We start from the raw sequence: 57,671 nt of genomic DNA, 5'->3' as shown, positions 1-57,671 counted from the left end.
TTTGGCTTTATCTAAGCTTGATGGTGAAGCAAAAGTTGAACTTCAAGTCAGGTTCGCCGCTGAAGATGCTGGGATTACAAGCGAGCCAGCAATTCAGGATCTGATAGATAAAGAGAAAGAAAAATATAGGAATGAAAAGAAAAAAAGAGAAACCATAAAAGACACAAAAAAAGCGGCTAGTGCGGCTGCGAAAGAGGCGACAGAGGCAGAAAAGCTCAAGAAAAAAATAACTGATCTTGCTGATGCGACAAAAGTTGCAGCGTTAGAAGCTAAGGGTTTATACAGAGACGCTGCAATTGAAGAGGCAAAGCTAAAACTTGGAACAAAAGCCACGGAACAGCAGATTGCAGAAATATCTGAGCTTGCTGGAAAGGAGTTCGACTTAAAACAGGCCATCAAAGATAGGGAGGACGCTTACAAGCAAAATTTAGGACTACAAGCTGCAAGAGAGCAGAAGTTAGCATTAGAGCAACTAGATAGGCAACTTAACGCTAATCTGATCACAGAAGAAATGTATCATAAACGTAAATATGAAATTGCTTCTGAATACGCTAACAAAATCGCAGAAATTAAAGTCAATAGCACAGTCAATTACATTGAGGAAAACCGCGCTAAATTCGACCCCGTCCAAGCTTTAGCAAATGAACAAGCTAAAAAGCTGGTGATGATGGAGAACTTCCACAAACAAGAGCAGGCGTTACTTGAAGAGGCTTATGCAAAACAGCAAATGACTCACGAGCAGTTTACTGCCGAAAAAGAGGCGACAGATGCTCAGTATTTAATGTTGAGGACAGCTTCTCAGAACGAATTCAACAAGCAGATGACCGAGGCGGGATGGCAAATACTGAGACAGCAAAATCTCGGTTTTGAAATGCTCACAGGCGCTATTGATTCGTTTTCCGGTAACGCATCCAATGCTCTTACAGGCATCATTACTGGCAGCATGTCAGCAGAAGAAGCCCTTCGCTCAATGGGAAGCACGATATTAAACACACTTGTAAACTCGTTTGTGCAAATGGGTGTTGAGATGGTGAAGAACTTCATTTTATCTCAAACGCTCGGCAAAGCATCAGCGATGGCAGCAGCCGCAACAGCAACAGCAGGAGGAGCGGCAGCATTGGCAGCATGGACTCCGGCGGCGATAGCAGCATCTATTGCGACATTGGGTACTGCATCAGCGACAGGGGCGACGGCATTTCAAATTGCGATGGCCGGTGGGCAGATGGCAAGTAAGCTTTCTGGCCTTGGCACTCAAGCAGTGGGCATGGCATTTGGCGGAGGGCGTGAAAGCGGCGGCCCAGTATCAGCGGATAAATATTACCGAGTCGGTGAAAATGGCAAGCCTGAAATCTTCAAAGCCAGCACTGGCAAGCAATACATGATACCGGGTGATAATGGGCGAGTGATATCGAATAAAGATATCGGCGGCGGCTCTGGCTGGGGAGCAACAATATATCAAGAGAATCATTTCACTATTCACACAACTAACGGGATAGATGATGCAACAATGAAGAAAATGCAAGAAATGATGAAAACCACTGCATTACTTCAAATCAAAGACCAAAAGCGCCCGGGTGGAATGTTAAGTTAATAAGGAGGGGTAGTTATGAGCAATCAACATTTAGAAGCAGTGATCAGTGAGTTATCAGCACAGGTCACACGTCAAAGCATTCAGATCGCAGAGTTACAAAAACAGCTCACTGACATGCAAGCAGCAATGAGCTGTGAATTTGGTGCGCTAAGTGCTGATATACTTCGAGTTCACGCGACACTTAATTCTAATGAAGATGCATATCAGCGTATTCTTTCGACGCTACAGGCTAATTGTTGCAATCAGTAGATTTACTATATAAGTCATAAGCTAATTTATTTCAGTTCTAAAGGAGACTAGTTGTGACCCCAATATTCAATTGGGTGCCTCAGAAAGATTTCACTGTCACAGAAACCCCCAATGTATCCGTTGTTACCTTTGGTGATGGCTACGAGCAGCGCCAGCAGAAAGGCATTAATCCCATACTTTCTAAATATTCCGCACTAACTTTTATTGGTGTCGATGGGCTATGCGGAAAACCGAATGTAGCAAAAGAGGTTAGGTCTTTTTTGAAGGCGCGAGGGGCGGTGGAATCTTTTTTATGGACACCTTCCGATACAGGGCTACAAGGGCGCTATGTTTGCCGTAGTTGGTCCTATTCGAAAAACGGAATAATTCACAAACTAACGGCAGATTTTGAAGAGGTGACCCGATGAGAAATATCCCGAAAGAAATGATAATTCCCACTGTAGATGCCGGAGTTACAGCGATACTCGATTTATTTGAGTTGAATTTACAAAACCTAGGTGGGGATATTATTCGTTTTTATGGTGGCGTAAATGAAAATTATGAAAATCTAATTTGGCAGGGGAAAGAATATCAGGCCCATGTAATCAAAGCGGAAGGGTTTGAGTTCAAAACATCAGGGGTATCGTCAAAACCAACGTTAACAGTCAGTAATCTATTCGGCTTTATGACAGGTTTGAATAGTGACTTTAATGACATTGTTGGCGCTAAATTAATTCGCCGACAGGTGCCAGCGACAGCGCTTGATGCAATTAATTTCAAAGATGGCAACGCAAGTGCAAACCCCACATTAGAGGCGGTGTCATGGTATATCGTTGATGAGATGATAGAGGAAACAGCCGAGCAAGTTACTTATGCTTTGGCATCACCCTCTGAAAGTGATATCGCGATTATTCCAGCTCGCACAATACTTGCTGATGTCTGTACATGGGTTTATCGCGGGGAGGGCTGCCGTTACACTGGAAAGCCTGTTGCTGATGAGTTTGATAAGCCAACATCAGATCCACTAAAAGATAGATGTTCTCATTCCAAAGCAGGTTGTCGACTACGCTTTCCAAAACCCGAAGTATTACCGATTGGGCTATTTTCGAATAGTAACAAGGTGGGTTAATGCTAGAACATGAGTGCATTAAATATGCGTCTGAGAGCCATTTAGAGCAGTGTGGATTGATCATTGATAATTCGTATTTGTTTAAATGTAAAAACTCGCACAGTGAGCCAGAGAAGCATTTTCGCATTAGTGGCGGGGATTGGTCGGAGGCTGAAAAGCTAGGAGAGGTAACTGCTGTTTTTCATTCCCACCCTCAAGTGAATCTTAGGCTATCTGCCGCAGACAGAAAACAGCAACTCATGACGGGGCTTGACTGGTGGCTTGTTAGCGATAATAGATTGCGTGTATTTGAGCCTGTTCCTCATCTCCTTGGTAGACATTTTGAACATGGAATTACGGATTGCTACACGCTGTTTAGAGATGCATATCATTTATGTGGCGTCGACTTGCCCGAATTCGAAAGGTCTGACGGCTGGTGGCTGCGGGATGAAAATTTGTATATCAAAAATCTCCCAGAAAATGGCTTTTATCAAGTCGAACTCTCGGATATTCAACCACTCGATATCATCATTCGTTCGCCATTTTACGGAGCGAATCCAAGCCACGCCATGGTCTACCTTGGTGACAACATTGCAATTCACCACGATTGCGCGGGGAATTTAAGCCGAAGAGAGGCTCTAAGGCAGGGGCACTGGCACACGACACATTCCATTTGGAGGTATGAGAAATGGTTAAATTTGAATTCGGAGGGCATCTTCGAAGATATTTTAGCGACCTCAATATGAGCACAGACAGTATTAGCCGAGGATTGCGAATATTGTTTGGGCAAGATATAGAATTTAGAAAAGCGTTTACACAATCTCAGATGCATATCAGCATTAACAATCAAAACGTCCACCCTGACGAATTATCATTTCATTTCGAACGAACGTTACCCGATAACACAATTGTTAAGTTTACTCCCGTAGTGGAAGGGGCTATAGCAGGAGGTATCGCAACGTGGGTTGTTGTTGGACTTGTCGCAGCTTCTATTGCTTTGTCACTTTATACATTATTCAAAACACCTAACAAACCATCATCTACTGACGCACAGTCAGACAAGATAACAAACAACTCATTTTCCAGCGCTGAAAACCTTGTTGGTCAAGGTAGGCCAGTTCCTATTTTACTGGGGGAAATGGTGGTGGGAAGCAACGTGATATCGCTGGGTATCGATACATCAAACAACCAAGATTGGGATATTTCAATAAGTTGAGGTCACTATGTCGTCAGGCGGCGGTAAAGCAAAAACTCCTATACTCCTTAATGATAATTTAAAGTCAAAGCAATTTTTACGTGTGCTTGATTTGATATCAGAAGGGCCAATATATGGGCCAGTTGATACAGAGCATATGTCATCAATCATGCTCAATAAGACGCCCGTTACAAATAAGAATGGCGATATTAGCATCAATGGCGTTGCTGCTGCGTGGAGAAACGGAAGCGAGTATCAAGAGCCGATAAATGGTTTTGATTACTTAGAATCTACCGTAATGGTTAACAATGCGGTAACAAAAGAGACACCACTAGTTAGAACGATAACGAATCAAGAAGTTGACAGAGTTCGATTAAATATCGGCGTCAGTAGCTTAGTTAAAACAGACTCAAGCGGTAATCAGGAAAACAGTTCCGTACAGATGGCGATTGAAGTTAAGTCGGGTAACGGTGGGTATGTCACACAAAAAATCGTCACGATAGGCCCCAATAAAATATCAGGAGAGTATTTAGAATCTCACATTATTGAAGCGCCAGAGCAAAAGCCTTTTGATTTACGAGTACGAAGGATTACCGAAGACAGTAACTCAGATTCATTGCAAAACGGCACTATTTGGAATAGCTACACTGAAATAATAGATGATCGGTTGTCATATCCATTCTCGGCTATTGTCGGCGTGGTTATCGACAGAGACCAGTTTAAAGATACTCCCACGCGCAATTATCACTACAGAGGGTTGATTGTTGACGTGCCCGATAACTATGACCCAATCAATCGCACTTATAGCGGAGTTTGGCTTGGTGGTTTCAAGCAAGCATGGACTAACAACCCTGCATGGCTTTATCGAGCACTGATAAAAAATAATAGATATGGACTTGCAAAAAGAGTTGGCTTTGTTGATATCGATGATGGTCGATTATATGCACTTTCTCAGTTTTGCGATCAGCTTGTCAATGATGGTTATGGTGGAAAAGAACCAAGGTTTACGCTCAACGCATATCTAACAAGCCAAGAAAAAGCCAAGGTTATCTTAGATAAAATAGCCTCGTCACTTCGAGGCTCCTCAGTCTGGGATGGGTCTTATTTTTCAATGCTTATCGATATGCCATCAGACCCAGTAGCACTTATCACTAATTCAAATGTTATTGATGGTAAGTTTACTCGAAACTCAACGCCGAGTGACGAGCGCTACAATGCTGTGATTGTATCGTGGGTTGACCCCAATAACGGGTGGGAGACATCAAAAGAATATGTTGCAGATGATGTATCGATTGCGAATGACGGATACAAAGAGACGACAATAGAAGCCTTCGGATGCACAAGCCGAGGCCAAGCTTATCGAGTCGGTAAGTGGCTGCTTGAGACTTCCTTAAGAGAAACTGGGCGAATCTCGTTTTCAATGGCTCGTGATGCTATCTCATTTATGCCGTGTGATATTGTCGAAATCGCTGATAATCAGCACATAGGCACACGAGTTAGTGGGCGCGTAATTTCAAGGAATAAACGCATTATTACCGTTGATGCGCCGATTGAAATTAACGAACAATCAATTACGTTCTCTATGATGGGGGCGCACGGTAAACCTGTTAAATTCGATGTTGATTACATTGATGGAAATAAAATTCACTTACTGTCAGAGCCTGAATATTTCAAAGAACATTCCCCTTTTGTTATTTCGGCCAAAAATCTTAAAACAAAACTCTATCGTATCACGAGTGTGAAAGAAGAAGAGGCCAATGGCAAATATAAAATATCAGCAGCAGAGCATAACCCGAATAAACAAGCGATTGTTGATGAAGGGGCTGTGTTTGATCAACCCACGAATACTATTAATGGCTATCGTGCACCATCAATTGAGCGCTTGCGTGTAATTAGCGTCAATAGCCCAACAGTACAGACCACGGTTGCATGGGAATCATCAACAGTTACAAAAGATTTATCATTCGAGGTTCGAGTGTATAGCAACAGCGGCAACGTTGTGTTTGAAGATGAAACAGACCTATTTAGCTATAATTTCTTCGGATTGAATGCGGGAAATTATTTTGTCGGTGTTAAAGCTAAAATAATTAATGGGATGAAGGGCGCAGAATCTCAAATTGAAATGAATATAGGCGCACCACCAAAACCTACTCATATTCAAATCGACTCAATGCACTTTGCACTAAAAGCAACACCGTATATTTCAACTGACAACTCAATTAATACAGTGTTTGAGTTTTGGGGAAGTGAGCAAAGAGTAAGTAATGTTGCCGATATTGAGACTAAAACCAAGAGATTAGGGAAAGGTTCATTTTGGATAAAGGATGGACTTAAAGAGGGGCAGGAGTATTGGTTTTATATTCGCTCTATAAATCCTTTCGGTGTATCTGATTTTGTAGAAGCTACAGGAAAACCAGATAACGTTATTGCGGAGGTGATCGACGAGCTGGGCGACACCTTCCTCACCAACGAAGCTGGAAAGCAGATGCAAGAGCAGATTGACTTTAGCAAAGAAGCGATTGCAGAGCTTGAGCTTGATGCTATTGATGTGAAGCAGAAAGTTGTCAGCATTGACAGAGATGTTGAAGCGGTCAACGAAGCGGTGATGATGAACACCAAGTTCACGACGGAAGTACATTTCAGCTTGAAAGAAGAGGTTGCTGATAGAAAAGCTGAGATATTCCGCATTGAGCAAGTGCAAGTCACTGACAGAGAAGCGGCGGCGCGCTGGCAAGAGCAAATCACCGCAAAAGTCGATTATAACGCATCTGAAATCCTGAATATTAAGGATGCTCAGTCGAGTTATGAGAAAGCAACAGCGCAGCAAATCAGTCAAGTGAAAGCTGATGTAGATGGCGTTAAATCACGCGTCACAACAGTTGAGACAGCAACTAGCGACTTAGAAAAAGCGCAAGCTAAATTCGAGCAATCAACGACAGCTGAATTCGGCGAGATGCGCGGCTATATCACGCACTTTGAGACGTCATTGTCAAATGTGGAGCTTGCAGTTTCAGAAGCGATTATGCAGACGACAGCTCAAGTGAATCAGCACAGCTCTGAGTTGCTACAGTCGAAAGCGGACGTCAAGCGTATTGCGAATGCAACTGCGACGAACGAAAAAGCAACGGCTGAGCTAGCAGAGAGCGTGAAAGCGCAATTTGAAGAGGCGCAAGCTGAATTTGTTGATGTACGTAAGTCAATCGCAGAGAAAGACAAAGCGCAATCTGAGCGCACAGAACAACTTCGTGCAGAACTCGGCAAAGATATCAATGCTAACAAAGAAGAGTTATCTAACATCAATGCGGTAGTGACTCAGCACACCGAGTCTATTGCGACACTTGAGGAAACGACAACTCGGGTTGAACAGACGCAACAGAGTCAGCACGAAGAGACCCAAGCGAGCATTGGTAAGTTAACTGAAACAACGGCAAATACTGATAAAGCATTAACGGAGGCAAAAGAACAGTCAAAAGCACGCTTTGAAGATAATGAAGCATCAATCAATCATATCGAACAGACGATGAGTAATGAAGAATTGGCGCAAGTTGAGGCTATTGGTCAGCTAACAGCCCAGCAGAACGTGCAAGGTACGGAAATCTTACGTGCTAAAGCGTCAATTACTCGCATTGATAAAGTTGTTGCTGATAACCATCAAGCGTATGCACAATCTTTTGAAAAAATTGATGCTCAATTTGACAATCTAAACTCAAGCATTACAACTCTCAAAAAAACGGTATCTGATAATGAGAAATCACAAGCGGAGGTTAACGAACTCATTAAATCAGAAATCGGTGAGAATAAAGCAGCAATTGAGAAACGAGCGGAAACTTCTGTAGATCAGCAAGGGAACTCTCGCGCTTACTTCAGCATTAAAGCGGGGGTATTGCATAACGGTCAATACTACGATGTTAAAATGATGATGAGTGCTCATTTTAAAAACGGGCAAGTTGTCACTCAAATCGCTTTTGCAGCTGATGAATTCATTATTTTCAATAATGCCAATGGTCAATTTGTTACCCCTTTTGCAGTCGTTAATAACCAAGTCTTTATTGGCGCAGGTTTTATTCAAGATGGCTCAATTACAAATGCTAAAATCGGTAATGTCATTCAATCTAATGATTACAAAGCAGGTGAAAAAGGCTGGCAGATACCTAAAAATGGCAATCCAGAATTTAATGACGGGATATTCAGGGGGAAAATTTACGCGACGGATGGGGATTTTAAAGGAACTGTTCATGCCGAAAAATTCATAGGTGATGTCGCAACAGGTACAATCTATGAATCAGTTTCAAAGCAGTTTTATAAAAACAAAGATATCTCAGTTGAAACGTCAACAACTTATATAGGGGGACTTCCTTACGACGTTGATTTAATCATGCCGACAATGCACTTCTCATCTGAGTATATTGAACACGCATTGAAGGGTGATTTTTTTATAGATGTATTTGCAAATGGGGTTAAGCAAGTTGTCACAGTCACAACTACAGGTGTAACACAAGGAAATGGGGCTTATAACAGGTCATGGTCTGCTATAGCATCTTGTTATGTTAGAATCCCGAAAATGCAAAAAAACACAAAAATCACAATACGATTATCTGCGCGCAGCACTGGTGGTGATAATTCATACATCACACTAAGAGCGAGTCAATCCCTTGTTTTAGCGTGTAAAGCAAACCCATCTTCATTTTCATGACCTAACAAATAACTAAATCACACTAGGCCGCTTAATTGCGGTTTTTTGTATCTAAATTTCGGAGAATCAATATGTACAACATCGGTACAATCACCACCACAGCCAATAGCAATAAAGTAACCGGCACAAGTACAAAATGGAAAGACAATAACTCACGCGTATCAGCGGAACAGATTATTTTAATTGTAAACGGCAACACCGCTTACATTAACAGTATCCAATCTATTCAAAGTGACACGGAATTAACGTTAGCTTTCCCAGCGCCAGTGGCAGTAAAAAACGGGGCATATAATATTCTCACCACGATGGTGAACTCGGTTTCTGATGCCGCAAACAAGATTGTAGCAATGAACGTTGCGAATGTGCAGTTCAGCGATATCTTAAATCGATGGGCGACAGAAAGCGGTACGATTACAGTGACGTTGCCGGATGGTACGACACAGCAACTGAGAACGGCGAAAGAAATGGATAAGCTGCTAGATGGGAAGTTTGACAAATCAGGCGGAACCATTACTGGTGATGTGACTTTCAGTAAGAACGCAGTTAAGTCTACTAAAGGGACGCACACCTTGCCTGAAAAATCTGGCACGCTAATGCAAGTTGGGGATTATGGTGTTGGAGTTAGCTTGGTTCAATCCTCTGAAAACCACACATCAACAGAGCTTGGCTGTGGTTTTTATGCTATGCCGGGTAGTGCGAGTGCTAATCCATGGGGGGGTAATGGCTCTGCGCATATAATTAACATACGCAACAATGCTTACGGATTCCAAATCGGAAGAACTACAGGTAATAAAAATTTATATTTTAGGATTTTAACTAATGGTGAGTTTAACCCCGTTTCAATGTTGTATTCAACAGGTAACACCACCAAAGACTCAAACGGCAATCTAAAAGTCGCATCACCGATTATTAAAGTGTTTGCTGACCACATCGAGACTAACGATGAATCTGAAGGTGCAACAATGGAGCACCTAGGTGTTGGTCATTATCTGATTAAGGGTGCCTTAGGGTTTAATGCTGATGGTGCATGGGGTATTAATAACGGTATTGTTATCCCACAGGACCACAATGGTAAAAATATGGTTCTTGTTGATTATGATGTTAGAAAAGATGGTAGCATTGAGCTGTTTGTCTTTCATCAACAGAACGCGGATATGCCAGAGCGCTTCCAAAATAAACGCATTAAAGACTTTGATAAGGATGGTAATCCTATCTACTTTGAAAATTACGAGCCATGCGATATCCCTGAGGGGCGCTGGATAGATATGCGTGTCGAAATGCCGGAGGATTCTATCTACAACCTCAAACAAGCAGGAGCCGAGCGATTGGCGAAAGAGGAGGCGGAGAGGCAAGCGGAGGAGGCTAAGAACGCCGAAATTGAAGCCGAGGAAGACATCTAATCTTCTTTGCTGTACTCATACCTCCGCGGAAATCTCTTACTCACTGAGTTAGATTTGCGAGATTGTGCATGATTATTCTACTTTCTTGCGTGTGATTTATCAGCAGAACTGCTTAGATAACTTTCTATGGACTCAATTACTGGAGCTCTTTTTGGTTGCTCTATCTGGCAGTACAAAGATGAATTAGAAAGTAAGAGTATAAACTCATTGATCGAAATAGCCTTGCCATCTATCTCAGTTTTATAGAAAACATAGATACGTGATTGTTCAGTGTGAGACGGCTCTCTATTTTCATTGATGCAAGTAAGTGCGAGTAAGATAAGTTGCGTACTGGTCATAAACCCTCCAATAAAGTCTGGAGTTAATTATAAGCAGTCAGGCAATGGCGCGATATCAATATTGGTCGTAATGTTATCAGATATCACTGTGACGAACTGTGCCGCAAAAATGAGAGGTGAGGGGTTAATTACCCCTCTTTTTCGTTCGAAATGAAGGGGTAACTTATTGATTCATTTAGAATGAAATGTAGTGTTTTGTAGTATGAAAAATGAACTGATAATAAATTAAGCTATTGATATTTAATGCTTTTTGTTGCTTTGGTAACCTAATGGACTGATATGAGTAATCAAGTAGTACTCCTTTACCCCATGGGTTCTTGATATGTGAATTGTACTGCAAATGTATTAATTACACTTACTTTTCAACTATATATACTTATTGTCGTGATAAGCGACCTAGTTCTGGCGTGAATTCTTCATTACTACGCCATGGGTTTATATCAAGCCCTCCACGGCGAGTATAGCGTGCATAAACACTTAATTTTTCAGGGTTACACAATTGCATAATATCAGTGAAAATGCGTTCAACGCATTGTTCGTGAAACTCATTATGATGGCGAAATGAGACCAAGTAGCGTAATAAGGCTTCACGATCAATTTTGGGTCCACAATAGTGGATCTGCACAGAGCCCCAGTCAGGTTGGTTGGTAATTAAACAGTTTGATTTTAATAAATGGCTCACTAACGTTTCGTCAACAACTTGTTGCTGGGTGCTATTCGCCAAATAATCTCGATTAAACTCATAATTATCAATATCAATCTCTTGTTCATCAATACATTCGCCAAGTAATGGCTGGATAGGTTGATGAGCAAAGTGCTCTAATTTATGAAGTGTAACGCTTACTTGGCCATTAGCACAGCGGCTTAAATCATTTTGCAAAGCGCTTCGCACATTTTCCCAAGTTTCAAAACGTGTTTGGTTAAAACTATTTAGGTAAAGCTTAAAGCTCTTAGATTCAATTAAGTTTTCGCTATTTGCATCAACACTAATCGAGCCTATTGCTACTTGGGGAACACCGCGCTGATTTAGCCATGAAAGCTCATACATTGTCCAAATGTCAGCACCGTGAAATGGAAGTGCTTTAGCGTGAATGGCTAAAGGGTCACGATTTAAGCTACGAGGGACAGCTTGTAATAATGTGGCATCATACTGATCATGATAATCCGTTTTCTTTCCAAGAGTTAAATTATTAAGTGCGGGATTATTCTGGTAGTGTGACATATAGGTCCTTATACTTCATAAACTGAAAATGAGGCTAATAGGTAAAATTGGGATATTTTCTTCGTCTGTGAACTTCTGTCATAATACCATTTATCGACAACATTGACGCCTTTCTCTTTAAATTGACGACAAAAAACACATAATTATGAATACTTCACATTCTGCCGCACTACATAATTTTACTCAGAAATATATTTCACAATGGCACCAACAAACGGGGTTACCTCCCGCCTCAACAGACTTATATGGTATTCCATCGCCATGTATTGTCCGCACAGGTGAAAACTGGGTTTACTGGGAACCTCAACCATTTCCAATAAAGGATGCGAGCTTAGATAAAGTTGCGACAGCATTGGAGATTAATTTACAAGGTGATATCCATGCTTTTTATACTGCACAGCTTGCTGGCGATATGAAAGCCACATTTCGTGATATTACGTTGAGTTTAGTACAGGTGTGGAATGAAGATGATTTCATCCGTTTGCAAGAAAATTTAATTGGTCATTTAGTGACTCAAAAGCGTTTAAAACTATCACCCACGCTATTCATTGCAACGTTGGAATCAGAGATTGAAATGATATCAATGTGTAATCTCACGGGGGAAATTATATTAGAAAAATTTGGTAGTCAGGAAAGGCGTGTACTTTCTTCGAATTTAACAAGTTTTCTCGATGAGCTAGTGGTTGTTGTTGAGCCTCAGGGGTAAGTGTTTTTAAGCGGGTTTGTGTAAGTAAATGCCTACAATTAAGCTAAGTAATTTCTTAAAAAATGTTCTTTATATTGTAATGATAATTATTTAACTTTTAATTTCATGGCGTTACTATCTGGTTTGTACTTTTTGCGTATTTTTACCGTGTTATTGTTTATTTTGCTAGGTTGTTTCATTAATAGATTTAATGCATTCTTATCGCGCTGGACAGGGTAAACTCGTTTAGCTTTTTATACCTTCATGTGAGGTGTAAAAATTTTTTAAAACAAGGCGATGGAACGCGATTAGGTGATAAATCTATAAATTTGTTTTAATCAACAGGATGTTGAATGACGGGAAGTCATTTGCAGGATGCGTAAATTTTAAAGTATGAGCCAGTCAGCTTCGGTTGACTGGCTTTTTTAGTTAATACCTATTGTAGCGGGGTGATTTAAAAAAATTAAAGGTACTTTAATTTATTTAAATCAATGTTCTAATCTAATTGAATTTTTAGTTAGCGAAGCAATAATACCTTGGGTCATGGAATCGCGTAGCGCTTCTCGGCGGCGAAATTCAGCACGACGCTGGCTTTTCACTGACTCTATATCTCGTACAGGTTCTTGAATAGGTAATTGGAACCAACCATCAGGTGTTTTCGTGGCACCGCATTCTTGCCAAAACGTATCATAGCTTGATTTCAAATGCTGGCTCTTAATATGACACTGGTTTGAAATTCCTAATATTGATTTTACATCAAAGAAGGCTGCTACTGCATAAACCGCTGACATTAATAAATTTTTGGGCCTCATACCGTGCATTTGCTTAGTTATCAACCTAACTTGATCGACACTTTGTTCAGTGGAAGGGCCTTGCAAAGAGCACACGTACAATTGTCCTTCTGGGCCGAAGGAAAAACTCATTAAATAAATATCGTCACCGGTCTCATTTCTCAAGTGTAAAGTGAGGTCGCCTTCTCGAGGGTATTGAGAGTAAATCAATGTTAATTGAGCGAACTCTCCTGATTTTAATTCAATGTTTGCCACGAGAAGCCCTTCTCGCTTAGCAGAAAACATAGCTTCAATAGCTTCGGGCTTGAATGTACTTTCAATTAAATTGAGCGTGTAGCTGGCGGTTGATAGTTTTTGTTTTCCGCTCCAGCTTTTATGTAGATACTTATTTATAGGGCGTTCGATAAAATGAGGAACGCCTTCAATAACTGAAGAAAATTGCGCACTACGGTAGTTTTGGCACATAACTTGATAATGCTGATATTGTGACGAAGGCAGCTTTGAAATGCGTATTTTTCTTTTTAATTCAATATAGTTAGAGTTTAAAGCTTTCCAGACTTTATTTTCCTTGCGCCACTGTTTTAGTCGTCCCATAGATAAACCATTTTGTTGTTAATTATTCTGTAAGTACTAAATTGATAAAACATTTAATCTTACATGTGCTATCTGCAACAAAATATAAACGAATCTTATTAAATGAGTTGTTCGATTAATAGCTACGATAATAATTATTATCGATATGCAAAATAAATAAACTTGTATTTGCTGAGGCTTAACCCCATGTATCCGACAGAATTATGATAGAAAATACCGTATATTTGCTGCAGCCATCACTAAATGAGTTTAAGTATGAATATTGAACAACGTATTATTGAGAAACTTCGTCACTTAGAAGAGGAAATGAAATTAAAATCTCTTTGGAATGAACAACCACCTTCACCCGAGGCTTTTAACAGCGTAGAGCCTTTTTGTATTGATACGATGGAGGCTATAGAGTGGCTGCAGTGGATTTTAATACCTCGTCTACAAATGTTAATTGAACAAGGGGCTACGCTGCCAACTAATTTTGCGGTCGCTCCTTATTTTGAAGAAGCGTATAAGCATGATGAAGAAGAACAATATACTCTACTTATCAATTATTTGCGTGAGTTAGATGGTTTTTTCTCCACTAAGACCTGCGGGTAATTTATTGATGCTGGAAATTATTTATCACGATGAATATATGGTAGCGGTTAATAAGCCTGCTGGTATGTTAGTGCATCGCAGTTGGCTGGACAGTAAAGAAACCGTATTTGTGATGCAGACACTACGTGACCAAATTGGCCAGTATGTTTACCCCATTCATCGCCTCGATAGGCCGACGTCAGGTATATTACTATTTGCGTTATCGAGTGACGTCGCAAGGCTGTTATCGGCTCAATTTGAAAACCATCAGTTAGAAAAAGTGTATCACGCTGTCGTTCGCGGTTATTTAACCGAAGAGCAAACCATCGATTACCCGCTATTAGAAGAGTTAGATAAAATTGCGGATAAACATGCATCACGTGAACCTGTTTTACAGGAATGCGTTACCCACTGTAAACCGATAGTGACAGTTGAATGCGCTATTGCGATTGGGCGATATGAAACATCAAGATTTAGTTTAGTTGAGTTAAAACCTGAAACTGGCCGTAAACATCAATTGAGAAGGCATATGTCTCATCTTCGTCACCCTATTATTGGTGATAGCAAGCATGGAGACTTACGCCAAAACCGAGGGGTGAATACGCATTTTTCAGTGTCTCGCCTGATGTTACATGCCAGCTTATTAAATTTAAATCACCCAATAACAAAAGAAAATATATCGTTAGTGGCTACGTGGGATACACAATGGTTATCATTAATTGAGCAATTTGGATGGTCAGATACAGTTGCAAAATTAGGGATAAACGTTATTAACTCATCAAGTTAACTATGAAATAGAGGGAATGTTATGTCAAAAATAGGCATTTTTGTTGGAACTGTCTATGGTAACTCTTTAGCTGTTGCGGAAACAGCACAAGAAATTTTAGAGCAGCAAGGGCATGAAGTGGTTGTTTTTGATGAGCCCACCTTGAGCGATTGGCAACTTTATAATTCAGGTAATGAAATTGCACTTATTGTGACTTCGTCTACAGGGCAAGGGGATATACCAGATACCATCGCTCCGTTATATAGTGAAATCAAAGATGTTGTCGGTTATCAACCTGATTTACGTTACGGAATAATTGCTTTAGGTGATAGCAGTTATGAAAGTTTTTGTGGAGCGGGTATTCGTTTCGATGAATTGTTAGCTGAACAATCAGCGACCCGTATTGGTGATATTTTATTTATTGATGCAATTGAGGTGGATGTTCCTGAGGAGTTTGCTAAGCCTTGGGTTGAAGCATGGGCGGAGCTGCTTTAAATGTCTGCACCGTAGTATTACCTATATTAATGATAAATATTGGCAGTGCTACGGCGCAGTAAATTAATCATTTCACCTGTAAATTATTTACGGGTCAATTTTTCTAGATCTGCTTCAATTTCTGCGATCTTATTTGAAACCACATGTTCAAGATGGCGTAAGTCATCGAGAATTTTGTGTTTTAAATCAATGTCAGTTTGATCTGTTTGGCAAATTTGATCTAGTTCTTCAATGGCGTAACGTAGGTTAGTATTAATTTCATTAATTTCTTTGAAATTATTATTACCATCCGCAATAGTTTTACGCTGGCGCGGGTATTTAAATTTTACGCTTTTAGCGAAAAACTCCCCTTTATCTTTGCGAAAATAAATTTTTAAAATGTCATTATTCGCTTCTTGGCGTAAGGTATAGCGGTCAATATCTTGAGGGTTACTGATGCCTAAACTTTTCAAATTATCGTACATGTTAGCTCGCTTTACTGTAGAGACAGAGTCGGTGAACAAAGTGATAGTGTGAGCAGGCCGTAACAATATCGGTCTATTTCTCGTTAGTAAGTTATCTATCCCATTCGTTTGGGTGATAGATTGAATGATGTTATTACACAAACAGCATCATTATAATGAAAAATAAAATAATACAGTTTTATTAGAGGTAAACGGCAAAAGCCACGGACATATTATGCGCGATTTGTAGAAATTGACAAACTTCTCTTTGCAATTAATGCGCTAATATTAAAAAGTAACACTGATATGGCCACCCGAGTTGCATACGGGGGTATGCGATTCGGGATAGCTTTAGTTTTTTAACCTAATTACAGTGGCTCACTATAAAAGTTTATTATAAAAACCAGTAACAGGTTTGGCGTGAGATTTTAGGCGTTTAATTACTCATCAATCGTTCTTAATAATTCATTAATACCCACTTTACCGCGAGTTTTCTCATCAACTTTTTTTACAATGACGGCGCAATACAGGCTGTAGCGACCATCTTTAGATGGCAAATTACCTGAAACAACTACGGAGCCAGCAGGGACTCGGCCGTAATGAATTTCACCTGTTTCACGGTCATAGATTTTGGTGCTTTGCCCCAGATAAACCCCCATTGAAATGACGGAACCCTCTTCAACAATCACCCCTTCGACCACTTCAGAACGAGCACCAATAAAGCAGTTGTCTTCAATAATTGTTGGGTTAGCTTGTAATGGCTCTAATACGCCACCGATCCCTACACCACCAGATAAATGCACGTTTTTACCAATCTGTGCACATGAACCAACGGTTGCCCATGTATCTACCATTGTGCCTGCATCGACGTAAGCACCAATATTGACATATGACGGCATTAATACGCTATTTTTAGCGATATAAGCGCCTTTACGAACAGCGGCAGGAGGAACGACTCGGAAGCCTTCTTTTTCGAAGCGAGCTTGGTCATAATCCGCAAATTTCATTGGAACTTTATCGAAATAACGGCTTTCTGCACCGTCAATCACTTGGTTATCTTGAATGCGAAATGATAACAAAACAGCTTTTTTCAGCCATTGATGGGTAACCCAAACACCGGCAATTTTCTCAGCTACACGTAATTCCCCGCTATCGAGTAATGCAATGGTATCTAACACGGCTTGTTTTACTGAGTTTGATACCGTATTTGGTGTGATACTGGCTCGCTCTTCGAACGCTTGTTCAATGATCGCTTGTAAATGCTGCATTGATTGTATTTTCCTCTTGAATGTTATAAAAAGTGAACGTTCACCATGAAAATGTAATGGACGCTATATTTTATCCTTCGATTTTAGGGCCTCTGTCAACCTTTCTGATAACTCTTGTTGCATATTTTTAGTCAACGCTTTGTGTTCCTTATCAGCTAAAACAAAGAAATCTTCCACTTTTTCGCCAATTGTCGTGATGCGTGCGCCATATAGAGAAATTTCCATTTGAGCAAAAATATGACCGATGCGAGCCAATAAACCTGGTTGATCTAAGGCGAACAGTTCCATATAGGTGCGACGGTCGTTGGTGGAATGTAGAAAATTGACTTTTGTTGGCACGGTAAAGTGACGTAATTTTGACGGCAGAGTACGTGGCTTAGGCAGTGATATTTCTGGTTGCTGAACGGCTAATAACAACATTTTTCGGATGTGGTCGTATCTGTCTTTGGATAGAGGGTTACCGTTAGGCTCAAGAACGACGAAGGTATCCATGGCCATATTGTCTTTGTTAGTAAAAATTTGAGCACTGTGAATGCTTAAATTTCGCCGATCCAATTCGCTGGCGACAGCGGCAAATAAATGGGGTTTATCATGGCACCAAATAAAAATTTCTGTTCCGCCATGTTTAGGTTGTGTGCTGATTAATACCAAAGGCTGGCTCAAGTCATGGGCTAGTAAGTGCTTAGCATGCCATGCTAATTGGGATGGCGTATGACGTAAAAAATAATCGGCATGGCAGCGGGACCATAACCCCTGCAGTTTTTCTTCATCAATTGATGATTGGCGTAGTAATGATAAAGCTTGATAACGATGATGACGAATGCGTTCGCGTAAGTCAGGGGTGCTCTGCATGCCTTGATTTAATTGATGCTCTGTAGATAAAAAAAGTTCACGAATTAAACTTTGTTTCCAGCTATTCCACAGTGTGCTATTTGTCGCGCAAATGTCTGCAACCGTTAAACACATCAAGTAGTTAAGCCGTGAAACAGTTTTAACTTCCCCTGCAAATTGTTTAATAACATCGGGGTCTTGAATATCACGCCGTTGAGCTGTCACCGACATCAATAAGTGGTTTTTAACCAACCATGAAGCTAATTCAGCTTCTTTGACAGAAAAATCATGCAGTAAGGCAAAATCATAAACAAAATCAGAGCCAAGGTCGGAATGATCTCCTGATCGGCCTTTAGCTATATCGTGAAAAATGGCAGCTAATCGTAAAAGTTCAGGCTGCAATAATTTGGGATAAACACTGACACACAGTGGATGATCACGACGATTTTCTTCTAACGTAAAGCTATCAATTTTTTGCAGTACGCGAATAGTGTGTTCATCAACGGTATATGCATGAAATAGGTCGAACTGCATTTGACCAACGATATTGCTCCAGAGTGGGGTATAAGCGCTCAGTACACTATGAAGGTGCATTGGGACAAATGCACCTTTGATGGCGCGAGGGTGGCGTAGAATTTTGATAAACAGTTTTCGGGCTTCAGGGATTTCACATAATGGCACTGAAAGGTTGCGCCGCGCATAACGTAGTTGCCGTAAAGTAGTGGAATAGATCCCTGTAATATTTGGGTAGCGAGCCATTTGGTAAAACATTTTTAAAATAGCGGCTGGCTGCTTGATAAATAACTCTTCATCAATAACGTCAATCAATGATCCACGTAATTGGAATAGAGAATCAATAGGACGGGGCTTTTCGTTGGGGTTAAGCGTTAAAATAGCTTCATCAAATAACTGCAATAGCATTTGATTGAGTTCCCGAACACGGCGAGTGACGCGATAGAAATCTTTCATCATTCGTTCAACGGGTTGGTTTTTTTCGCCTTCATAACCCAGTAACCGAGCCACACTAAACTGGCGGTCAAATAGCAGTCGATTATCATGACGTTTCACCACTAAATGGAGCGCAAAGCGAATTTTCCATAAAAATATTAGGCACTCTTTGAGTTCTTGGCGCTCTTCTTCAGTGAGAAAACCAAAACCTACCATTTCATCGACGGTGGTTGCACCAAAATGACGCCGCCCGACCCATAGTAAGGTATGGATATCCCGTAATCCCCCGGGGCTACTTTTAATATCGGGTTCTAAATTATAGCTAGTGCTATGGTAGCGTTGATGGCGTTCTTGTTGTTCTTCAATTTTTGCAGCAAAAAAGACCGCGGAAGGCCAAAAATCATCGCTAAAAATAGTTTTTTGTAATTGTAAAAACAGGGCGACATCACCACAAATTAACCGTGATTCAATGAGATTAGTCGCGGTGGTTAGATCTGCATTTCCGGCTTCAATGCATTCAGCGAGGGAACGGACGCTGTGGCCGATATCAAACCGCAAATCCCATAATAGAGTGATAAATTGCCCAATTTCACTAGCGATGTGTTCTGGAAGCTGGTTTTTACTTAAAACTAAAATATCAATGTCAGAAAGTGGATGTAGTTCATGGCGCCCGTAACCCCCAACGGCGATTAGTGACATATCAGGCTGCTTATCAAATTGAAAGGATTGCCATAATCGAGTGAGTAACGCATCAAGGTAATCACTTCGCAAGTGAATAAGGTCGACAACATCTTTACCTTGGTTGAAAGCCTCTTCCAGCCACTGATCGAAATCATCGACATGTTGTCTTAATAAATTAAGTTCAAGGTCATGAGTACTAAATTGATTAGGGGGGAGGTAGGAAGCTGAATTTACAGTCATCTTTATCTTTCCATATTGATAGCAATAGGGGGGTAGCTACCAGCTTACGGTTTTTTGATAAAAATGAACAGAGGAAGAGCCTTCGGTTAGGAAGGCTCAATGGAGAAGATTATTCGTTAACTAATACTGCAGAGATAAACGGCTCTTCTTCTTTACGTAGAGTGAGGATTTCACAGCCGTTATCCGTCACAACTAACGTGTGTTCATATTGTGCAGACCAACCGCGGTCTTTGGTTTTAACTGTCCAGCCATCTTTCATGGTGCGAATACGGTGATCGCCTGTATTGACCATAGGCTCAATGGTAAAAGTCATCCCTTTTTGTAGAACCACGCCACTGTCGTCAGCATCATAGTGCAGAACTTGTGGTTCTTCATGGAAACCTTGGCCAATGCCGTGGCCGCAATATTCACGCACAACTGAGAAATCTTGTTTTTCGACAAACTCTTGAATGGCTTTACCTAAAGTACGTAAGCGAATACCCGGTTTAACCATTCGGATTGCTAAATATAAGCTGTCTAGTGTGACTTGGCAAAGGCGCTCACCTTGAATGGTTGGTTTACCAACAATAAACATTTTGGAGGTATCGCCATGGAAACCATCTTTAATAACGGTGACGTCAATATTAACAATATCGCCATCTTTTAAGATTTTATCATCACTAGGAATGCCGTGGCAGATGACATCATTGACAGAAATACAAACAGATTTAGGAAAACCGTGATAATTCAGGCACGCAGGGATAGCTTGCTGTACGTCAACAATATGTTGATGACATAGGCGATCTAATTCACCCGTACTAACTCCCGGCACAACGTGCGGAGCAATCATTTCTAACACTTCCGCTGCTAAGCGGCCAGCAACACGCATTTTCTGAATATCTTCTTCAGTTTTGATAATAATAGCCATGAATTTAGTCCATTCATGCCAACATTGAATTTGATGGCATGTTAAAAAAGAGGGGGAAAATAGGTAGCCCATTTTACATCGATGAGATATATGGTAACAGCCACCGCATTTTCTGCCAACTAGCTATCGAGCGGACTCGAAAGTCGAAGTCACTTTATAGTAGATAAGGAAAGGAGTGGAGCTTGTTCATTTTGAGCTTTCAACAGCACAAAATGCAAAAAAATAGTAACGAAGACCATCTAGAAGGTATTGCAAAAATAAGGCTTTTTTATCTTACCGAATAGCGTCTATAATTGACCTGAGCAATGGTTAAATATTGCTCAGGTCAATGGCTTTAAATCAAAACCACTTTTAGGCATTTTTGTGAGCGAAAAAAGCAACAAAAGTTGGCTTCTAGGTTGGTTTTATGGTATAAAGCGCGCCGGCAATCCATTTATTTCTTATCACCATCATCGAAATGTCATTTTATGGCATCAAGATAAAGTCGTTGATAAAATATTGGATGTGCGAAACTTAAAACTCAATTGTGTAATAACACACACAAATCGACACGTGCACCGGGGTGCTCTTATGCGTTTTAACGCAGCTTTGGAGTCGGTAGCATGGGATTTGTGGAGGCATAACCCCAATTACTTAAATACAGAGGTATTAAATGGCAACTGTTTCCATGCGCGATATGTTACAAGCAGGCGTACACTTTGGTCACCAGACTCGTTACTGGAACCCAAAAATGAAACCTTTCATTTTCGGTGCGCGTAACAAAGTTCATATCATCAACCTGGAAAAAACTGTTCCAATGTTCAACGAAGCTCTGGCTGAGTTGACTAAAATTGCTTCTCGTAAAGGCAAAATTCTGTTTGTCGGTACTAAACGTGCTGCAAGCGAAGCCGTTCAAGAAGCTGCTAACAGCTGTGATCAGTATTTCGTTAACCACCGCTGGTTAGGCGGAATGTTGACTAACTGGAAAACCGTTCGTCAGTCAATCAAACGTCTGAAAGATTTAGAAGTTCAATCACAAGACGGTACTTTCGACAAACTGACTAAGAAAGAAGCGCTGATGCGTACTCGTGAACTTGGTAAGTTAGAAAACAGCTTAGGCGGTATCAAAGATATGGGCGGTTTACCTGACGCTCTGTTCGTTATCGATGCAGACCACGAACACATTGCTATTAAAGAAGCAAACAACCTGGGTATCCCAGTATTTGCTATCGTTGATACTAACTCTGATCCAGACGGTATCGACTTCGTTATCCCTGGTAACGATGATGCAATCCGTGCAATCAAACTGTATCTGGGCGCTGTAGCAAGCACCGTTCGTGAAGGTCGTTCACAAGATCTGGCTGTTCAAGCAGAAGAAAGCTTAGTAGAAGCTGAGTAATAAGGCCCAAACCCTTATTTAGGTATTGCTATACAGGTACTGCTATATGTTAGAAGGGGCCTGATTTAGGCCCCTTCTATATATGAATCAGAACTATCCACGTGGGGAAGACTCCCACGGGGAATATCGAGGAATAAATCACATGTCTGGAATTACCGCTGCATTGGTAAAAGAACTGCGCGAACGTACTGGCGCAGGTATGATGGAATGTAAAAAAGCACTCGTTGAAGCTAATGGCGACATCGAATTAGCGATTGATAACATGCGTAAATCAGGTCAAGCAAAAGCGGCTAAAAAAGCAGGTCGCGTTGCAGCTGAAGGTGTTATCCTGACTGAAGTTTTCAACGGTGGTAAAACAGGTGCTCTGGTTGAGCTGAACTGTGAAACTGACTTCGTTGCTAAAGACGCAGGCTTCTTAGCATTCGGTAAAGAAGTTTTGGCTTCTGTTGTTGCTGACAAAAATGCTGACATCGATGCGCTGAAAGCAAAATTCGAAGAAGCTCGTACAACATTAGTTGCGAAAATTGGTGAAAACATCAATATTCGTCGCGTTGCTATTCTGGAAGGCGCACAAGTAGGTAGCTACCTGCACGGTGCTCGTATTGGTGTTTTAGTTGCGGCTGAAGGCGCTGACGAAGAATTACTGAAACACATCGCTATGCATATCGCTGCAAGCAAACCTGAATATGTGACTCCAGATGATGTTCCTGCTGATGTTGTTGCTCATGAGCACCAAATCCAGTTAGACATCGCAATGCAATCTGGCAAACCACGCGAAATCGCTGAAAAAATGGTTATCGGTCGCATGAACAAATTCACTGGCGAAATCTCTCTGACTGGCCAGCCTTTCGTAATGGACCCAAGCAAATCTGTTGGTGACTTACTGAAAGAGAAAGGTGCTACTGTTTCTGGTTTCCTTCGTTTCGAAGTAGGTGAAGGTATCGAGAAAGTTGAAACTGACTTTGCAGCAGAAGTTGCTGCAATGAGCAAGTAATCAACTAAGGGCCGCCAATTGGCGGCTCTGTTTTATATACGTATATTCCCTGCGGTGTTAGCGTCATAGGCATTGCGCTAGAATTCTTGTGTATAAAAAAATTATATTTAAACTAATTCAAAATTTAGGTACGTAGAACACTGTAATTCTACGTGTGTTACCCCAATAAATATCTGTTAGGACAGAACACCATGGCAACCAATGCAAAACCCGTTTATCAGCGTATTCTGCTTAAATTAAGTGGCGAAGCCTTGCAAGGGGCAGAAGGTTTTGGTATCGATGCTAGCGTTTTAGATCGTATGGCTCAGGAAATTAAAGAACTCATAGAACTGGGTATACAGGTCGGTGTGGTTATTGGCGGTGGTAACCTGTTTCGTGGTGCTGGTTTGGCACAAGCTGGAATGAACCGTGTTGTCGGAGACCACATGGGGATGCTAGCAACTGTGATGAACGGACTCGCAATGCGTGATGCATTACATCGCGCCTATGTGAATGCAAGACTGATGTCTGCGATCCCACTTAACGGTGTCTGTGATAACTATAGCTGGGCAGAGGCCATTAGCTTGTTACGTCACGGCCGTGTTGTTATTTTTTCTGCAGGAACAGGCAACCCATTCTTTACAACAGACTCCGCTGCATGCCTACGTGGTATTGAAATTGAAGCGGATGTCGTGTTAAAAGCGACAAAAGTTGATGGTGTGTATTCAGCAGACCCTGCTAAAGACCCAGACGCAGTCCTTTATGAAAATCTGAGTTACCAAGAGGTTTTGGAACGTGAACTTAAAGTGATGGATTTAGCGGCATTCACATTAGCACGTGACCATAACTTACCGATTCGCGTATTCAATATGAATAAACCGGGCGCTTTACGTCGCGTTGTTATGGGCGAAAATGAAGGAACTCTGATTTCTCACAATTAATACTCAGAGACATGACCTGAGTTTAAATGTATTATCTAATATAAATTCAGACAATTTAAGCGAGGTCGCATGCGGCCTTTAATAACCAGTTCTTAAGGGTTGAAAACGTGATTAACGAAATCCAAAAAGATGCTCAAGACCGTATGGAAAAGAGCCTTGAAGCATTCAAAAGCCAAATTAGTAAAGTTCGCACAGGCCGTGCATCTCCAAGCCTATTAGACGGTATCACTGTTGAATACTATGGTTCAGCGACACCTTTGCGCCAATTAGCTAACGTCACTGTTGAAGATTCACGCACATTAGCTATTTCTGTTTTTGACCGTAGCATGTCACCTGCGATTGAAAAAGCAATCATGGCATCTGATTTAGGCTTAAACCCATCATCAGCGGGTACTGTTATCCGTGTTCCACTTCCTCCATTAACGGAAGAGCGTCGTAAAGACTTAATTAAAGTGGTTCGTGGTGATGCAGAGCAAGGCCGTATCGCAGTCCGTAACGTTCGCCGTGATGCTAACGACAAAGTGAAAGCATTACTGAAAGATAAAGAAATCAGTGAAGATGACGAGCGTCGTTCACAAGATGATATCCAAAAGCTGACTGATAGCTACATCAAAAAAGTTGATGAAGCATTAGCGCAAAAAGAAGCAGAGTTGATGGAATTTTAATCCATCATAATAATAAAGCCACCAATGCAAACTGTAAAAGTGTGCGTTAGCGTGGCTTTATTATTTTTCAAGCTTATTAAAAAATCCTTTCTAACCTCTAAGCTGATATAATCTCAGTATTGAATTAATACAGAGTACTCAATCACTATGAAATGTCTGACAATCCTAGGTTCTACAGGCTCAATTGGTACAAATACACTTTCTGTTGTTCGCCAAAATCCCGAAAAATTTCAAATCGTTGCTCTAGTGGCAGGAAAGAATGTCACTGAAATGGCGAAACAGTGCCTTGAGTTTAATCCGAAATATGCCTCAATGGCGGATGAATCGTCAGCAAAAGCGCTAAAAACTATTTTGACTGAGAATAATTGTAAAACTGAAGTTTTGTCAGGAAAACAAGCTGCAATTGACCTTGCTGGTCTGGATGATGCTGACCAAGTTATGTCAGCCATTACTGGGGTTGCCGGTTTACTTCCTACTTTAGCGGCAATACGCAAAGGTAAAAGAATATTATTAGCGAATAAAGAGTCTTTAATTACTAGTGGCCGTTTATTCTTTAATGAGATTCGCAAGCACAATGCAACAGTATTTCCTATTGATAGCGAGCACAATGCTATCTTCCAGAGTTTACCTGAAATTATTCAACTGAATTTAGGTTTTGCCGATTTATCAGCTTCCGGTATCTCAAGTATTGTTTTAACCGGATCTGGTGGGCCATTTAGGGATATACCGTTATCGCATCTTGATAATGTGACCCCTGATGAAGCATGTAACCACCCAAATTGGTCGATGGGGCGAAAAATATCAGTCGATTCAGCGACAATGATGAATAAGGGCCTAGAATATATTGAGGCTTGCTATTTTTTTAATGCGAGCGCCGAGCAAATGGAAGTGATTATCCACCCTCAATCTGTTATTCATTCCATGGTTCGGTATAAAGATGGCAGCGTGATAGCACAACTGGGCACGCCTGATATGCGAACTCCAATTTCATACAGTATGGCTTATCCTAAGCGTATCATGTCTGGTGCGAAACCTCTTGATTTTGCAAGACTTTCATCATTAACATTTGTTCAGCCTGACTATCAACGCTATCCTTGCTTGAAGCTCGCAATCGATGCCTGCCACCAAGGGCAAGCCGCTACGACGGCACTTAATGGTGCGAATGAAATGACAGTTGCTGCTTTTCTCGAAGGCAAAATACGCTTTACGGATATAGCAAAAATTAATCGCAATGTATTAGATAGCCAAGTTTTTTCTGAACCTGTTTCGATTGAAGAGGTCTTAGAAATCGACGAACGAGCGCGTAAAAATGCAGAAAAAATAATCGCTCAGACAATTTAACGCTGGTATGTGTTTTATTTAGTTGCTGATAGCCATAATAACTCTTTAATATGTGATGTGTTTAAAAAAAGAAAAATAACATAGTACCTCTTAGAGATTTAAGGATGTGTCTTATCAGCAAATTCAATAATAGTAGTTATTATTGGTCTGTATACTCAAAGTGGTACTCACAAGGATTAATATTTAATGAACTCTAGTGGTGAAAATCTCTCTGATTCAATGATGCCTAAGCATGTTGCTATCATTATGGATGGTAATGGCCGATGGGCTAAACAAAGAGGGAAGCTCAGAATTACAGGTCATAAGGCAGGCGTTGAATCTGTCCGTAATTCTGTGCGCTTTGCGGTAAAAAATAAGATTAGTTCGCTCACATTGTATGCTTTTAGCAGTGAAAACTGGAGAAGGCCAGAGAAAGAAGTCAGTTCTCTCATGGAGCTATTTGTTTTTGCTCTTGATAATGAAGTTAAGAACCTACATAAAAACAATGTAAAACTAAAAGTCATTGGTGATATTAGCCGTTTTAGTGAACGCCTCAGAAAAAGAATTGATAAGGCAGAAGCATTAACGCAAAACAACACTGGGCTAAAACTGAATATTGCAGCGAACTATGGTGGCCGCTGGGATATTAGTAACAGTGTAAAACAAGTATTTGCAAAGGTACAAAGTGGTGAGCTTTCTATTGATGATATCAATGAAGAAAGTATCGATAACCATATTTGTATGCATGACCAAGAAAATGTCGATTTAGTCATAAGAACTGGGGGGGAGCATCGCATAAGCAACTTCCTATTATGGCAAGTCGCATATGCGGAATTTTATTTCACCAACGTTTTGTGGCCAGATTTTGATGAAATGGTGTTTCAGAGTGCAGTTGATGCTTTTAGTAAGCGTGAGCGCCGTTATGGTGGAGCTGAATCAGATGATGAACTGGGCAAAGAATAGGGGAAAGATGTGCTGAAATATCGTTTGCTTACTGCGATAATTTTAATACCGATTGTTATTGCGGCGCTGTTTTTACTTTCCCCAGCGAATTTTGGGCTTGTCGTGATTGCGGTTTGTGCTTTAGGTGCTTGGGAATGGGCACAATTTGTCGGCTGGCACTCTCAAGCTAAGCGCATAGGCTTAGCGGTTGTTTTTGCTGCAATATTACTTGCAATGCAATTTTCTATTTCCGATATAAATCAGTTCTCCTTTGAGCCTATGATTTTGTATGGTTTATGGGCTGGCCTTATTTGGTGGGGGATAGCGATTATTTTAGTTGTTACCTATCCCGCCTCCGCTTCTTGGGGCAAATCAGTTGTTATTCGCTTATTATTTGGCGTGTTAACGATTATCCCATTTTATTGTGGAATGATGGTTTTAAGAACCGTTGGTTATCAAAGTGATACATTCTTTGGAGCTTGGTGGTTATTGTATGTCATGTTGCTAGTTTGGGGGGCTGATTCAGGCGCCTATGCATTTGGTCGTACTATCGGGCGCAACAAAATGGCACCGAAGGTATCTCCTGGTAAAACATGGGAAGGCTTGGTGGGTGGCCTTATAACTGCTGGGATTATTTCATGGTTATTTAGCGCCTTTGCGCCAATCCCCGTGATGCCTGATTATTTGCTAGTGACTTCAATTATTGTTGTTGTAGTATCTGTGTTTGGTGATTTAACTGAGAGTATGTTTAAGCGCCAATCAGGTATTAAAGATAGTAGCCACTTAATTCCAGGGCATGGCGGTATCTTGGATCGTATTGATAGCCTAACAGCAGCAATCCCAGTTTTTGCTGGGCTAAATTTGTTAATTTTTAACGGTTTTGGTCTTTAGGAAGATACATGGGATTTATTTGGAGTTTAGTTGCCTTTATTATCGCAATAGGTGTGCTAATTACAGTACACGAGTTCGGCCATTACTGGGTTGCTCGCCGCTGTGGTGTTTATGTTGAGCGCTTTTCTATAGGGTTCGGCAAAACCTTATGGCGCAAAGTCGATAAGAATGGTACCGAATTTGTTTTGGCGATAATCCCGTTAGGGGGTTATGTCAAAATGCTTGATGAGCGAGTTGGTAGCGTTTCTCCTGAACGTCGCCATCAAGCGTTTAACAATAAAACTGTCGGTCAACGAGCTGCCATTATTGGTGCAGGGCCAATCGCGAACTTTTTATTAGCAATTGTTGTCTATTGGATAGTCTTTATGATTGGTGTTCCTTCTGTGAAACCTGTCATTGAAGACGTAAAGCCAGGCTCTATTGCGGCAATTGCAAATTTTGAACCAAAAATGGAACTAAAATCTATTGATGGCATCGAAACTCCTGATTGGAATTCAGTTCGTTTAGCATTGGTCGGTAAAATCGGTGACCGTGAACTGACAGCGCAAGTATTACCCAGTGGTTATAATGAACCGATTACTAAAACGGTTGATTTAACCACTTGGCAGTTTGATCCAGAGAAACAAGATCCGATTTTGTCGGTAGGTATAATGCCTGTCTCTGCAAGAATTGACCCTGTTATCCAAAAAGTAACGCAAGGGTTAGCTGGTGAACGGGCAGGTTTGCAGAAAGGCGACAGAATAGTGAGTGTTAACGGGGAAGTTCTGGGCCTGTGGGATCCCGTTACACGAATTATTCGTAATAACCCGGGCGTCCCGTTAAAACTTGAAGTGCAACGGTCGCAGCAATTGATTTCACTCACGTTGACCCCTGATAGCCAAGATGGGCCGCGTGGGGAGAAAATTGGGTTTGCAGGCGTAGAACTTTCAGTGTTACCGTTAGCAGATGAATATAAGATGGTGCAACAATATGGGCCATTTTCTGCGTTTTACCAAGCCAGTGATAAGACGTGGCAGTTAATGAAGTTGACGGTCAATATGATGGGTAAACTGGTTGTTGGGGATGTCAAACTCAATAACTTAAGCGGTCCGATATCTATCGCTAAAGGTGCGGGGGTATCCGCCGAGTCAGGCTTGGTATATTATTTGATGTTTATTGCGCTTATTAGCGTCAATTTAGGTATCATCAATCTGTTTCCATTGCCTGTTTTAGATGGGGGGCACTTGCTCTTCTTATTAATTGAAAAAATTAAAGGAAGTCCGGTGTCTGAGCGAGTACAAGACTTTAGTTTTCGGATAGGTGCAATGGCATTGATTCTGTTAATGGGACTTGCACTTTTTAATGATTTCTCTCGCTTCTAATTTTTGTAAGCTGGGGACCAGTAAGGAATACGCATAACAACGATGGCGATGAAAAAGTTGCTCATAGCGTCGCTGCTTTTCGGCAGCGCCACTGCATACGGTTCAGACGGATTCGTAGTTAAAGACATTCGTTTCGAAGGTCTACAACGCGTCGCCGTTGGTGCAGCATTATTGAACATGCCAGTTAGGGTTGGCGATTCAGTTGATAACGATGATATCAGCCGTTCGATTCGTTCCCTATTTTCAACCGGTAACTTCGAAGATGTTAGGGTCCTGCGTGATGGAAACACGCTGATCGTTCAAGTTAAAGAGCGGCCAACGATTGCAAGTATCACCTTTACAGGCAATAAGTCTGTTAAAGATGATATGCTCAAGCAGAACTTGGAAGCTTCAAATATCCGCGTTGGTGAGGCACTCGACCGCACGACAATTGCAAATATCGAAAAAGGTTTAGAAGACTTTTACTATAGCGTTGGTAAATATAATGCAACAGTAAAAGCTGTTGTAACGCCTTTGCCACGTAACCGTGTGGATTTAAAATTTGTTTTCTCTGAAGGTGTTTCAGCTCAAATTCAGCAAATTAATATTGTAGGTAATAAAAATTACACTACAGCAGAATTAGTTAATAAGCTGCAATTGCGTGATGATGTTCCTTGGTGGAACCTTGCTGCTGACCAGAAATATCAGAAGCAAAAACTGGCGGGTGACTTAGAAACTCTGCGCAGTTTTTATCTTGATCGTGGTTATGCGCGTTTTAATATAGACTCCACGCAAGTCAGTCTGACCCCAGACAAAAAAGGCATTTATATTACTATTAACATTACTGAAGGCGACCAATATAAAATATCGGGTGTCGAAGTTAATGGTAATACGGCGGATCATTTAACTGAAATCCAAGAGCTTATCACTATTACACCGGGAGAATTATATAACGGTGCTCAAGTGACAAGTATGGAAAACAAAATCAAAGATATGTTTGGCCGCTATGGTTATGCATATCCTCGAGTAATGACACAACCTGAAATCAACGATGCAGATAAAACAGTTAAATTGCACTTAAACATTGATGCAGGTAACCGTTTCTATGTGCGTGAGATTCGTTTCCAAGGCAATGACACCAGTAAAGATACTGTTTTACGTCGTGAAATGCGCCAAATGGAAGGTGCATGGCTCGGAAATGATTTAGTTGAACTAGGTAAAGAACGTCTGAATCGTACAGGTTATTTCGAAACTGTTGATGTAGAGACTCAACGTGTACCTGGTAGCCCTGACCAAGTAGATGTTATCTACAAGGTTAAAGAGCGTAATACTGGTTCAATGAACTTTGGTATCGGTTTTGGTACTGAAAGTGGTGTGAGCTTCCAAGTTGGGGTTACACAAGATAACTGGTTAGGTACAGGTAACGCAGTTGGTATTAACGCAAGTAAAAATGACTACTCAACTAACGTTGAATTCTCATTTACTGACCCGTACTTCACCGTTAATGGTGTGAGCTTAGGCGGCCGTATTTTCTATAACGACTTTAGTGCGAAAGATGCGGATCTATCAGGCTATAACAACAAAACGTATGGCCTAGACAGTTTCTTAAGCTTCCCATTTAATGAAAATAACTCTTTCCGCGTCGGTGCGGGTTATGTTCATAACCGACTTTCGGATATGCGTGCTCAAGCTGCCATGTGGGATTACCTTGATTCTATGGGTAAAAATCCACCAGTTACAGAGAACGGACGTAATAAAGAAAGCTTTGATGCGGATGACTTCACACTTAACTTAGGTTGGACTTATAACTCGTTAAACCGTGGTTTCTTCCCGACATCGGGTAATAAAACGAACGTATCGGGTAAAGTGACAATTCCTGGTTCTGATAACGAATACTATAAACTACGCTTTGATACAGCGCAGTATTATCCACTGGACGAAGACGAAACTTGGGTAGTTCTGGGGCGTGCACAAGCAGGTTATGGTGATGGTATTGGCAGTAAGCAAATGCCATTCTATGAAAACTTCTATGCGGGTGGTTCAAGCACTATTCGTGGTTTCCGTTCGAATAATATCGGTCCAAAAGCGGTTTATTTGAAGAAAATTAATGGAAAAGATGGCCCAGAGCCTGGAAGCCCATCAAGTGATGCGGTCGGTGGTAATGCGATGTACGCGGCATCATTTGAGTTAATCACTCCGACTCCATTTATTGACGAGAAGTATTCGAACTCCGTTCGTACCTCTCTCTTTGTTGATGCAGGTACGGTATGGGACACTAATTGGAACAGTATTCCTGCGGCTTGGCGCGAAGGTATGCCTGACTATGGTAAGGCAAGCAATATCCGAGCTTCTGCGGGTGTGGCTTTACAATGGATGTCTCCACTTGGACCACTGGTCTTCTCTTATGCGCAGCCGATTAAGGACTACGAAGGGGATAAATCAGAACAGTTCCAATTTAATATTGGTAGAACGTGGTAATCTATTCCAGTTTCTATCTATGAAGGCTCCCATGTTTTTGTGGGAGCAACCAAAATTTCCAGCCATACGTATGGGTTAAGGAGTTTAGTGTGAAAAAATTGTTGTGTGCAGCGGGTGTGAGTATTGCTTTAGCAATGTCTGCGGGGGCTTATGCTGAAAAAATCGCTATCGTCAATGTTGGTGAAATTTTCCAAAATATGCCAGCGCGTGAAGCCGTTGCTAAACAGCTTGAAAGTGAATTCAAAAGTCGTGCGACTGAGTTACAAAATCTAGAAAAAGATTTGCAAACTCGTGTTGAAAAATTGCGTCGTGATGGTGCAACAATGAAACAAAGTGAGCGCGAAAAGCTTGAATCTGAACTCATGACTAAACGTGATCAATTCGCTGAAAAAGCTCAAAAATTTGAAGAAGACAACCGCCGTCGCCAAGGCGAAGAGCGTACTAAAATTTTAACTCGTATTCAGAACTCTATTAAGGCTGTTGCAGCTAAAGAAGGCTATGATGTCGTTATCGATGCAAATGCAGTTGCTTATGCAAAAGATAGCGTTGACATTACAAGTCAGGTTCAAAAACAGGTTAAATAATAGATGTCTTCAATTCGATTGGCTGACCTTGCTCAGCAGTTGAATGCGCAATTACACGGTGATGGTGATATTACCATCACCGGTATTGCTCCAATGCATTCAGCGAATAATCAACAGATTACTTTTCTATCTGACAGCCGTTATAGTGACAAATTGGCAGATTGCCAAGCTGCAGCGGTGGTTCTCACAGCAAAAGATCTTGAAGCATGCAAAGTGGCTGCGCTGGTAGTGGATAACCCATACCTTGCTTATGCACGCATGGCTCAAATTATGGATACAACGCCAAGCCCAGCTGAAGATATCCATGCATCAGCGGTAATTGCTGATGATGCAAAACTTGGTAAGAATGTCGCAATTGGCGCAAATGCCGTTATCGAAAGTGGTGTTGAGCTTGGCGATAATGTGGTGATTGGCGCAGGTTGTTTTGTGGGCAAAAATACGCGTATTGGTACAGGAACCCGTTTGTGGGCGAATGTCAGCGTATACCACAATGTTGAGATTGGCGAACACTGTTTAGTTCAATCTGGCACAGTCATTGGCTCTGATGGTTTCGGCTATGCGAATGATCGTGGTAATTGGATCAAAATTCCTCAATTAGGCACAGTGATCATCGGCGATCGTGTTGAGATCGGTGCGAGTACAACCATTGACCGAGGTGCTTTAGATAACACAGTAATTGGCAATGGGGTTATTATCGATAACCAGTGCCAAATTGCACACAATGTCATAATTGGTGATAATACCGCAGTTGCTGGTGGTGTTATCATGGCTGGTAGTTTAAAAATCGGCCGTTACTGTATGATTGGTGGTGCCAGTGTCATCAACGGCCATATGGAAATTTGCGATAAGGTCACAGTAACAGGAATGGGGATGGTCATGAGACCTATCACTGAACCAGGAGTATATTCTTCAGGGATTCCTTTACAGCCTAATAAAACTTGGCGTAAAACAGCTGCTTTAGTCTTAAATATCAATGAGATAAATAAGCGACTGAAACATGTTGAGCGTGAATTAGATAGCCAAAATCAAAAAAAACAGTAATCATTTTGTAATTCAGGCTAAAATAGTTATCTGAGTTACGTTTTCCGGCCTGCCAGTTAACCTAATTTAAGGTTAAAGCAGGCCGATTCATTAATTAAACCGTATTAATAGACAGGAAGAGTATTTCGATGAGTGATAATCATACTCTGAATATAGAAGAAATCTTAGAACTGCTTCCGCACCGTTACCCATTCCTTCTGGTTGACCGTGTATTGGATTTTGAAAAAGGCAAATCATTACGTGCAGTGAAAAATGTGTCATTTAACGAGCCATTTTTCCAAGGACACTTCCCTAGTAAACCTATTTTCCCTGGTGTATTGATTTTAGAAGCCATGGCGCAAGCGACAGGAATTCTTGCGTTTAAAAGCGTTGGAAAATTAGAGCCGGGTGAGTTGTACTATTTTGCAGCGATAGACAATGCGCGTTTTAAACGTCCCGTTCTACCAGGAGACCAAATGGTCTTAGAAGTAGAATTTATCAAAGAACGTCGCGGAGTTGCACGTTTTAAAGGTGTTGCTAAAGTTGATGGAGAAGTGGCCTGCGAAGCAGAAATGATGTGCGCCCGTCGTCGTGAGGTCTGATATGATTGATAAAACAGCCTATATTCATCCATCCTCTATCGTAGAAGATGGAGCTATCATCGGTGCCAATGTTCATATTGGCCCTTTTTGTTATATTGGCGCGAATGTTGAAATTGGTGAAGGCACTGAACTGAAATCTCATGTTGTCGTTAATGGCCATACAAAAATTGGTCGTGACAATGTGATTTTCCAGTTCGCTTCCATTGGTGAGATTAATCAAGATCTTAAATACCAAGGCGAACCAACGCGAGTTGAAATCGGGGACAGAAACCGTATTCGTGAAAGCGTAACCATTCACCGTGGTACTGTTCAAGATGTTGGCCTGACAAAAGTGGGCAATGATAACTTACTGATGGTGAATGTGCATATTGCTCATGATTGTATCATTGGAAACCGTTGTATTATTGCAAATAACGGTACTCTAGGTGGTCATGTAACACTTGGTGATTATGCCATTATTGGTGGGATGACCGCAGTTCACCAGTTTTGTAAAATTGGTGCTCATGTTATGGTTGGTGGCTGCTCTGGTGTTGCACAAGATGTGCCGCCTTATGTCATTGCACAAGGTAACCACGCGACACCATTTGGTTTAAATCTTGAAGGTCTAAAACGCCGTGGTTTTGAAAAAGAATCACTACATGCTATTCGTAATGCATACAAGGTGTTATATCGTTCAGGTAAATCGTTAGAAGAAGCTCGTGAAGAAATCGCAGAAGCGGCAAAAGCGAATGAACACGTTAAAGTGTTTAGTGATTTCTTAGAGGATTCAGCGCAGTCTAAACGTGGTATTATTCGTTAATCTAGTATTAATGAATCGAGGCCTTTAATAAGGAGCGAATTTCGGTGAATAATAGCCGCCCACTTACTATTGGCCTTGTTGCCGGAGAAACATCTGGTGATATTCTCGGTGCGGGGCTTATCCGTGCACTTAAAGAGCAAATACCAGATGCTCGCTTTGTTGGTGTTGCTGGTCCTTTAATGCAAGCCGAAGGTTGTGAAGCTTGGTATGAAATGGAAGAGCTTGCCGTCATGGGTATCGTTGAAGTCCTCGGCCGCCTACCTCGGTTATTATCCATCCGTAAGGATCTAACCCAGCGTTTTACCGAATTACAGCCAGATGTTTTTGTTGGAATTGATGCCCCTGATTTTAATATTACCCTTGAGGGGCGCTTAAAATCGAAAGGGATTAAAACCATTCATTATGTTAGCCCATCAGTTTGGGCATGGCGTCAAAAACGGGTATTTAAAATCGGTCGTTCAACGGATTTAGTATTAGCTTTCTTACCTTTTGAAAAAGCCTTTTACGATCGTTTTAATGTTCCTTGCCGTTTTATCGGGCACACAATGGCGGATGCCATTCCATTACACCCTGATAAACAAGCCGCTCGACATCGGCTGAATATTCCTGAGCATGTTAAATGTTTAGCCTTACTGCCAGGAAGTCGTCATTCCGAAGTCGAAATGCTAAGCGCAGATTTTCTTAATACAGCGAAAATATTACAGCGTAATATCCCGGATTTACATATTGTGGTGCCGTTGGTGAATGAAAAACGCCGCCAGCAGTTTGATGAGATAAAGCAAAATACTACGCCTGAACTGCAAATTCATACTTTAGATGGCCAAGCTCGTGATGCAATGATTGCAGCAGATGCGACTTTATTAGCATCAGGAACGGCAGCACTTGAATGTATGCTAACAAAATGCCCAATGGTGGTGGGGTATCGTATGAAACCTTTCACCTTCTGGTTGGCAAAACGGTTAGTGAAAACGCCGTATGTTTCTTTGCCTAATTTGTTAGCAGGAAAAGAGATTGTCAAAGAGTTACTACAAGAGGATTGCCAGCCTGATAAACTTGCACAGCAGTTGCTTCCACTCCTAGAGGGTGGCGAGCGGGTTGAAAACCTGAAAGAAACTTTTTTACAATTACATCAGCTTATTCGTTGTGACGCAGATAAACAAGCTGCTGAAGCTGTATTAGATATGGTCAAAAATTAATGGAATTTATCTATCCAAAAGCAAATTTAATCGCGGGTGTTGACGAAGTGGGTCGAGGCCCATTAGTCGGAGCTGTAGTGACAGCAGCGGTGATTCTTGATCCCAATAACCCTATTATAGGGTTGGCAGACTCAAAAAAACTCACCGAAAAAAAACGTGAGAAATTATTTGATGAAATTCAAGAAAAAGCATTGTGTTGGTGTATTGGTCGCGCAGAACCAGAAGAAATTGATAATATAAATATATTACATGCAACTATGTTAGCTATGCAGCGCGCTGTTGCCGGTTTATCCATTATTCCTGAGTATGTTTTAATTGATGGTAACCGTTGTCCTGAATTGCCAATGCCTTCACAAGCAGTAATTAAGGGCGACAGCCTAGTACAAGAAATTAGCGCAGCATCCATTTTAGCTAAAGTGATTAGGGATAGGGAAATGGTTGAGTTGGACAAAGCTTTTCCTGAATATGGTTTTGCGAAGCATAAAGGCTACCCAACCGCGTATCATTTAGAAAAATTGGCGCAGTATGGTGCAACCGAATTCCATCGTAAAAGCTTTGCTCCTGTGAGAAGAGCTTTAGACAGCAATAAGTAGGTATTAGGTCGATGGCATCACCTCGTTTTATTCATTTACGTGTTCATAGTGACTATTCCATGATTGATGGGCTAGCCAAAACAGGGCCACTGGTTAAAAAAGTGGCTTCAATGGGTATGCCTGCATTCGCGATCACCGATTTTACTAACCTTTGCGGGTTAGTCCGGTTTTATGGTGCAGCGCATGGTGCAGGGATCAAACCCATTATTGGCGCTGATTTTTATGTGGAAAGTGAATTATTAGGTGATGAAATATCTCACCTAACTGTTTTAGCACGTAATAATGAAGGCTATCAAAACCTTACCTTACTAATTTCTGAAGCATATCAAAAGGGCTATGGTGCGGTTGGGCCAACGATAAAACGAGAATGGCTGGCCAAGCACAAAGACGGCTTGATTCTGCTGTCCGGTGGCCGTAAAGGGGATGTCGGGCAATTTCTATTAAGGGGAAACCAATCCTTAGTGGATGAGTGCCTTGCATTCTATGAAACTCATTTCCCAGATAGCTACTATTTAGAGTTAGTCAGAACAGGCCGGCCTGATGAAGAAAGTTATCTACATGCGGCTGTCGAGTTAGCGACTAAAAAAGGCCTACCTGTCGTTGCAACGAATGATGTTTGTTTTATTGAAAGTAGTGATTTTGACGCTCATGAAATACGTGTTGCTATCCATGATGGTTTTACATTAGCAGATCCCAAAAGGCCTAAAAATTATAGCCCTCAGCAATATTTACGTTCCGAAGAAGAGATGTGTGAGCTGTTTGCTGACATCCCTGAAGCGCTAGAAAACAGTGTAGAGATTGCTAAGCGTTGTAATGTGACGATCCGTTTAGGTGAATACTTCTTACCTCAATTCCCAACAGGGGATATGAAAACAGAAGACTTTTTAGTCATGCGCTCTAAAGAGGGGCTCGAAGAGCGTTTAGAATTTCTGTTTCCTGATGAAAAAATCAGGGCAGAAAGGCGTCCTGAGTATGATGAGCGTTTAGATATCGAACTCAACGTAATCAACCAAATGGGTTTCCCTGGCTACTTCTTGATAGTTATGGAGTTTATCCAATGGTCGAAGGATAACGGCGTACCCGTTGGGCCTGGACGAGGTTCGGGGGCAGGTTCCCTTGTTGCCTACGCACTCAAAATTACTGACCTTGACCCGTTGGAGTTCGATTTACTATTTGAGCGTTTCTTGAACCCTGAGCGTGTTTCGATGCCTGACTTTGACGTCGATTTCTGCATGGAAAAACGCGACCAAGTCATTGATCACGTAGCCCAAATGTATGGGCGTGATGCCGTTTCACAAATCATTACCTTTGGTACGATGGCGGCAAAAGCGGTTATCCGCGACGTGGGGCGTGTACTTGGGCACCCATATGGCTTTGTTGATAGAATTTCTAAATTAGTGCCGCCAGATCCCGGTATGACACTAGAAAAAGCATTCGAAGCAGAGCCACAGCTCCCTGAAATTTATGAAGCTGATGAAGAGGTTAAAGCGCTTATCGATATGGCGCGTAAGCTCGAAGGGGTCACTCGAAATGCCGGTAAACATGCGGGTGGGGTGGTTATCGCTCCAACTAAAATTACTGACTTTGCGCCACTGTATTGTGATGCGGAAGGTAATAACCCCGTCACGCAATTCGATAAAAACGATGTCGAATATGCAGGGCTAGTGAAGTTTGACTTCCTCGGCTTACGGACGTTGACGATCATTAACTGGGCGTTGGAAATGATCAACGCGCGTCGTGCTAAGAAAAACTTAGAGCCGGTTGATATTGCGGCGATTCCGCTGCACGATCAAAAAAGCTTTGATATGCTGCAGCGCTCAGAAACCACGGCAGTATTCCAGTTGGAATCCCGTGGAATGAAGGACTTAATTAAGCGATTACGTCCCGACTGCTTTGAGGATATGATCGCTCTGGTAGCATTATTCCGCCCCGGGCCATTACAATCAGGCATGGTAGATAACTTTATTGACCGTAAGCATGGTCGTGAAGAAATTTCGTATCCAGATGTACAATGGCAACATGAATCATTAAAACCTGTTCTAGAGCCCACATATGGTATTATTTTATACCAAGAACAGGTTATGCAAATTGCTCAGGTTTTAGCCGGTTACACGCTTGGCGGTGCAGATATGCTGCGTCGTGCGATGGGGAAAAAGAAACCTGAAGAAATGGCGAAGCAGCGTTCTGTTTTTGAAGAAGGAGCAATCAAAAACGGGGTAGATGGCGAGTTATCAATGAAAATCTTTGACTTGGTAGAGAAATTTGCCGGTTATGGGTTTAATAAATCGCACTCAGCAGCTTATGCTTTAGTTTCTTATCAAACATTATGGTTAAAAGCTCACTATCCCGCTGAATTTATGGCTGCTGTAATGACCGCTGATATGGACAACACGGAAAAAGTGGTCGGTTTAGTTGATGAATGTTGGCGAATGGGCTTAAAAGTATTGCCACCAGATATCAATAGTGGGCTTTATCACTTCCATGTGAATGATGAAGGTGAGATAGTTTACGGTATCGGTGCAATTAAAGGGGTCGGTGAAGGCCCGATTGAGGCGATTGTTGAAGCGCGTCAACAAGGCGGGATATTTAAAGAGATTTTTGACCTTTGTGCGCGAGTTGATATTAAAAAAATTAATCGTCGTGTGATGGAAAAGCTTATCATGGCAGGGGCATTTGACCGATTAGGCCCTCACCGTGCGGCATTGATGTCTTCCCTTGAAGATGCATTAAAAGCGGCTGACCAACACGCTAAAGCAGAGGCAATAGGCCAAGCAGATATGTTTGGTGTATTAGCGGAAGCACCTGAACAAGTTGAAAGTTCATACGCCAGTGTGCCTAAATGGCCAGAGCAGGTGGTATTGGATGGTGAACGCGAAACGCTTGGTTTATATTTAACAGGGCATCCAATAACGCGATACTTGAGCGAAATAGAGCGCTATACTAATGGGCTTAGATTAAAAGATGTGAACCCCACCCCTCGTGGTCAAGTGACAACTGTGGTAGGTTTAGTACTTTCAGCTAAAGTCATTACAACCAAGCGTGGAAATAGAATAGGTATTTGTACGCTTGATGATCGTTCCGGTCGTCTGGATATTATGTTATTTTCAGATGCACTCGATAAATACCAACATATGTTGGAAAAAGACAATATCCTGATAGCCACCGGTCAGGTCAGCTTTGATGATTTCAATGGTGGTAATAAAATGACAGTGCGTGAGTTAATGGATATTAGTGAAGCAAGGGAGAAATATGCACGAGGACTTGCAATTTCACTGTCAGATAAACAAATTAACGATCAATTGCTGAACCGGCTTCGCAGTACTCTTGAACCTCATCGTTCAGGAACGATCCCGGTTCATCTGTATTACCAGAAGGATGATGCCAGAGCCAAGCTTAAATTTGGTGTTGTTTGGCGTGTGACGCCAGTGGATCCCCTTCTGAACGATCTTCGAACTCTGCTGGGTAGTGAGCAGGTAGAATTAGAATTTGACTAAAATAGGAATATTATGAGTCTGGATTTTCTTGATTTTGAACAGCCAATCGCGGAATTAGAGGCGAAAATTGATTCTCTAACAGCGGTTAGCCGTCAAGATAACAACTTAGAAGTCAACCTAGATGAAGAGGTTGCTCGTTTACGTGAAAAAAGTGTTGAACTGACACGTAAAATTTTCTCTGATCTAGGAGCTTGGCAAATCGCTAAACTCGCTCGTCATCCACGTCGTCCATATACATTGGATTATATTTCTCGCATTTTTACTGATTTCCAAGAATTAGCAGGTGATCGTGCTTATGCAGATGATAAAGCCATTGTGGGTGGAATGGCGCGTTTAGATGGTCGCCCAGTTATGATTATTGGGCATCAGAAAGGGCGTGAGACAAAAGAAAAAATCCGTCGTAATTTTGGTATGCCAGCCCCAGAAGGTTACCGTAAGGCATTGCGTCTGATGGAACTGGCTGAGCGTTTTAACTTGCCTATTATTACCTTTATTGATACTCCTGGGGCTTATCCGGGCGTTGGTGCTGAAGAGCGTGGTCAGTCAGAGGCTATCGCACGTAATTTACGTGAAATGTCACGTTTATCTGTCCCAGTCATTTGTACTGTTATTGGTGAAGGTGGCTCTGGCGGTGCTCTTGCCATCGGTGTTGGTGATAAAGTCAATATGCTGCAATACAGTACTTATTCTGTTATTTCACCAGAAGGCTGTGCTTCCATTCTATGGAAAAGTGCAGATAAAGCACCACTAGCGGCAGAGGCGATGGGGATTACTGCTCCACGTCTTAAAGAACTGAAATTAATTGATAATGTTATTCCTGAGCCATTAGGCGGTGCACATCGTAATTATGATGAAATTGCGGAACAGCTAAAAGCACGCCTGAATGAGGACTTAAACGAATTAGATGCATTAGATGCCGAAGCGTTGAAAAACCGCCGCTATCAGCGTCTGATGGACTATGGTTATTGCTAATTATTAACCGCTAATCGTTAATAAAAACGGGAGTTTGCTTTTTGCCAGCTCCCGTTTTTTTATTTTTAAGCTAGTCATTTTTAATGATAACAGAGTGTTTTGATTTAAATTATTCATCTGCTGAAAATAATAATAGATAGGAATTAGGGTGCGACAATATAATTATTTGCTATATGCTTTTACTTGCGTATTGATATGGAGTTTTATTCCTATTGTCTCTCGTTTTGGGCAAGAAGGTATGGATAGCTTCCAATTCCTTTTTTGGTCAAACTTAATTTCAGCGATATCTGTAATTATTGTTGCACTTGCTTCTGGGTATCGGCTGACAAAACTGTTTATCTTGCCAAGAGATGTACTAATCAAAGTCTTTGTTCTTGGTTTTCTTGATTGTTTATTCTACTTGTTACTGTATTACGGATATTCCATTGAAAATGGTATCGCCGTATTGGTCATTCAATATAGCTGGCCATTAGTTATTATCTTGTTATCAGTAGTATTGCTAAAAGATAAATTAGCTGGAAGACAAATAATTGGCATCATAGTTGGTTTTATTGCGGTGATTATTACTTTTACTAAAGGGCAAATTACACAGCTACATGTTGAAAACCCAACAGCGTTATTACTGGTTTTTAGTGGTGCATTTTGCTTTGCACTAATGTCAGTTTTTTCTCGTCAATATTCGATAGACCCCTATATTAGTACTGTGTGGTTATTTATTTTTTCAACGCTAACTTCTTTTGCCTTACTGATACTATTTAGTGAAATGCAGTTACCTTCAAAAGCAGCTTTTTGGCCAACACTGGTTAATGGCATTTTAATCAATGGGGTGTCTTATATTTTGTGGTTTAAGGCGATGAATACAGGTCATTCAGCGAAAATAGCTTCTGTGGTATTTTTATCTCCCGTATTATCGGTACTCTGGTTAGTGTTAATCTTAAATGATGTTTTTGAAATTGCGTATGCAATTGGGGTATTACTGGTAATTATTTCTGGTGTTCTGTGTGTTGGCGCAAAAAGCCAAAGTCAGAAGTCGTAAGAAGGGCGAATAAATGGCGCAGCATTCGCAAGTAATTGTTGAACAAGTTCTTAATAAAATAAGTGGTATTCAAAAAATTCTAGTGGGATTCAGTGGTGGTATTGACTCTACAGTTTTATTACATGCACTTTATCTTATTCGGCAACAACGGCTTCCTTCACTAGAAATTCGTGCTATTCATATTCATCATGGCTTGAATAGAAAAGCAAACGAATGGGAGCAGCATTGTGCTCAATTATGTTCACAATGGGACATTCCTTTTATTTGCCGACATGTCGTGGTTGATTCAAGCCAAAAAGGTATTGAAGCAGCAGCACGAGAAGCTCGTTATCAGGCTTACCGAGAAGAATTACAAGAAGGCGAGGTATTAGTTACGGCTCAACATCTTGATGACCAAGCAGAAACTTTCATGTTAGCGTTAAAGCGTGGTAGTGGGCCAGCAGGGTTGTCTTCAATGCCTGAATTATTGAGTTTTTCAGCGTGTTGCGGTTCAACATGGCTATTACGCCCATTACTTTCAACACCCCGTATAGCGCTAGAAGCTTATATGCAAGAACAACAATTGTCGTGGGTTGAGGACGATAGTAACCAAGATGACCGTTATGATAGAAATTTTTTACGTCTTCATATTATGCCGACTTTGTCTGAGCGCTGGCCACATTTTTCTCATGCTGTCGCGCGCAGTGCCGCGTTATGTGCTGAGCAAGAATCATTACTCGATGAGTTATTAAAAGAGACCCTTGAAGGTATGATGGATTACCGAGGGGGCCTATTTATAGATGATTTGCAAGGGTGTTCATCTTCCAAACGTAATGCGTTAATTCGTCGTTGGGTTGGTTTGCACCAATTACCAATGCCACCATTTAACCAATTGGAACGTATTTGGCAAGAAGTCGCGTTAGCTCGGCATGATGCAGACCCTATTTGCCGCTTAGGGCGATTTGAAATTCGTCGTTATCAAGGCGCATTGTGGGTTGTTAAGCGCATTAATAGTCTATTAAATAAACAGTTTGAATGGGTTTTTCCTGAGGTTTTTGAGTTACCTGAATCCTTAGGAGTATTACAAGTTATGGAAGGAGAGGGGCAAATACGGCCACCACTTTCGCATGAAAATGTGACAATCCGTTTTGGGCTGCAAGGCACATTGAAAATAGTAGGACGCCATCGTTCCAGAAGCAGTAAGAAGATCTGGCAAGAATTAGGCGTAGCTCCATGGATGAGAGAAAGAGTGCCATTAATTTATTATAACGACCAGCTAATTACCGCAGTAGGGTGCTTTATTACCCCTGAGGGGGTGGTTGATGAAGCGTCTCTGGGTATTGCCATCGATTGGCAAAAAGAGGGTGAATTTAAGGTATTAAATTAATGAGAAGCCCCTTATGACTGTGATTACCATAAGGGGCTATAGAAGGACTCAAAATCGTGAGTATTAGTGAGAGTGGTCGACAACAATTGTGCCGATTTCAGGATGACTGAAGGAAATTATGCAATCCAATCTTAACTCCTTGGTTCCATCATGTGTCTCAACAATCAGGTACTCAACTTTTTTTCGTAGGAGTAAATCACTGGCCTTCCCCTCAATATTCACACCGTCATTAAGTATTATTTGCAACTTTAGCTGACGTTGGCATGCGATTTCTAGATATTCGTAATCATCACAATTGATAGGTTGATATTCAGTATCTGTAGACATATTCCCTCACCACTGTGTTAGTGGCGGTTATTGCCGCCTTGAACATGTTGTACTAAGCAAAAATGTGCTTAGTACGATAATAGCACAGTAACTTTAATAACTATAATCACAGCGCAGGGAAAAAGACAATTCTTATTCACTAAATCAATACACAACGTATTTTATCAGTAATGTCCGAATTTTCTTATGTTTGACATATTTTTATTAGATGAAATGCTATGATGTTTATATTGGTTAACAAGTTAAAACACATGGTTTTAAGGGAATTATAATGAAAAAATCACTAATGTTAGTCTTAATGGCGGTTGGAAGCATTACGTTAGCTGGCTGCCAGAGTGCGACAAAAAATATTGATGCAGCACCAGTCGATAAAGTCTATACAGGGGTTTTACCTTGCGCGGATTGCTCTGGTATTGAGGCGACATTGTTAGTTAACCAAGATGGTAGTTATGTTGAACAGCTCGTTTACTTAGGAACGAAAGATGGTGATACAGCTTTCCATGATACTGGTAAATGGGATATAGAAAATAATAAACTACGAGCAACTAATCCTAAAGGTGAAAGTACTTATTTTGCCCAATCAGCAGATGGTCAATCAGTGACCTTGCTGGATTTAGACGGTAACCCGATTGAAACACAGATGAATTATACGTTAGACCAAGTTAAGCCAAGTAAAAAAGTGGGGCAGTACCGCTATATGGCTGATGCAGCTGTTTTCAAAGAGTGCGATAGTGGTCGCCAATACGCTGTTTCTGGTGTTGAATTAGAAAAAGCGTATGGAGAAACTGGGGTAGATGGTGGTACACCTGTCTATGCTGAAATTGAAGGTTATTATACCATTCGTCCTTCAATGGAAGATGGCCAGTTTGATTCCGCATTAGTCCCAACAGGTGCAATTAAGTTCGACAAATCTGCTTCTTGCAACTAATTCGTACTTTTTTCTTTCTTAAGAAGACCCACTTCAACTGAAGTGGGTCTTTTTCTTTTTGGGCTGTAAATTACCAATTAAAACGCCGTATTACCCATCTTTAATTTTTTTCTTATCATTATTTGATATCAATATAACTTTTTTATTGACGCAAAATATTTATATAAATGTGAGGATTGTCATGGCTGTTGGTCAATGGGAGACAATTGTTGGTTAGTTTGAATTATCGAAAATGCTGGGAAGGCAGTATACTCAATTCAACTAGAGATAATTAATTGCTTTAGTGTGTAGGGTTGGGTTAGATGATAAGTCTATAAGAAAACTTATAAGTTATAGCGGTAATAAAAAATAGAACGAATCAAAGGATAAGGAATGAATAAGAAAAATATTTATCTATTTTGTTCTGCAGGAATGTCTACCTCACTGCTAGTTAACAAAATGAGACAGCAAGCAGAAAAATACGATGTACCTGTCAATATAGAGGCCTTCCCTGAAAGCTTAGCTTCAGAAAAAGGTGTAGATGCGGATGTGATATTACTCGGCCCGCAAATTGCTTGGATGTTATCGGATATCCAAAAATTATTACCTAACAAGCCAGTTGAAGTTATTGATTCACTTTTGTACGGAAAAGTGGATGGGCTCGGTGTACTAAAAGCTGCTGTTGCAATTATAAAAAAACAAACTGCAAGCTAATACCAAAAAGCTATTTACAACCTCTACAACATAATAACTCCATCAACATTAACGTTATTAACATAACGTAATTAGTTAAGAATGGAGCATACTCAAAAAATTGAGGGTATTTTTATGAGTCTTTTTATCACTTCGCTTGAAAAGGTACTCCTTCCATTCGCTGTTAGATTGGGAAAGCAACCTCATGTTAATGCAATAAAGAATGGTTTTATTCGAATTATGCCTCTGACCTTAGTTGGGGCAATGTTTGTGTTAATTAATAATGTTTTTCTGAGTTTTGATACAGGGTCATTTTTCTATTCTTTGGGGGTTAGACTAGAGCCTTCAACGATAGAAACACTAAATGGTTTTAAAGCCATTGGCGGAAACGTTTATAACGGGACATTGGGAATTATGTCCTTAATGGCACCTTTTTTTATTGCGATGGCACTGGCGGAAGAACGTAAGGTTGATCCACTTGCTGCTGGTTTATTAGCTGTTGCTTCTTTTATGACAGTCACACCATATGACGTCAATGGCGCTTATGCCGTTGGTGCTAATTGGCTCGGTGGGGCTAATATCATTTCAGGGATCATTCTAGGGTTAGTCGTTGCTGAAATGTTCACTTTTATTGTTCGCCGTAATTGGGTGATTAGATTACCAGATAGCGTACCACCATCCGTATCTCGTTCATTCTCTGCACTTATTCCTGGTTTTATCATCTTATCAATTATGGGAATTGTGTCGTGGGCGCTAAGCGGTATTAGTAGTAATTTCCATCAAATCATTATGGACACAGTATCCACACCACTTGCTTCTATGGGGAATGTTGTTGGCTGGGCATATGTTGTATTTACCTCTCTATTATGGTTCTTTGGTATCCATGGTTCTCTCGCATTAACCGCATTAGATAGCGGTATAATGACACCGTGGGCATTAGAAAACGTGTCTTTATATGCAGAGTATGGTTCAGTTGATGCTGCGATTGCTGCGGGTAAATCCTTCCATATGTGGGCAAAACCGATGCTTGACTCCTATGTATTCTTAGGTGGAACGGGCGCTACATTAGGATTAATTATCGCTATTTTTATCGCATCACGTCGTGCCGACCATCGTCAGGTTGCGAAATTAGCATTACCGGCAGGTATTTTCCAAATTAATGAGCCGATTATTTTTGGTCTACCGATCATTATGAACCCGGTGATGTTTATTCCATTTATTCTTATTCAGCCTTTATTGGCAGGAATAATGGTCGCGGCTTATTATTTAGGGATTATCCCACCAGTGACGAATATCGCACCATGGACAATGCCGACGGGGCTGGCTGCATTCTTCAATACTAATGGTAGTATCGCTGCCTTACTACTTGCATTATTTAACCTTGGTGTGGCTGTACTCGTTTATCTTCCGTTCGTTGTGATTTCTAATAAAGCACAAAACACAATCGATGAAGAAGAGAGTGAAGAAGATATTGCTAACGCACTTAAGTTTTAAAATAAGGGGGAGCTTGCTCCTCCCATCAAAATAGAGATAAAAGTATGTTTGAACTTAATGATATCCAAGAAGATGCGACTATGGATGAACTTGAAGAAGTTGTCATGGGGCTGATTATTAATGCAGGGCAAGCAAGAAGCTTGGCTTATACCGCATTAAAAAAGGCGAAAGAAGGTGATTTTGTGACGGCAAAAAGTTTAATGGCACAATCGCACTCTTCGCTGAATGAGGCGCATAAAGTGCAAACTCAATTGATTGAAAGTGATATGGGTGAAGGACGAATCAAAGTTAGCTTAGTTCTGGTTCATGCACAAGATCATTTAATGAATGCCATGTTAGCCCGTGAATTAATTACAGAGTTAATTGAGTTACATGAAAAATTAAACCATTAGAGAGGGAGCCATGATGCAGGCACTGATGAATAGAACCGACACTAATGCTGAAATTAAACTCGTTCAAGAAAGTGAACTTTTTAATAATAAAACCTTTCATGTCTTTATTTATAATAAAGTTGAGAGTGCAAGTGGACTGCATCAACATGATTATTATGAATATATGATTGTTCTAACGGGGCGTTGTTATCAAATAATTAATGGGAAAAAAGTTTTATTAGAGCGGGGAGATTTTATTTTTCTCCCAATAGGGTCGCATCATGAAAGCTCTTATGATTTTGGGCCTACACGGATACTCAATGTTGGAATTAGTAAATCATTTTTTGATAAACATTATTTACCACTATTACCAAGTTATTTTGTTGCATCACAGGGCTATCAATTAAAAAATGAATTTATGGCTTATATAGAGTCCGTGATTGCATCATTAAATTTTCGTGATAGTGAATTTAATGAATTTATTGAGTTGGTTACATTTAATGTCGTAAATCGATTACGCCATTATCGTGAAAAAAGTATGCGAGATGATGCCCCTCAATGGCTAAAAAATACATTGGAAGAAATGCATGATATCGCTATGTTTAGTGAAAGTGCTCTACAAAATATGATTTCGATAACGGGAAAATCACAAGAGTACTTAACTCGGGCAACAAAACGCTATTATGGCAAAACGCCAATGCAGATTATTAATGATATCAGAATTAATTTTGCTAAAAAGCAACTCGAAATAACTAATTATTCAATTACGGATATTGCTTTTGAATCCGGTTATAGCAGTCCAAGTTTATTTGTTAAAAAATTTAAAGAGCTAACTTCATTAACACCAAGTGATTACAGAAAAAATCTATTTAGTGTTGAACAAAAAATGGTAGGTTAAATTATTACCTAAATAATCTTCCCATTTCTATGCGTCTCAAGCATATCCATCTTTTTCTATAAAGATGGTGTGCTTTTCTATGTCTATTATAAAGGTACAATGAGGTTAATATGACTCAGAATCAGAAATTAAAAGTTGTCACCATTGGGGGAGGGAGTAGCTACACTCCTGAATTATTAGAAGGTTTTATTAAACGTTACCATGAGTTACCTATTACTGAATTATGGTTAGTGGATGTTGATGAAGGTAAAGAAAAATTAGATATTATCTATAATTTATGCGAGCGCATGGTTAAACATGCCAATATACCACTCAAGATATTTAAAACGCTTGATAGGCGAGAAGCATTAAAAGACGCTGATTTCGTGACGACTCAATTAAGAGTTGGGCAATTAAAAGCACGTGCGTTGGATGAATCAATCCCCTTAAAACATGGTTATTTGGGGCAAGAAACTAACGGTGCTGGTGGCTTATTCAAAGGGCTGCGAACAATACCTGTGATTTTTGATATTATTAAAGATGTCGAAGAAATTTGCCCGAATGCTTGGGTAATTAATTTCACCAACCCCGCAGGTATGGTAACTGAAGCTGTTTATCGCCACACTAACTTCAAACGTTTTATTGGTGTTTGTAATATACCTATCGGTATGAAAATGTTTATTACCGATGTTTTGAAACTATCCGATAGCGATGAATTATTTATCGACTTATTTGGTTTAAATCATATGGTTTTTATCAAAGACGTTATTGTAAATGGTTCATCACGGTTTAATGAGTTATTAGAAGGGATTGCTTCTGGAACATTAAGCGCAAATTCAGTTAAAAATATTACAGACCTTGCTTTTGATGAAGGATTAATTCGTGGATTAAATCTGATCCCATGCTCTTATTTATTGTACTATTTTAAACCTAAGGAAATGCTAGCGATTGAGCTTGGCGAGTATTATAAAGGGGGGGCTAGGGCTCAAGTCGTGCAAAAAGTTGAGCATCAACTCTTTGAACTATATAAAAATCCAACATTAGATGTAAAACCTAAAGAGCTTGAATTAAGAGGTGGAGCTTATTATTCAGATGCCGCTTGTGAAGTCATCAATGCAATATACAATGACAAACAAACGGAGCACTACGTTAATATTCCACATCATGGGCATATTGATAATATTCCTGAAGACTGGACAGTCGAAATGACATGCTTATTAGGTCGTGATGGCGCAAAACCGCACCCACGAGTAAAGCATTTTGATGATAAAGTACTTGGTTTAATTTATACCTTAAAAACTTTTGAAATTACCACTAGCCAAGCTGCAGTAAATGGTCAGTTTAATGATGTTTTATTGGCGATGAATCTAAACCCATTAATTCATTCTGATAACGATGCGCGTTTAATTTCTAAGGAATTACTAATCGCCCATAAAAAATACCTACCGAACTTCGCTAAAGCAATACAACAGCTTGAGCAAGAAGGTTAATTAGCCAAATAGCTTATAGTGTCAAGGGAGAGCATATGGCTGTATTACTTATTGTAAATGCCGATGATTTTGGACTCTGCGAGGCCGTTAATTACGGTATCATTGAATCTCATCGTAATGGGGTTGTTTATTCAACAAGCGCGATGATGAATATGCCCGCAATATCCCATGCGGCTAAATTAAGCCAAGAGAATCCGAGTCTGGCAGTGGGGATGCATTTTGTTTTAACGGCTGGGAAGCCTTTCTCATTAATGCCTACTCTCAGCCGTGATGGGCTGTTGGGTAAATGGCTTTGGGATATTGATATTAATGATTTACCATTGATTGAGATTGAACAAGAGCTAAATCTGCAATATCAAAAATTTATCGAAATTTTTGGTCAAAAACCGAGCCATATCGATAGCCATCATCATGTTCATATGATTGAGGGTATTTTTCCAATTGTAGTTGCTTTCGCCCAAGAAAAGGGGGTCGCGTTACGTGTTGATCGCCAATTAGAGAAAAATTGGCCGCCATTATCATATCAAGTGGCAAGCACTGACTGTTTCAGTAGTGAGTTTTATGGTGATCAAATTTCAGAAGCGTTATTTTTGAAGATTATTAATGAAGCTAAAGCACAAGGTAATAATTCTATTGAAGTTATGAGTCATCCTGCGTTTATTGATAATGCGCTATTAAAAAGTAACTATGCTTATCCACGTTTAAATGAATTGGAAGTATTAACTTCTGAAAATTTAAAATCACAGATTTTGGCGGATGGTTTTAGGATTGGTTCGTACCGAGACATCTAAAAAAGAAGCCCAAATTCAAATAACCGAAATTTGGGCTTTATTTTCTAGCTTTTAACTTATTTTATTTACCGAGCTTACCTTTTAGGAAGCTAATGACATTTTCTAAGCCAACCAATTCTTTATCATCACTACGGCGTGATTTATATTCAATTTGGTTGTTGTCTAAGTTACGGTCACCAATAACGATAGTGTATGGAACACCAATCAGCTCCATATCGGCAAACATCACACCTGGGCGCTCTTTACGGTCATCGAAAATCACATCAATACCATTTGCTTTTAAGTCAGCGTAAAGTTTTTCTGCAACTTCTTTAACACGATAAGATTTGTGCATATTCATTGGTAAAATAGCCACTTGGAACGGAGCAATTGCGTCCGGCCAAATAATTCCTCGGTCATCATGGCTTTGTTCAATAGCAGCGGCAACAATACGCGTTACACCAATGCCATAACAGCCCATGGTGACGATTTGGTTATGTCCATCTTCATTTTGGACTGAAGCTTTCATTGCTTCTGAGTACTTAGTCCCTAACTGAAAAATATGGCCAACTTCGATACCACGTTTAATTTGCAGTACACCTTTACCGTCTGGGCTTGGGTCTCCTTCAACAACGTTACGTAAATCAAAAGCTTCTGGTAACGCCAAATCACGTTCCCAGTTGATGCCAAAATAGTGTTTACCATCAATATTTGCGCCTGCACCAAAGTCGCTCATTACTGCAACGCTACGGTCGATAACAATCGGTAGTGGCATATTGACTGGGCCTAAAGAGCCTGGGCCAGCATTCACTGCATTTCTGATTTCAGCTTCCGTGGCGAATTCTAATGGGCTGGCCACTAATGGGTGTTTTTCTGCTTTGATTTCATTTAACTCATGGTCGCCACGAATTAATAAAGCGACGAGCGTGTGACCTGAATCTTTTTTCGCATGAACAATCAATGTCTTAACAGTTTTTTCAACAGGTAAATTGAATTGCTCAACGAGCTCTGCGATTGTTTTTGCATTAGGCGTATCAACAAGACGCATCTCTTCTGTTGGAGCGCAACGTGGCGTTGTTGGTGCTAATGCTTCTGCGAATTCAATGTTAGCGGCATAATCAGATTCGGTAGAGAAAATAACGTCATCTTCACCATTTTTTGCTAATACTTGGAATTCGTGGGATGCGCTACCGCCGATAGAGCCAGTGTCAGCTTGAACGGCACGAAAATCAAAGCCAATACGCGTGAAAATTTTGCTGTAGGCTTCGTACATCGCATCATAGGTTTCTTGCAATGATTCTTGGCTAGTGTGGAAAGAGTATGCATCTTTCATAATAAATTCACGCGAGCGCATCACACCAAAACGTGGGCGAACTTCATCACGGAATTTGGTTTGAATTTGGAATAAATTCAATGGCAATTGTTTGTAAGAGGTGATTTCGTTACGGACTAAATCTGTAATCACTTCTTCATGGGTCGGGCCGAGAACAAACGGGCGTTCACCACGGTCAACAAAACGCAGCAATTCAGGTCCATACTGTTCCCAACGTCCACTTTCTTGCCATAAATCTGCAGGCTGAACGACGGGTAGAGATACCTCGATAGCGCCTGCATTTTCCATTTCTTCACGGACGATGGTTTCTACTTTACGTAGAACACGAACACCAGTGGGTAACCAGTCATACAGACCGGAAGCAAGTTTACGGATCATTCCTGCACGCAGCATCAGCTGATGGCTGATAACTTCTGCATCCGCAGGGGTCTCTTTTAGAGTTGAGAGCAGATATTTGCTAGTACGCATTGTATAGGTTCCATTAGAACAACAAGTTATGGCAAATGACTTATTTGCCAAGGTATATAGTGAGCTAGTCTACCAGTGACGGAGGCTTGCCAAAAGGGGTTAACGTGATTTTTCGTATGGTTCGATAGCGAATACTTCAGTCACACCATCAATTACCCGCCAACGAATATTAAAATCTAATAAATGGACTGCATAGTCACGTGTTTCAGTAGATTGTTTTTTATATGCGGGGCGGGGGTCTTGCATTAAAACTTGTGAAATAAATTGTTTAATACCCGGGTACTGATTTTGATAATCATCTAATTCAGTTTTTATTTCTGGGGTAAATATAACCTGCATATCATCTGAAGGTGTGTCCTGTGCGTACCCTGCAGTTGCGGTCGGTATTGCCTCGGCAAAGGGTAAGTAAGGTTTTATATCGATAACAGGGGTGCCATCTACTAAATCAAGGCTACCAAGCTCAAGGATCACTTGGCTGTTTTCTATTGTTATTCCATGTAATTCAACAAGAGACATGCCTATTGGATTTGGTCTAAATGTTGAACGGGTTGCGAAAACACCCATTTTATCATTGCCACCTAGTCTTGGAGGACGCACTAGCGGTTTCCAGCCATTTTTCATTGTTTGATGAAAAACGAATAGAACCCAAACATGGCTAAATTGACTGAGTCCTCGCACCGCATTTGGGTCGTTGAATGGAGAATGCAGATGTAAGCGTCCCGCACCTCCCTGAACAAGTCCAGGTTGGCGAGGGATTGCAAACTTTTCTTTATAAGGTGATTCAATGTGCCCAATAACATTAAACTGAAAAGGTTGCATAAGATATTTATTCAACAATTTGTAATGCACTGCCTTCACAGATAGTTGCCTGATAACAACCTGGAGAGGTCATGGTTTGGCACTGGTGTAAAAGTACGGCATCAGCCGCAATATAGGCAGCTTGTGTTAACATACTGTTTTTTGCGGTATTCAAATTTGCCGGAGGGCTTTGAACGCTTTCTCGACAAGATTCCCCAGAAACAACACCTAAATCTTTGAAAGGCATCCCTAATAATTCTTCTGGGCTATTCATTAATTTAACGTTTGCTGTGTCTGGCTCTGTTACTTTCGGTACAGGTTTAGACAATTTCATACTAGTGAAACCTTTATTTTGCCCTGGACTCGTGTATTGGTTAATTCCACACCCGGCTAACACAAATGTTACCAAAGTGAGCAATAACAGTCTCATAAGTTATACCTTTCTTATATGATTCAAAATAATGCCGCGTTGTTTTTATAGTCTATAAATTACAAAAAATACTAGACGGCGTTAAGCCGTCTAGTATTTTAATCGTTTTTTAAATAATAAAAAAGATTACCAACCTTTAACTGCACCACCATCGAAGACTTCATTAGCTTTGTTTGCTACTTCATCTGATTGATACGCCTGAATAAATTTTTTCACGTTCTCACTATCTTTATTATCTTCACGAGCAACAATAATATTTACGTATGGAGAATCTTTATCTTCAACAAATAAACCATCTTTTGCAGGTGTTAATTTAGGTGTAGCACTACTTGCCCAAGTCGTATTGATAATCGCTAATGCAATTTTTTGGTCATCTAAAGCACGAGGTAATTGAGGCGCTTCTAACTCAACAAATTTCAGATTTTTCGGGTTTTCAACTACATCTAAAACAGTTGGCATTAAGCCAGTACCATCTTTTAATTTAATTAAACCTTGTTGTTGTAATAACAGCAATGAACGGCCTAAGTTAGTTGGGTCATTTGGTAACGCAATTTGAGAGCCATCAGCGAGTTCATCTACTGACTTAATTTTTTTAGAGTAAGCCGCAATTGGATAAATAAAGGTATTTCCAACAGGAACTAATTTGTAGTTACGATCTTTAATTTGTTGATCAAGATAAGGCTTGTGTTGGAATGCGTTCGCATCGATATCGCCTTTACTTAATGCTTCATTAGGTAAAACGAAGTCATTAAATGAAACGAGCTCAACATTTAAACCGTACTTTTCTTTAGCAACTTTCTGTGCGACTTCAGCAACTTCTAATTCTTTGCCCATGATCACACCAACTTTGATGCTGTTGGCATCTTTCTCTTTTTCACCACAACCAGTGAGAACGAGTGTGCCTAATAGCGCGCCGACAACTGCGATAGATTTTAATTTAATAGACATTGGTTTACCCCTTTAAAACGGACTTTATAAGCACCTTAACGGCGCAGCTATTTTACTAACTATCGATGTGAAACTTTTTTCATTAAATACTCGCCACCAAACTGAATTAGGTTTACTAAAATGACGAGGAGAACAATAACGGTATTCATCACAACAGGGTTATAAGTTTGATAACCATATTGTAGTGCGATTTGACCTAAACCACCGGCACCAACTGCACCACCCATTGCAGAATATCCGACTAACATAATTAACGTGATAGTGGCTGCATTAATTAAACTTGGCAATGCTTCAGGGATCAAAATCTTACGAATAATCTGAAGTGGAGTTGCTCCCATCGCACGGGCTGATTCAATTAAACCACTTGGAATTTCTAATAACGCATTTTCAACCATGCGAGCAATAAACGGCGCAGCGCCAATTGTTAAAGGAACGATTGCTGCTTTTAAACCAATAGTCGTTCCAACAAGAAACGAAGTTAATGGAATAATCCACACCAGTAAAATAATAAATGGCACTGAGCGGAAAATGTTTACTACAACTGCAAGAGCACGATATAGCCCTACATTCTCCATTACTTGGTCTTTGCGTGTAATATAGAGCAATACACCTAATGGTAAACCTAAAACAAAACCCAAAAAGCCGGAAACAAAGGTCATTGTGATAGTGTCAATTGTGCCGTTAATCAGCAGGTAAATCATTCTCTCAGACATAACCCAAAACCTCTACTTTCACATGATGCTCTTTTAAAAATGCAATTGTGGATTCAACCCCACCATTGATGCCATGTAGCTCTGCGAGCATCACACCAAATTTCACGCCGCCGGCGTAGTCAATTTGTGAACTTAAAATATTAATATCAATATCAAATTTGCGTACAGCCATTGAAATTAAAGGTGCATCAACAGACTGCCCTGTAAATTCGAGCTTGAGTAATGGTGATAAGTCCTTATCTGGCTCCGTTTTTAATCGTTCTTTATAATCATCTGGAATATCAATAACTAATGTTGATTGAATAAACGCTTGAGCGACAGGTGTTTTCGGGTGAGAGAATACTTCACTCACTTTGTCTTGCTCAATTAGTTGACCGCCACTTATTACAGCTACTTGATCACAAATACGTTTTACAACATCCATTTCGTGGGTAATTAATAAGATAGTTAAGCCTAATCGACGGTTAATATCTTTTAATAATTCTAAAATTGAACGGGTTGTCGCGGGGTCTAATGCACTTGTCGCTTCATCACATAGTAATACTTTTGGTGAATTAGCTAATGCGCGAGCTATAGCAACACGTTGCTTTTGTCCGCCCGAAAGGTTTGCTGGGTATGCATCTTTCTTTTCAGTTAACCCAACTAAATCGAGTAATTCACTTACACGCTCTATAATTTTTTCTTTAGGCGTATTATCAAGTTCCAAGGGGAGAGCAACGTTATCAAAGACGGTACGTGAAGATAACAGGTTAAAATGCTGGAAAATCATGCCAATGCCGCGACGTGCTCTCGTCAACGTTTTTTCAGTCATTGATGTTAAATCTTGTCCATCAACAATAACTTGGCCTGAAGTTGGGCGTTCAAGCATATTCACGCAACGAATAAGCGTACTTTTACCCGCACCTGAAGCACCAATAACGCCATAGATCTGACCAGCAGGCACATGCAAGCTAATATCAGTAAGCGCTTGAATGTTACGGCTTCCTTGCTGGAAAACTTTATTAATATTTGAGAGCTTTATCATTTATAGTTTCTAACTTTATCTGAATTGTTTTTAGATAGTGTATCTAATAAGGTTGGATGTTAAGGCGTCTAGACGTCTAAGTCAATAAAGATTGTTCTATTTATTCTATTCTCCTTTTATTTCTTTTCATGAGATACTAAAAAGATACTAAATTTTAGGAGTAAACAGGTGAGTAACGGGATCCCAGCAGTCTTTTTAGATAGAGATGGAACAATTAATATCGATCATGGTTATGTACATAAAATTGATGATTTCGAATTTATTGAAGGGTCAATTGAAGCGATGCTCGAATTAAAAAAGATGGGTTATGCATTAGTTATTGTAACTAACCAGTCAGGTATTGGTCGGGGAATTTATACAGAAGACCAGTTTATGCAACTCACAGAATGGATGGATTGGTCATTAGCAGATCGCGGTATCGACTTAGACGGTATTTATTTTTGCCCTCATCATACTGAGGCTACAGTAGAAGAATATCGCCAAGACTGTAATTGCCGTAAACCAAAGCCAGGAATGCTACTAGACGCGCAGGCTTTTTTAAAAATAGATATGGCATCATCTATTATGGTGGGTGATAAACTTGCTGATATGTTGGCAGGCAAAGCCGCTAAAGTCGGTACAACTATATTAGTGAAAAGTGGTGAGCCAGTCACCGATGAAGCAATCAATAATGCAGATATTGTTATTAACAGTATCGCAGAGTTGCCAGAAACGCTAAAAAGAATCAAAAAGTAGCCTTTTTGGGTGGTAAATAGGCAGTTAGAAAAAAAATGTAAAAAAACACTTGCCAGATTTTTCTGACTCCCTATAATGCGCCACCACTGACCGGGAACAAGACAACGCAAAGCGCGATGAACACTGAAACGGCAGCGAGAGATTCTGAAAAGAAAAAGCAAAAAATTGCTTGACTCTCACGGAGGAAAACGTAATATACGCCTCCTCGCAGCAACGACCGAAAGGTTGGTTTTCATAAAGAAAAGCTGCAACGCTCTTTAACAATTTATCAGACAATCTGTGTGGGCACTCACAGGACACTATCAAAAAAATATTTGATTTTAAGTCTTGAAGAGTGACTAACACGTTAATTCATATATGAACTAACAATGTGACAATTCGATTGTGGAAGGATAACGCGAAGGCGAGTGAGTATTTCCGAGACAGTACTTAGGTACGGCGAGGAAAACGGAGCGAAGCCGACAAAGTTAGCCGAACAGAAGCGGATTGGATTAACAGTTTAATTCTTTGAGCATCAAGCTTTTTAATTGAAGAGTTTGATCATGGCTCAGATTGAACGCTGGCGGCAGGCCTAACACATGCAAGTCGAGCGGTAACAGGGGAAGCTTGCTTCCCGCTGACGAGCGGCGGACGGGTGAGTAATGTATGGGGATCTGCCCGATAGAGGGGGATAACTACTGGAAACGGTAGCTAATACCGCATAATCTCT

The 57,671-nt window shown here is 40.6% G+C and carries 52 protein-coding genes and 1 rRNA gene (1 of these 53 running past the window's edge); 40 read left to right on the top strand and 13 right to left on the bottom strand.

Going from position 1 to position 57,671, the window contains the following annotated elements; translation table 11 throughout:
• The 8 genes from SJ312_RS13125 to SJ312_RS13090 all read left to right on the top strand — a co-directional run.
• Nucleotides 1-1,591, top strand: the 3' portion of a protein-coding gene (locus SJ312_RS13125; protein WP_319867920.1) for a tape measure protein. It extends 1,892 nt beyond the left edge of the window; only the last 1,591 of its 3,483 coding nucleotides appear in the window; its start codon lies beyond the left edge, outside the window; the stop codon is at nucleotides 1,589-1,591.
• Between the two features lie 15 nt (nucleotides 1,592-1,606).
• Nucleotides 1,607-1,840 (top strand): hypothetical protein, encoded by a 234-nt coding sequence (locus tag SJ312_RS13120; RefSeq protein WP_318558869.1) that lies wholly within the window; start codon nucleotides 1,607-1,609, stop codon nucleotides 1,838-1,840.
• Between the two features lie 53 nt (nucleotides 1,841-1,893).
• Nucleotides 1,894-2,247, top strand: a complete 354-nt coding sequence (locus SJ312_RS13115) for a phage tail protein (protein ID WP_061064230.1) — start codon at nucleotides 1,894-1,896, stop codon at nucleotides 2,245-2,247.
• Nucleotides 2,244-2,948 carry a phage minor tail protein L gene (locus tag SJ312_RS13110; RefSeq protein ID WP_061064229.1) on the top strand — a complete coding sequence of 235 codons (705 nt, stop codon included), beginning with the start codon at nucleotides 2,244-2,246 and terminating at the stop codon, nucleotides 2,946-2,948. Before SJ312_RS13115 ends, SJ312_RS13110 begins: the two co-directional genes overlap by 4 nt.
• Nucleotides 2,948-3,673, top strand: a complete 726-nt coding sequence (locus SJ312_RS13105) for a C40 family peptidase (RefSeq protein WP_319867916.1) — start codon at nucleotides 2,948-2,950, stop codon at nucleotides 3,671-3,673. The genes SJ312_RS13110 and SJ312_RS13105 overlap by 1 nt, the downstream gene beginning before the upstream one ends.
• Nucleotides 3,670-4,143: a tail assembly protein gene (locus SJ312_RS13100; protein ID WP_081095929.1), complete on the top strand. Its 474-nt coding sequence runs from the start codon at nucleotides 3,670-3,672 to the stop codon at nucleotides 4,141-4,143. The genes SJ312_RS13105 and SJ312_RS13100 overlap by 4 nt, the downstream gene beginning before the upstream one ends.
• A 7-nt stretch (nucleotides 4,144-4,150) precedes the next feature.
• Nucleotides 4,151-8,815 (top strand): phage tail protein, encoded by a 4,665-nt coding sequence (locus SJ312_RS13095; protein WP_319867913.1) that lies wholly within the window; start codon nucleotides 4,151-4,153, stop codon nucleotides 8,813-8,815.
• 71 nt (nucleotides 8,816-8,886) lie between these two features.
• A complete protein-coding gene (locus SJ312_RS13090; protein WP_319867912.1) occupies nucleotides 8,887-10,215 on the top strand; it encodes a hypothetical protein in 1,329 nt (442 codons plus the stop codon).
• A gap of 714 nt (nucleotides 10,216-10,929) precedes the next feature.
• On the opposite strand, the gene queF is transcribed toward SJ312_RS13090, so the two are convergent.
• Nucleotides 10,930-11,775, bottom strand: coding sequence for an NADPH-dependent 7-cyano-7-deazaguanine reductase QueF (queF, locus tag SJ312_RS13085; RefSeq protein WP_110591283.1), 846 nt, complete (start codon nucleotides 11,773-11,775; stop codon nucleotides 10,930-10,932).
• A 145-nt stretch (nucleotides 11,776-11,920) separates the two neighbouring features.
• Between queF and syd the strand changes: the two genes are divergently transcribed.
• Nucleotides 11,921-12,481, top strand: a complete 561-nt coding sequence (syd, locus tag SJ312_RS13080; RefSeq protein WP_110591284.1) for a SecY-interacting protein — start codon at nucleotides 11,921-11,923, stop codon at nucleotides 12,479-12,481.
• A gap of 467 nt (nucleotides 12,482-12,948) precedes the next feature.
• Here the strand turns inward: syd and SJ312_RS13075 are convergent, their stop codons facing one another.
• Entirely contained in the window at nucleotides 12,949-13,845 is an 897-nt protein-coding gene (locus SJ312_RS13075) for a DUF535 family protein (protein ID WP_110591285.1), read from the bottom strand.
• Nucleotides 13,846-14,100: 255 nt separating this feature from the next.
• Here SJ312_RS13075 and SJ312_RS13070 point away from each other — a divergent pair, with 255 nt between their 5' ends.
• From SJ312_RS13070 to SJ312_RS13060, 3 genes are read left to right on the top strand one after another with little or no spacing between them, the layout of a single operon-like run.
• Entirely contained in the window at nucleotides 14,101-14,436 is a 336-nt protein-coding gene (locus SJ312_RS13070) for a YqcC family protein (RefSeq protein WP_004257526.1), read from the top strand.
• 7 nt (nucleotides 14,437-14,443) lie between these two features.
• Nucleotides 14,444-15,202, top strand: a complete 759-nt coding sequence (gene truC / locus SJ312_RS13065) for a tRNA pseudouridine(65) synthase TruC (protein ID WP_110591287.1) — start codon at nucleotides 14,444-14,446, stop codon at nucleotides 15,200-15,202.
• Between the two features lie 21 nt (nucleotides 15,203-15,223).
• Nucleotides 15,224-15,676 (top strand): flavodoxin, encoded by a 453-nt coding sequence (locus tag SJ312_RS13060; RefSeq protein ID WP_004257522.1) that lies wholly within the window; start codon nucleotides 15,224-15,226, stop codon nucleotides 15,674-15,676.
• 83 nt (nucleotides 15,677-15,759) lie between these two features.
• Here the strand turns inward: SJ312_RS13060 and SJ312_RS13055 are convergent, their stop codons facing one another.
• From SJ312_RS13055 to map, 4 genes are all read right to left on the bottom strand, one after another.
• Nucleotides 15,760-16,140: a DUF3461 family protein gene (locus SJ312_RS13055; RefSeq protein ID WP_004908747.1), complete on the bottom strand. Its 381-nt coding sequence runs from the start codon at nucleotides 16,138-16,140 to the stop codon at nucleotides 15,760-15,762.
• A 419-nt stretch (nucleotides 16,141-16,559) separates the two neighbouring features.
• The gene (dapD, locus tag SJ312_RS13050; RefSeq protein WP_144141028.1) at nucleotides 16,560-17,387 is read right to left on the bottom strand and encodes a 2,3,4,5-tetrahydropyridine-2,6-dicarboxylate N-succinyltransferase; all 828 of its coding nucleotides are present in this window, start codon (nucleotides 17,385-17,387) and stop codon (nucleotides 16,560-16,562) included.
• 63 nt (nucleotides 17,388-17,450) lie between these two features.
• Nucleotides 17,451-20,087: a bifunctional uridylyltransferase/uridylyl-removing protein GlnD gene (gene glnD, locus SJ312_RS13045; RefSeq protein WP_187710090.1), complete on the bottom strand. Its 2,637-nt coding sequence runs from the start codon at nucleotides 20,085-20,087 to the stop codon at nucleotides 17,451-17,453.
• A gap of 109 nt (nucleotides 20,088-20,196) precedes the next feature.
• The gene (gene map / locus SJ312_RS13040) at nucleotides 20,197-20,994 is read right to left on the bottom strand and encodes a type I methionyl aminopeptidase (RefSeq protein ID WP_036957992.1); all 798 of its coding nucleotides are present in this window, start codon (nucleotides 20,992-20,994) and stop codon (nucleotides 20,197-20,199) included.
• 652 nt (nucleotides 20,995-21,646) lie between these two features.
• Here map and rpsB point away from each other — a divergent pair.
• From rpsB to tilS, 19 genes are all read left to right on the top strand, one after another.
• Entirely contained in the window at nucleotides 21,647-22,372 is a 726-nt protein-coding gene (rpsB, locus tag SJ312_RS13035; RefSeq protein ID WP_004257504.1) for a 30S ribosomal protein S2, read from the top strand.
• A gap of 142 nt (nucleotides 22,373-22,514) precedes the next feature.
• Complete coding sequence (gene tsf / locus SJ312_RS13030; RefSeq protein ID WP_004908761.1) at nucleotides 22,515-23,366, top strand: translation elongation factor Ts; 852 nt, start codon at nucleotides 22,515-22,517, stop codon at nucleotides 23,364-23,366.
• Nucleotides 23,367-23,557: 191 nt separating this feature from the next.
• Nucleotides 23,558-24,286: a UMP kinase gene (gene pyrH / locus SJ312_RS13025; RefSeq protein ID WP_004257499.1), complete on the top strand. Its 729-nt coding sequence runs from the start codon at nucleotides 23,558-23,560 to the stop codon at nucleotides 24,284-24,286.
• Between the two features lie 107 nt (nucleotides 24,287-24,393).
• Nucleotides 24,394-24,951 (top strand): ribosome recycling factor, encoded by a 558-nt coding sequence (gene frr / locus SJ312_RS13020; RefSeq protein WP_004257496.1) that lies wholly within the window; start codon nucleotides 24,394-24,396, stop codon nucleotides 24,949-24,951.
• A gap of 147 nt (nucleotides 24,952-25,098) precedes the next feature.
• Entirely contained in the window at nucleotides 25,099-26,292 is a 1,194-nt protein-coding gene (gene ispC, locus SJ312_RS13015; RefSeq protein ID WP_153674111.1) for a 1-deoxy-D-xylulose-5-phosphate reductoisomerase, read from the top strand.
• Nucleotides 26,293-26,478: 186 nt separating this feature from the next.
• Nucleotides 26,479-27,234, top strand: coding sequence for a polyprenyl diphosphate synthase (gene uppS, locus SJ312_RS13010; RefSeq protein ID WP_004257489.1), 756 nt, complete (start codon nucleotides 26,479-26,481; stop codon nucleotides 27,232-27,234).
• 9 nt (nucleotides 27,235-27,243) lie between these two features.
• Nucleotides 27,244-28,104 carry a phosphatidate cytidylyltransferase gene (gene cdsA, locus SJ312_RS13005; RefSeq protein WP_319867907.1) on the top strand — a complete coding sequence of 287 codons (861 nt, stop codon included), beginning with the start codon at nucleotides 27,244-27,246 and terminating at the stop codon, nucleotides 28,102-28,104.
• An 8-nt stretch (nucleotides 28,105-28,112) separates the two neighbouring features.
• Nucleotides 28,113-29,465 carry a sigma E protease regulator RseP gene (gene rseP / locus SJ312_RS13000; protein WP_004257481.1) on the top strand — a complete coding sequence of 451 codons (1,353 nt, stop codon included), beginning with the start codon at nucleotides 28,113-28,115 and terminating at the stop codon, nucleotides 29,463-29,465.
• Nucleotides 29,466-29,507: 42 nt separating this feature from the next.
• Nucleotides 29,508-31,922 (top strand): outer membrane protein assembly factor BamA, encoded by a 2,415-nt coding sequence (bamA, locus tag SJ312_RS12995; protein ID WP_004257462.1) that lies wholly within the window; start codon nucleotides 29,508-29,510, stop codon nucleotides 31,920-31,922.
• A gap of 89 nt (nucleotides 31,923-32,011) precedes the next feature.
• Nucleotides 32,012-32,506: a molecular chaperone Skp gene (gene skp, locus SJ312_RS12990; RefSeq protein ID WP_036957991.1), complete on the top strand. Its 495-nt coding sequence runs from the start codon at nucleotides 32,012-32,014 to the stop codon at nucleotides 32,504-32,506.
• Between the two features lie 3 nt (nucleotides 32,507-32,509).
• Nucleotides 32,510-33,547 carry a UDP-3-O-(3-hydroxymyristoyl)glucosamine N-acyltransferase gene (lpxD, locus tag SJ312_RS12985; protein ID WP_004257454.1) on the top strand — a complete coding sequence of 346 codons (1,038 nt, stop codon included), beginning with the start codon at nucleotides 32,510-32,512 and terminating at the stop codon, nucleotides 33,545-33,547.
• A 128-nt stretch (nucleotides 33,548-33,675) separates the two neighbouring features.
• The gene (gene fabZ / locus SJ312_RS12980; RefSeq protein ID WP_004257450.1) at nucleotides 33,676-34,128 is read left to right on the top strand and encodes a 3-hydroxyacyl-ACP dehydratase FabZ; all 453 of its coding nucleotides are present in this window, start codon (nucleotides 33,676-33,678) and stop codon (nucleotides 34,126-34,128) included.
• A 1-nt stretch (nucleotide 34,129) separates the two neighbouring features.
• Nucleotides 34,130-34,927, top strand: a complete 798-nt coding sequence (gene lpxA, locus SJ312_RS12975) for an acyl-ACP--UDP-N-acetylglucosamine O-acyltransferase (protein ID WP_004257444.1) — start codon at nucleotides 34,130-34,132, stop codon at nucleotides 34,925-34,927.
• Nucleotides 34,928-34,971: 44 nt separating this feature from the next.
• Nucleotides 34,972-36,123, top strand: a complete 1,152-nt coding sequence (gene lpxB, locus SJ312_RS12970; protein WP_004257441.1) for a lipid-A-disaccharide synthase — start codon at nucleotides 34,972-34,974, stop codon at nucleotides 36,121-36,123.
• Nucleotides 36,123-36,716: a ribonuclease HII gene (rnhB, locus tag SJ312_RS12965; protein ID WP_004257437.1), complete on the top strand. Its 594-nt coding sequence runs from the start codon at nucleotides 36,123-36,125 to the stop codon at nucleotides 36,714-36,716. Before lpxB ends, rnhB begins: the two co-directional genes overlap by 1 nt.
• Before the next feature lie 11 nt (nucleotides 36,717-36,727).
• A complete protein-coding gene (dnaE, locus tag SJ312_RS12960) occupies nucleotides 36,728-40,210 on the top strand; it encodes a DNA polymerase III subunit alpha (RefSeq protein ID WP_036957990.1) in 3,483 nt (1,160 codons plus the stop codon).
• A 12-nt stretch (nucleotides 40,211-40,222) separates the two neighbouring features.
• On the top strand, nucleotides 40,223-41,182 hold the full coding sequence (gene accA, locus SJ312_RS12955) for an acetyl-CoA carboxylase carboxyl transferase subunit alpha (RefSeq protein WP_004257429.1): 960 nt from the start codon (nucleotides 40,223-40,225) through the stop codon (nucleotides 41,180-41,182).
• A gap of 148 nt (nucleotides 41,183-41,330) precedes the next feature.
• On the top strand, nucleotides 41,331-42,218 hold the full coding sequence (locus SJ312_RS12950) for a DMT family transporter (RefSeq protein WP_094961142.1): 888 nt from the start codon (nucleotides 41,331-41,333) through the stop codon (nucleotides 42,216-42,218).
• 13 nt (nucleotides 42,219-42,231) lie between these two features.
• Nucleotides 42,232-43,584 carry a tRNA lysidine(34) synthetase TilS gene (gene tilS, locus SJ312_RS12945; RefSeq protein WP_319867903.1) on the top strand — a complete coding sequence of 451 codons (1,353 nt, stop codon included), beginning with the start codon at nucleotides 42,232-42,234 and terminating at the stop codon, nucleotides 43,582-43,584.
• Nucleotides 43,585-43,647: 63 nt separating this feature from the next.
• Here the strand turns inward: tilS and rof are convergent, their stop codons facing one another.
• Nucleotides 43,648-43,911, bottom strand: coding sequence for a Rho-binding antiterminator (gene rof / locus SJ312_RS12940; RefSeq protein ID WP_004257417.1), 264 nt, complete (start codon nucleotides 43,909-43,911; stop codon nucleotides 43,648-43,650).
• Between the two features lie 271 nt (nucleotides 43,912-44,182).
• Here rof and SJ312_RS12935 point away from each other — a divergent pair, with 271 nt between their 5' ends.
• From SJ312_RS12935 to chbG, 7 genes are all read left to right on the top strand, one after another.
• Nucleotides 44,183-44,839: a copper resistance protein NlpE N-terminal domain-containing protein gene (locus SJ312_RS12935; RefSeq protein WP_094961144.1), complete on the top strand. Its 657-nt coding sequence runs from the start codon at nucleotides 44,183-44,185 to the stop codon at nucleotides 44,837-44,839.
• A 372-nt stretch (nucleotides 44,840-45,211) separates the two neighbouring features.
• Complete coding sequence (locus SJ312_RS12930; protein WP_094961145.1) at nucleotides 45,212-45,532, top strand: PTS sugar transporter subunit IIB; 321 nt, start codon at nucleotides 45,212-45,214, stop codon at nucleotides 45,530-45,532.
• Nucleotides 45,533-45,646: 114 nt separating this feature from the next.
• Nucleotides 45,647-47,005 (top strand): PTS N,N'-diacetylchitobiose transporter subunit IIC, encoded by a 1,359-nt coding sequence (gene chbC, locus SJ312_RS12925; protein WP_036957985.1) that lies wholly within the window; start codon nucleotides 45,647-45,649, stop codon nucleotides 47,003-47,005.
• Between the two features lie 44 nt (nucleotides 47,006-47,049).
• Nucleotides 47,050-47,397, top strand: a complete 348-nt coding sequence (gene chbA / locus SJ312_RS12920; RefSeq protein WP_004257393.1) for a PTS N,N'-diacetylchitobiose transporter subunit IIA — start codon at nucleotides 47,050-47,052, stop codon at nucleotides 47,395-47,397.
• 10 nt (nucleotides 47,398-47,407) lie between these two features.
• Nucleotides 47,408-48,274, top strand: a complete 867-nt coding sequence (gene chbR / locus SJ312_RS12915; protein ID WP_094961147.1) for a transcriptional regulator ChbR — start codon at nucleotides 47,408-47,410, stop codon at nucleotides 48,272-48,274.
• A 110-nt stretch (nucleotides 48,275-48,384) separates the two neighbouring features.
• A complete protein-coding gene (locus SJ312_RS12910) occupies nucleotides 48,385-49,743 on the top strand; it encodes a 6-phospho-beta-glucosidase (RefSeq protein ID WP_153674114.1) in 1,359 nt (452 codons plus the stop codon).
• Nucleotides 49,744-49,778: 35 nt separating this feature from the next.
• Nucleotides 49,779-50,534, top strand: a complete 756-nt coding sequence (chbG, locus tag SJ312_RS12905; protein WP_153674115.1) for a chitin disaccharide deacetylase — start codon at nucleotides 49,779-49,781, stop codon at nucleotides 50,532-50,534.
• Nucleotides 50,535-50,595: 61 nt separating this feature from the next.
• Here chbG and proS read toward each other — a convergent pair whose 3' ends face one another.
• The 6 genes from proS to metN form a co-directional block, all read right to left on the bottom strand.
• Nucleotides 50,596-52,314 (bottom strand): proline--tRNA ligase, encoded by a 1,719-nt coding sequence (gene proS / locus SJ312_RS12900; RefSeq protein ID WP_004257383.1) that lies wholly within the window; start codon nucleotides 52,312-52,314, stop codon nucleotides 50,596-50,598.
• Nucleotides 52,315-52,413: 99 nt separating this feature from the next.
• Nucleotides 52,414-53,133 (bottom strand): tRNA (N6-threonylcarbamoyladenosine(37)-N6)-methyltransferase TrmO, encoded by a 720-nt coding sequence (tsaA, locus tag SJ312_RS12895; RefSeq protein ID WP_110591294.1) that lies wholly within the window; start codon nucleotides 53,131-53,133, stop codon nucleotides 52,414-52,416.
• Between the two features lie 7 nt (nucleotides 53,134-53,140).
• Nucleotides 53,141-53,542, bottom strand: a complete 402-nt coding sequence (gene rcsF, locus SJ312_RS12890; RefSeq protein ID WP_004257380.1) for an Rcs stress response system protein RcsF — start codon at nucleotides 53,540-53,542, stop codon at nucleotides 53,141-53,143.
• A 126-nt stretch (nucleotides 53,543-53,668) separates the two neighbouring features.
• The gene (locus SJ312_RS12885; protein ID WP_110591295.1) at nucleotides 53,669-54,490 is read right to left on the bottom strand and encodes a MetQ/NlpA family lipoprotein; all 822 of its coding nucleotides are present in this window, start codon (nucleotides 54,488-54,490) and stop codon (nucleotides 53,669-53,671) included.
• Between the two features lie 59 nt (nucleotides 54,491-54,549).
• On the bottom strand, nucleotides 54,550-55,203 hold the full coding sequence (metI, locus tag SJ312_RS12880; RefSeq protein ID WP_004257375.1) for a methionine ABC transporter permease MetI: 654 nt from the start codon (nucleotides 55,201-55,203) through the stop codon (nucleotides 54,550-54,552).
• A complete protein-coding gene (gene metN, locus SJ312_RS12875) occupies nucleotides 55,196-56,227 on the bottom strand; it encodes a methionine ABC transporter ATP-binding protein MetN (RefSeq protein WP_165880124.1) in 1,032 nt (343 codons plus the stop codon). The genes metI and metN overlap by 8 nt, the downstream gene beginning before the upstream one ends.
• A 168-nt stretch (nucleotides 56,228-56,395) precedes the next feature.
• Between metN and gmhB the strand changes: the two genes are divergently transcribed.
• Nucleotides 56,396-56,962, top strand: coding sequence for a D-glycero-beta-D-manno-heptose 1,7-bisphosphate 7-phosphatase (gmhB, locus tag SJ312_RS12870; protein ID WP_110591297.1), 567 nt, complete (start codon nucleotides 56,396-56,398; stop codon nucleotides 56,960-56,962).
• 524 nt (nucleotides 56,963-57,486) lie between these two features.
• Nucleotides 57,487-57,671: ribosomal RNA gene (locus SJ312_RS12865) — 16S ribosomal RNA — on the top strand; the annotation flags it as partial.

Origin of the sequence: Providencia sp. CIM-Carb-044, from assembly GCF_033901115.1 — a bacterium.
GTDB classification, from domain to species: Bacteria; Pseudomonadota; Gammaproteobacteria; order Enterobacterales; family Enterobacteriaceae; genus Providencia; species Providencia hangzhouensis.
The sequence above is the reverse complement of the archived record's forward strand: the minus strand, read 5'-3'. Positions and strand labels throughout refer to the sequence as shown.

Excerpts from the sequence above, each read along its gene's own strand:
- tilS (WP_319867903.1), top strand. The coding sequence starts at position 42,232 with ATGGCGCAGCATTCGCAAGTAATTGTTGAACAAGTTCTTAATAAAATA.
- metN (WP_165880124.1), bottom strand. The coding sequence starts at position 56,227 with ATGATAAAGCTCTCAAATATTAATAAAGTTTTCCAGCAAGGAAGCCGT.
- SJ312_RS12930 (WP_094961145.1), top strand. The coding sequence starts at position 45,212 with ATGAATAAGAAAAATATTTATCTATTTTGTTCTGCAGGAATGTCTACC.
- SJ312_RS12935 (WP_094961144.1), top strand. The coding sequence starts at position 44,183 with ATGAAAAAATCACTAATGTTAGTCTTAATGGCGGTTGGAAGCATTACG.
- rof (WP_004257417.1), bottom strand. The coding sequence starts at position 43,911 with ATGTCTACAGATACTGAATATCAACCTATCAATTGTGATGATTACGAA.
- SJ312_RS13120 (WP_318558869.1), top strand. The coding sequence starts at position 1,607 with ATGAGCAATCAACATTTAGAAGCAGTGATCAGTGAGTTATCAGCACAG.
- lpxD (WP_004257454.1), top strand. The coding sequence starts at position 32,510 with ATGTCTTCAATTCGATTGGCTGACCTTGCTCAGCAGTTGAATGCGCAA.
- truC (WP_110591287.1), top strand. The coding sequence starts at position 14,444 with ATGCTGGAAATTATTTATCACGATGAATATATGGTAGCGGTTAATAAG.
- chbA (WP_004257393.1), top strand. The coding sequence starts at position 47,050 with ATGTTTGAACTTAATGATATCCAAGAAGATGCGACTATGGATGAACTT.
- bamA (WP_004257462.1), top strand. The coding sequence starts at position 29,508 with ATGGCGATGAAAAAGTTGCTCATAGCGTCGCTGCTTTTCGGCAGCGCC.
- SJ312_RS13095 (WP_319867913.1), top strand. The coding sequence starts at position 4,151 with ATGTCGTCAGGCGGCGGTAAAGCAAAAACTCCTATACTCCTTAATGAT.
- rcsF (WP_004257380.1), bottom strand. The coding sequence starts at position 53,542 with ATGAGACTGTTATTGCTCACTTTGGTAACATTTGTGTTAGCCGGGTGT.
- syd (WP_110591284.1), top strand. The coding sequence starts at position 11,921 with ATGAATACTTCACATTCTGCCGCACTACATAATTTTACTCAGAAATAT.
- dapD (WP_144141028.1), bottom strand. The coding sequence starts at position 17,387 with ATGCAGCATTTACAAGCGATCATTGAACAAGCGTTCGAAGAGCGAGCC.
- rpsB (WP_004257504.1), top strand. The coding sequence starts at position 21,647 with ATGGCAACTGTTTCCATGCGCGATATGTTACAAGCAGGCGTACACTTT.
- map (WP_036957992.1), bottom strand. The coding sequence starts at position 20,994 with ATGGCTATTATTATCAAAACTGAAGAAGATATTCAGAAAATGCGTGTT.
- queF (WP_110591283.1), bottom strand. The coding sequence starts at position 11,775 with ATGTCACACTACCAGAATAATCCCGCACTTAATAATTTAACTCTTGGA.
- chbC (WP_036957985.1), top strand. The coding sequence starts at position 45,647 with ATGAGTCTTTTTATCACTTCGCTTGAAAAGGTACTCCTTCCATTCGCT.
- pyrH (WP_004257499.1), top strand. The coding sequence starts at position 23,558 with ATGGCAACCAATGCAAAACCCGTTTATCAGCGTATTCTGCTTAAATTA.
- rnhB (WP_004257437.1), top strand. The coding sequence starts at position 36,123 with ATGGAATTTATCTATCCAAAAGCAAATTTAATCGCGGGTGTTGACGAA.
- chbG (WP_153674115.1), top strand. The coding sequence starts at position 49,779 with ATGGCTGTATTACTTATTGTAAATGCCGATGATTTTGGACTCTGCGAG.
- SJ312_RS13055 (WP_004908747.1), bottom strand. The coding sequence starts at position 16,140 with ATGTACGATAATTTGAAAAGTTTAGGCATCAGTAACCCTCAAGATATT.
- lpxA (WP_004257444.1), top strand. The coding sequence starts at position 34,130 with ATGATTGATAAAACAGCCTATATTCATCCATCCTCTATCGTAGAAGAT.
- SJ312_RS12885 (WP_110591295.1), bottom strand. The coding sequence starts at position 54,490 with ATGTCTATTAAATTAAAATCTATCGCAGTTGTCGGCGCGCTATTAGGC.
- fabZ (WP_004257450.1), top strand. The coding sequence starts at position 33,676 with ATGAGTGATAATCATACTCTGAATATAGAAGAAATCTTAGAACTGCTT.
- tsaA (WP_110591294.1), bottom strand. The coding sequence starts at position 53,133 with ATGCAACCTTTTCAGTTTAATGTTATTGGGCACATTGAATCACCTTAT.
- dnaE (WP_036957990.1), top strand. The coding sequence starts at position 36,728 with ATGGCATCACCTCGTTTTATTCATTTACGTGTTCATAGTGACTATTCC.
- rseP (WP_004257481.1), top strand. The coding sequence starts at position 28,113 with ATGGGATTTATTTGGAGTTTAGTTGCCTTTATTATCGCAATAGGTGTG.
- ispC (WP_153674111.1), top strand. The coding sequence starts at position 25,099 with ATGAAATGTCTGACAATCCTAGGTTCTACAGGCTCAATTGGTACAAAT.
- SJ312_RS13105 (WP_319867916.1), top strand. The coding sequence starts at position 2,948 with ATGCTAGAACATGAGTGCATTAAATATGCGTCTGAGAGCCATTTAGAG.
- SJ312_RS13110 (WP_061064229.1), top strand. The coding sequence starts at position 2,244 with ATGAGAAATATCCCGAAAGAAATGATAATTCCCACTGTAGATGCCGGA.
- metI (WP_004257375.1), bottom strand. The coding sequence starts at position 55,203 with ATGTCTGAGAGAATGATTTACCTGCTGATTAACGGCACAATTGACACT.
- SJ312_RS13075 (WP_110591285.1), bottom strand. The coding sequence starts at position 13,845 with ATGGGACGACTAAAACAGTGGCGCAAGGAAAATAAAGTCTGGAAAGCT.
- SJ312_RS13100 (WP_081095929.1), top strand. The coding sequence starts at position 3,670 with ATGAGCACAGACAGTATTAGCCGAGGATTGCGAATATTGTTTGGGCAA.
- SJ312_RS13090 (WP_319867912.1), top strand. The coding sequence starts at position 8,887 with ATGTACAACATCGGTACAATCACCACCACAGCCAATAGCAATAAAGTA.
- SJ312_RS12910 (WP_153674114.1), top strand. The coding sequence starts at position 48,385 with ATGACTCAGAATCAGAAATTAAAAGTTGTCACCATTGGGGGAGGGAGT.
- SJ312_RS13070 (WP_004257526.1), top strand. The coding sequence starts at position 14,101 with ATGAATATTGAACAACGTATTATTGAGAAACTTCGTCACTTAGAAGAG.
- proS (WP_004257383.1), bottom strand. The coding sequence starts at position 52,314 with ATGCGTACTAGCAAATATCTGCTCTCAACTCTAAAAGAGACCCCTGCG.
- chbR (WP_094961147.1), top strand. The coding sequence starts at position 47,408 with ATGATGCAGGCACTGATGAATAGAACCGACACTAATGCTGAAATTAAA.
- SJ312_RS13060 (WP_004257522.1), top strand. The coding sequence starts at position 15,224 with ATGTCAAAAATAGGCATTTTTGTTGGAACTGTCTATGGTAACTCTTTA.
- tsf (WP_004908761.1), top strand. The coding sequence starts at position 22,515 with ATGTCTGGAATTACCGCTGCATTGGTAAAAGAACTGCGCGAACGTACT.
- glnD (WP_187710090.1), bottom strand. The coding sequence starts at position 20,087 with ATGACTGTAAATTCAGCTTCCTACCTCCCCCCTAATCAATTTAGTACT.
- accA (WP_004257429.1), top strand. The coding sequence starts at position 40,223 with ATGAGTCTGGATTTTCTTGATTTTGAACAGCCAATCGCGGAATTAGAG.
- uppS (WP_004257489.1), top strand. The coding sequence starts at position 26,479 with ATGAACTCTAGTGGTGAAAATCTCTCTGATTCAATGATGCCTAAGCAT.